This window comes from Variovorax sp. 01N425 (genome assembly GCF_056399465.1).
In genome coordinates this window covers 1-55,218 of the sequence record NZ_JBFTRJ010000001.1, presented here as the reverse complement: position 1 = coordinate 55,218, position 55,218 = coordinate 1, and the positions used below count along the sequence as shown (strand labels likewise).

52 protein-coding genes and 1 tRNA gene (1 of these 53 only partly in view) are annotated in these 55,218 nt (G+C 67.2%); 25 read left to right on the top strand and 28 right to left on the bottom strand.

Annotated elements, in window-relative coordinates:
- A protein-coding gene (locus AC1DSC_RS00265; RefSeq protein WP_062362946.1) for a 2OG-Fe(II) oxygenase crosses the window boundary here: on the bottom strand, nucleotides 1–367 show its beginning. It extends 473 nt beyond the left edge of the window; the window shows 367 of its 840 coding nt (coding positions 1–367); its start codon is at nucleotides 365–367; the stop codon falls past the left edge of the window.
- A gap of 1 nt (nucleotide 368) precedes the next feature.
- Complete coding sequence (yaaA, locus tag AC1DSC_RS00260) at nucleotides 369–1,151, bottom strand: peroxide stress protein YaaA (protein ID WP_062362950.1); 783 nt, start codon at nucleotides 1,149–1,151, stop codon at nucleotides 369–371.
- A 107-nt stretch (nucleotides 1,152–1,258) separates the two neighbouring features.
- Between yaaA and AC1DSC_RS00255 the strand changes: the two genes are divergently transcribed.
- Both AC1DSC_RS00255 and galU read left to right on the top strand, forming a co-directional pair.
- A complete protein-coding gene (locus AC1DSC_RS00255) occupies nucleotides 1,259–4,138 on the top strand; it encodes a valine--tRNA ligase (RefSeq protein WP_062362953.1) in 2,880 nt (959 codons plus the stop codon).
- 109 nt (nucleotides 4,139–4,247) lie between these two features.
- Nucleotides 4,248–5,138, top strand: coding sequence for a UTP--glucose-1-phosphate uridylyltransferase GalU (gene galU / locus AC1DSC_RS00250; protein WP_062362956.1), 891 nt, complete (start codon nucleotides 4,248–4,250; stop codon nucleotides 5,136–5,138).
- A gap of 40 nt (nucleotides 5,139–5,178) precedes the next feature.
- Here galU and AC1DSC_RS00245 read toward each other — a convergent pair whose 3' ends face one another.
- Genes AC1DSC_RS00245 through cysM form a run of 3 tightly spaced genes read right to left on the bottom strand, consistent with a single transcriptional unit; the run spans nucleotide 5,179 to nucleotide 6,885 of the window.
- A complete protein-coding gene (locus tag AC1DSC_RS00245) occupies nucleotides 5,179–5,406 on the bottom strand; it encodes a sulfurtransferase TusA family protein (RefSeq protein ID WP_012746445.1) in 228 nt (75 codons plus the stop codon).
- The gene (locus tag AC1DSC_RS00240) at nucleotides 5,396–5,974 is read right to left on the bottom strand and encodes an NUDIX hydrolase (protein WP_062362958.1); all 579 of its coding nucleotides are present in this window, start codon (nucleotides 5,972–5,974) and stop codon (nucleotides 5,396–5,398) included. Before AC1DSC_RS00240 ends, AC1DSC_RS00245 begins: the two co-directional genes overlap by 11 nt.
- Nucleotides 5,975–5,982: 8 nt before the next feature.
- The gene (gene cysM, locus AC1DSC_RS00235) at nucleotides 5,983–6,885 is read right to left on the bottom strand and encodes a cysteine synthase CysM (RefSeq protein WP_062362961.1); all 903 of its coding nucleotides are present in this window, start codon (nucleotides 6,883–6,885) and stop codon (nucleotides 5,983–5,985) included.
- 41 nt (nucleotides 6,886–6,926) lie between these two features.
- Between cysM and AC1DSC_RS00230 the strand changes: the two genes are divergently transcribed.
- Nucleotides 6,927–7,011: transfer RNA gene (locus AC1DSC_RS00230), tRNA-Leu, on the top strand.
- 27 nt (nucleotides 7,012–7,038) lie between these two features.
- Here AC1DSC_RS00230 and AC1DSC_RS00225 read toward each other — a convergent pair.
- Together AC1DSC_RS00225 and AC1DSC_RS00220 are read right to left on the bottom strand one after the other, a co-directional pair.
- The gene (locus AC1DSC_RS00225) at nucleotides 7,039–7,665 is read right to left on the bottom strand and encodes a DUF7002 family protein (RefSeq protein ID WP_062362964.1); all 627 of its coding nucleotides are present in this window, start codon (nucleotides 7,663–7,665) and stop codon (nucleotides 7,039–7,041) included.
- Between the two features lie 4 nt (nucleotides 7,666–7,669).
- The gene (locus AC1DSC_RS00220; RefSeq protein WP_062362967.1) at nucleotides 7,670–8,611 is read right to left on the bottom strand and encodes an SDR family oxidoreductase; all 942 of its coding nucleotides are present in this window, start codon (nucleotides 8,609–8,611) and stop codon (nucleotides 7,670–7,672) included.
- A 55-nt stretch (nucleotides 8,612–8,666) separates the two neighbouring features.
- On the opposite strand from AC1DSC_RS00220, the gene AC1DSC_RS00215 reads away from it, so the two are divergent.
- Entirely contained in the window at nucleotides 8,667–9,731 is a 1,065-nt protein-coding gene (locus tag AC1DSC_RS00215; protein ID WP_062362970.1) for a CDP-6-deoxy-delta-3,4-glucoseen reductase, read from the top strand.
- Between the two features lie 37 nt (nucleotides 9,732–9,768).
- Nucleotides 9,769–10,746, top strand: coding sequence for a Bug family tripartite tricarboxylate transporter substrate binding protein (locus AC1DSC_RS00210; protein ID WP_062362972.1), 978 nt, complete (start codon nucleotides 9,769–9,771; stop codon nucleotides 10,744–10,746).
- 10 nt (nucleotides 10,747–10,756) lie between these two features.
- On the opposite strand, the gene AC1DSC_RS00205 is transcribed toward AC1DSC_RS00210, so the two are convergent.
- The 8 genes from AC1DSC_RS00205 to AC1DSC_RS00170 form a co-directional block, all read right to left on the bottom strand.
- The gene (locus tag AC1DSC_RS00205) at nucleotides 10,757–11,545 is read right to left on the bottom strand and encodes an ABC transporter ATP-binding protein (protein ID WP_027730917.1); all 789 of its coding nucleotides are present in this window, start codon (nucleotides 11,543–11,545) and stop codon (nucleotides 10,757–10,759) included.
- 16 nt (nucleotides 11,546–11,561) lie between these two features.
- Nucleotides 11,562–12,335, bottom strand: a complete 774-nt coding sequence (locus tag AC1DSC_RS00200) for an ABC transporter ATP-binding protein (protein WP_012746437.1) — start codon at nucleotides 12,333–12,335, stop codon at nucleotides 11,562–11,564.
- A 19-nt stretch (nucleotides 12,336–12,354) separates the two neighbouring features.
- Nucleotides 12,355–13,554 carry an ABC transporter permease subunit gene (locus tag AC1DSC_RS00195; RefSeq protein ID WP_018903178.1) on the bottom strand — a complete coding sequence of 400 codons (1,200 nt, stop codon included), beginning with the start codon at nucleotides 13,552–13,554 and terminating at the stop codon, nucleotides 12,355–12,357.
- A gap of 13 nt (nucleotides 13,555–13,567) precedes the next feature.
- Nucleotides 13,568–14,497 (bottom strand): branched-chain amino acid ABC transporter permease, encoded by a 930-nt coding sequence (locus AC1DSC_RS00190; RefSeq protein ID WP_012746435.1) that lies wholly within the window; start codon nucleotides 14,495–14,497, stop codon nucleotides 13,568–13,570.
- 239 nt (nucleotides 14,498–14,736) lie between these two features.
- Nucleotides 14,737–16,029: a replication-associated recombination protein A gene (locus tag AC1DSC_RS00185; protein ID WP_062362975.1), complete on the bottom strand. Its 1,293-nt coding sequence runs from the start codon at nucleotides 16,027–16,029 to the stop codon at nucleotides 14,737–14,739.
- 20 nt (nucleotides 16,030–16,049) lie between these two features.
- On the bottom strand, nucleotides 16,050–16,682 hold the full coding sequence (lolA, locus tag AC1DSC_RS00180) for an outer membrane lipoprotein periplasmic chaperone LolA (protein ID WP_062362977.1): 633 nt from the start codon (nucleotides 16,680–16,682) through the stop codon (nucleotides 16,050–16,052).
- A 154-nt stretch (nucleotides 16,683–16,836) separates the two neighbouring features.
- Nucleotides 16,837–19,236, bottom strand: a complete 2,400-nt coding sequence (locus AC1DSC_RS00175; protein ID WP_026283832.1) for a DNA translocase FtsK — start codon at nucleotides 19,234–19,236, stop codon at nucleotides 16,837–16,839.
- Between the two features lie 94 nt (nucleotides 19,237–19,330).
- Nucleotides 19,331–20,005, bottom strand: a complete 675-nt coding sequence (locus AC1DSC_RS00170) for a Crp/Fnr family transcriptional regulator (protein ID WP_018903175.1) — start codon at nucleotides 20,003–20,005, stop codon at nucleotides 19,331–19,333.
- Nucleotides 20,006–20,186: 181 nt separating this feature from the next.
- On the opposite strand from AC1DSC_RS00170, the gene trxB reads away from it, so the two are divergent.
- The 3 genes from trxB to rpmG all read left to right on the top strand — a co-directional run bounded on the left by trxB (nucleotide 20,187) and on the right by rpmG (nucleotide 21,744).
- Nucleotides 20,187–21,146, top strand: a complete 960-nt coding sequence (gene trxB, locus AC1DSC_RS00165; protein WP_012746430.1) for a thioredoxin-disulfide reductase — start codon at nucleotides 20,187–20,189, stop codon at nucleotides 21,144–21,146.
- 179 nt (nucleotides 21,147–21,325) lie between these two features.
- Nucleotides 21,326–21,559 carry a 50S ribosomal protein L28 gene (rpmB, locus tag AC1DSC_RS00160; RefSeq protein ID WP_007830293.1) on the top strand — a complete coding sequence of 78 codons (234 nt, stop codon included), beginning with the start codon at nucleotides 21,326–21,328 and terminating at the stop codon, nucleotides 21,557–21,559.
- Nucleotides 21,560–21,570: 11 nt separating this feature from the next.
- Nucleotides 21,571–21,744, top strand: a complete 174-nt coding sequence (gene rpmG / locus AC1DSC_RS00155) for a 50S ribosomal protein L33 (RefSeq protein WP_007830291.1) — start codon at nucleotides 21,571–21,573, stop codon at nucleotides 21,742–21,744.
- 151 nt (nucleotides 21,745–21,895) lie between these two features.
- On the opposite strand, the gene AC1DSC_RS00150 is transcribed toward rpmG, so the two are convergent.
- The 3 genes from AC1DSC_RS00150 to AC1DSC_RS00140 form a co-directional block, all read right to left on the bottom strand.
- Nucleotides 21,896–23,110, bottom strand: a complete 1,215-nt coding sequence (locus AC1DSC_RS00150) for a DesA family fatty acid desaturase (protein WP_012746429.1) — start codon at nucleotides 23,108–23,110, stop codon at nucleotides 21,896–21,898.
- Nucleotides 23,111–23,243: 133 nt separating this feature from the next.
- Nucleotides 23,244–24,515 (bottom strand): RsmB/NOP family class I SAM-dependent RNA methyltransferase, encoded by a 1,272-nt coding sequence (locus AC1DSC_RS00145; RefSeq protein ID WP_012746428.1) that lies wholly within the window; start codon nucleotides 24,513–24,515, stop codon nucleotides 23,244–23,246.
- A 28-nt stretch (nucleotides 24,516–24,543) separates the two neighbouring features.
- Entirely contained in the window at nucleotides 24,544–26,397 is a 1,854-nt protein-coding gene (locus tag AC1DSC_RS00140) for a M48 family metalloprotease (protein ID WP_028256320.1), read from the bottom strand.
- Nucleotides 26,398–26,441: 44 nt separating this feature from the next.
- Between AC1DSC_RS00140 and AC1DSC_RS00135 the strand changes: the two genes are divergently transcribed.
- A complete protein-coding gene (locus AC1DSC_RS00135; RefSeq protein ID WP_012746426.1) occupies nucleotides 26,442–26,678 on the top strand; it encodes a DUF1653 domain-containing protein in 237 nt (78 codons plus the stop codon).
- A 40-nt stretch (nucleotides 26,679–26,718) separates the two neighbouring features.
- Here AC1DSC_RS00135 and AC1DSC_RS00130 read toward each other — a convergent pair whose 3' ends face one another.
- Together AC1DSC_RS00130 and purN are read right to left on the bottom strand one after the other, a co-directional pair.
- Entirely contained in the window at nucleotides 26,719–27,039 is a 321-nt protein-coding gene (locus tag AC1DSC_RS00130) for an I78 family peptidase inhibitor (protein ID WP_012746425.1), read from the bottom strand.
- Between the two features lie 34 nt (nucleotides 27,040–27,073).
- Nucleotides 27,074–27,670, bottom strand: a complete 597-nt coding sequence (gene purN, locus AC1DSC_RS00125; protein WP_028256321.1) for a phosphoribosylglycinamide formyltransferase — start codon at nucleotides 27,668–27,670, stop codon at nucleotides 27,074–27,076.
- Nucleotides 27,671–27,814: 144 nt separating this feature from the next.
- Here purN and AC1DSC_RS00120 point away from each other — a divergent pair, with 144 nt between their 5' ends.
- From AC1DSC_RS00120 to AC1DSC_RS00105, 4 genes are all read left to right on the top strand, one after another.
- Nucleotides 27,815–28,996 (top strand): acyl-CoA dehydrogenase family protein, encoded by a 1,182-nt coding sequence (locus AC1DSC_RS00120; protein ID WP_028256322.1) that lies wholly within the window; start codon nucleotides 27,815–27,817, stop codon nucleotides 28,994–28,996.
- 12 nt (nucleotides 28,997–29,008) lie between these two features.
- Complete coding sequence (locus AC1DSC_RS00115; RefSeq protein WP_028256323.1) at nucleotides 29,009–30,124, top strand: acyl-CoA dehydrogenase family protein; 1,116 nt, start codon at nucleotides 29,009–29,011, stop codon at nucleotides 30,122–30,124.
- An 85-nt stretch (nucleotides 30,125–30,209) separates the two neighbouring features.
- Nucleotides 30,210–31,562, top strand: coding sequence for an alpha/beta fold hydrolase (locus AC1DSC_RS00110; RefSeq protein ID WP_028256324.1), 1,353 nt, complete (start codon nucleotides 30,210–30,212; stop codon nucleotides 31,560–31,562).
- Nucleotides 31,563–31,584: 22 nt separating this feature from the next.
- The gene (locus tag AC1DSC_RS00105) at nucleotides 31,585–32,373 is read left to right on the top strand and encodes an enoyl-CoA hydratase (protein WP_028256325.1); all 789 of its coding nucleotides are present in this window, start codon (nucleotides 31,585–31,587) and stop codon (nucleotides 32,371–32,373) included.
- Here AC1DSC_RS00105 and AC1DSC_RS00100 read toward each other — a convergent pair whose 3' ends face one another.
- Nucleotides 32,374–32,934: an HNH endonuclease gene (locus AC1DSC_RS00100; protein ID WP_028254280.1), complete on the bottom strand. Its 561-nt coding sequence runs from the start codon at nucleotides 32,932–32,934 to the stop codon at nucleotides 32,374–32,376.
- Nucleotides 32,935–33,100: 166 nt separating this feature from the next.
- On the opposite strand from AC1DSC_RS00100, the gene AC1DSC_RS00095 reads away from it, so the two are divergent.
- The 10 genes from AC1DSC_RS00095 to AC1DSC_RS00050 all read left to right on the top strand — a co-directional run bounded on the left by AC1DSC_RS00095 (nucleotide 33,101) and on the right by AC1DSC_RS00050 (nucleotide 45,681).
- Entirely contained in the window at nucleotides 33,101–34,138 is a 1,038-nt protein-coding gene (locus AC1DSC_RS00095; RefSeq protein ID WP_012746418.1) for a bifunctional riboflavin kinase/FAD synthetase, read from the top strand.
- A 122-nt stretch (nucleotides 34,139–34,260) separates the two neighbouring features.
- The gene (ileS, locus tag AC1DSC_RS00090; RefSeq protein WP_369664278.1) at nucleotides 34,261–37,125 is read left to right on the top strand and encodes an isoleucine--tRNA ligase; all 2,865 of its coding nucleotides are present in this window, start codon (nucleotides 34,261–34,263) and stop codon (nucleotides 37,123–37,125) included.
- The gene (gene lspA / locus AC1DSC_RS00085; protein ID WP_028254282.1) at nucleotides 37,125–37,637 is read left to right on the top strand and encodes a signal peptidase II; all 513 of its coding nucleotides are present in this window, start codon (nucleotides 37,125–37,127) and stop codon (nucleotides 37,635–37,637) included. The genes ileS and lspA overlap by 1 nt, the downstream gene beginning before the upstream one ends.
- A gap of 380 nt (nucleotides 37,638–38,017) precedes the next feature.
- Nucleotides 38,018–39,028 carry a LacI family DNA-binding transcriptional regulator gene (locus AC1DSC_RS00080; protein ID WP_369664277.1) on the top strand — a complete coding sequence of 337 codons (1,011 nt, stop codon included), beginning with the start codon at nucleotides 38,018–38,020 and terminating at the stop codon, nucleotides 39,026–39,028.
- Nucleotides 39,029–39,076: 48 nt separating this feature from the next.
- Nucleotides 39,077–40,090 (top strand): ABC transporter substrate-binding protein, encoded by a 1,014-nt coding sequence (locus AC1DSC_RS00075; RefSeq protein ID WP_369664276.1) that lies wholly within the window; start codon nucleotides 39,077–39,079, stop codon nucleotides 40,088–40,090.
- A 315-nt stretch (nucleotides 40,091–40,405) separates the two neighbouring features.
- Nucleotides 40,406–41,227, top strand: coding sequence for an ABC transporter permease (locus AC1DSC_RS00070; protein WP_369664275.1), 822 nt, complete (start codon nucleotides 40,406–40,408; stop codon nucleotides 41,225–41,227).
- Between the two features lie 19 nt (nucleotides 41,228–41,246).
- Nucleotides 41,247–42,047, top strand: a complete 801-nt coding sequence (locus tag AC1DSC_RS00065; protein WP_028254344.1) for an ABC transporter permease — start codon at nucleotides 41,247–41,249, stop codon at nucleotides 42,045–42,047.
- Nucleotides 42,037–43,098: an ABC transporter ATP-binding protein gene (locus AC1DSC_RS00060; RefSeq protein WP_012746411.1), complete on the top strand. Its 1,062-nt coding sequence runs from the start codon at nucleotides 42,037–42,039 to the stop codon at nucleotides 43,096–43,098. The genes AC1DSC_RS00065 and AC1DSC_RS00060 overlap by 11 nt, the downstream gene beginning before the upstream one ends.
- Nucleotides 43,095–43,955 carry a phosphodiesterase gene (locus AC1DSC_RS00055; RefSeq protein ID WP_278880950.1) on the top strand — a complete coding sequence of 287 codons (861 nt, stop codon included), beginning with the start codon at nucleotides 43,095–43,097 and terminating at the stop codon, nucleotides 43,953–43,955. The genes AC1DSC_RS00060 and AC1DSC_RS00055 overlap by 4 nt, the downstream gene beginning before the upstream one ends.
- A gap of 64 nt (nucleotides 43,956–44,019) precedes the next feature.
- Complete coding sequence (locus AC1DSC_RS00050; protein ID WP_012746409.1) at nucleotides 44,020–45,681, top strand: Na/Pi cotransporter family protein; 1,662 nt, start codon at nucleotides 44,020–44,022, stop codon at nucleotides 45,679–45,681.
- A gap of 16 nt (nucleotides 45,682–45,697) precedes the next feature.
- Here AC1DSC_RS00050 and AC1DSC_RS00045 read toward each other — a convergent pair whose 3' ends face one another.
- Both AC1DSC_RS00045 and AC1DSC_RS00040 read right to left on the bottom strand, forming a co-directional pair.
- A complete protein-coding gene (locus AC1DSC_RS00045) occupies nucleotides 45,698–46,108 on the bottom strand; it encodes a response regulator (protein WP_012746408.1) in 411 nt (136 codons plus the stop codon).
- A 101-nt stretch (nucleotides 46,109–46,209) separates the two neighbouring features.
- Nucleotides 46,210–47,193 carry a quinone oxidoreductase family protein gene (locus AC1DSC_RS00040; protein ID WP_028254274.1) on the bottom strand — a complete coding sequence of 328 codons (984 nt, stop codon included), beginning with the start codon at nucleotides 47,191–47,193 and terminating at the stop codon, nucleotides 46,210–46,212.
- A 101-nt stretch (nucleotides 47,194–47,294) separates the two neighbouring features.
- Here AC1DSC_RS00040 and AC1DSC_RS00035 point away from each other — a divergent pair, with 101 nt between their 5' ends.
- Nucleotides 47,295–48,203 carry a DMT family transporter gene (locus AC1DSC_RS00035; RefSeq protein WP_018906465.1) on the top strand — a complete coding sequence of 303 codons (909 nt, stop codon included), beginning with the start codon at nucleotides 47,295–47,297 and terminating at the stop codon, nucleotides 48,201–48,203.
- A 39-nt stretch (nucleotides 48,204–48,242) separates the two neighbouring features.
- Here the strand turns inward: AC1DSC_RS00035 and AC1DSC_RS00030 are convergent, their stop codons facing one another.
- From AC1DSC_RS00030 to AC1DSC_RS00015, 4 genes are read right to left on the bottom strand one after another with little or no spacing between them, the layout of a single operon-like run.
- Complete coding sequence (locus AC1DSC_RS00030) at nucleotides 48,243–49,037, bottom strand: SDR family oxidoreductase (protein WP_028254273.1); 795 nt, start codon at nucleotides 49,035–49,037, stop codon at nucleotides 48,243–48,245.
- 26 nt (nucleotides 49,038–49,063) lie between these two features.
- Nucleotides 49,064–50,014: a DMT family transporter gene (locus tag AC1DSC_RS00025; protein WP_369664274.1), complete on the bottom strand. Its 951-nt coding sequence runs from the start codon at nucleotides 50,012–50,014 to the stop codon at nucleotides 49,064–49,066.
- 21 nt (nucleotides 50,015–50,035) lie between these two features.
- Nucleotides 50,036–51,649: a gamma-glutamyltransferase family protein gene (locus AC1DSC_RS00020; RefSeq protein WP_028254271.1), complete on the bottom strand. Its 1,614-nt coding sequence runs from the start codon at nucleotides 51,647–51,649 to the stop codon at nucleotides 50,036–50,038.
- A 14-nt stretch (nucleotides 51,650–51,663) separates the two neighbouring features.
- Nucleotides 51,664–52,638 carry a Bug family tripartite tricarboxylate transporter substrate binding protein gene (locus AC1DSC_RS00015; protein WP_028254270.1) on the bottom strand — a complete coding sequence of 325 codons (975 nt, stop codon included), beginning with the start codon at nucleotides 52,636–52,638 and terminating at the stop codon, nucleotides 51,664–51,666.
- Nucleotides 52,639–52,735: 97 nt separating this feature from the next.
- Here AC1DSC_RS00015 and AC1DSC_RS00010 point away from each other — a divergent pair, with 97 nt between their 5' ends.
- On the top strand, nucleotides 52,736–53,662 hold the full coding sequence (locus AC1DSC_RS00010) for a LysR family transcriptional regulator (protein WP_028254269.1): 927 nt from the start codon (nucleotides 52,736–52,738) through the stop codon (nucleotides 53,660–53,662).
- A gap of 137 nt (nucleotides 53,663–53,799) precedes the next feature.
- On the opposite strand, the gene AC1DSC_RS00005 is transcribed toward AC1DSC_RS00010, so the two are convergent.
- Nucleotides 53,800–55,218, bottom strand: a 1,419-nt coding sequence (locus tag AC1DSC_RS00005; protein WP_478081401.1) for a tripartite tricarboxylate transporter permease, incomplete at its 5' end; no start/stop codon positions are given.

Sequence of the window (55,218 nt, the reverse complement as noted above, 5' to 3'; positions counted from 1 at the left end):
CCGTGAGCGAGCGCGCCAGCCGCACCCGCGCGGCGGCAATCAGCCCTTCGCACTCCTCGGGCGACAACAGGTTGCCGAACACGACGACGCGCGGATGCCGCATGGTCTGCAGCACCTGCACGCGGCGGTCGCCCGCGTCGATGTACAGCGGCGCGCCTTCGAGGTCGGGACCGGGCATCTCGGTGCGCCGCGGCCTGGCCACCTCCACGTGGGGAAAGCCGGCCTCGAGCTGCGCCAGCGCCAGGTCGGTGGCCGCGTCCTGCCAGCCGGCCGCGCGCATCGAGGCCCGCAGCGCAGGCACCGAATGCCCCGCCGCGAGCTGCGACACCAGCCATTCCCGGAGCTCCGGACTGATCGGTTGCGACATATCAAGTCTTCCTTCTGAACACCAGCCTTTCGGCCGTCGACGCCGTGGCATCGAAACCATAACCCTCGAGATCGAATTTTTCCAGCGCCTTGGGCGTGGCGGCCTTGTGCAGCACCGCCCAGCGCGCGAGCAGGCCGCGGGCGCGCTTGGCGTAGAAGCTCACGATCTTGTAGCGGTCGCCCTTCCACTCCTCGAACACGCATTCGACCACGCGCGCCTTGAGCGCCTTCCGGTCCACCGACCTGAAGTACTCCTGCGAGGCCACATTGACCACCACGGGCGTGCGGTCCGCCGCCAGGCGCTGGTTCAGGTGCTCCGCAATGCGCGCGCCCCAGAAGGCATACAGGTCCTTGCCGTGCCGATTGGCAAGCGGCGTGCCCATCTCCAGCCGGTAGGGCTGCAGCAGGTCGAGCGGACGCAGCAGGCCGTAGAGGCCGCTCAGGATGCAAACGTGCTCCTGCGCCCAGGCCAGCTGCGCGGGCGTGAGCGAGCGCGCATCGAGCCCGCCGTAGACGTCGCCATCGAACGCGAAGGCGGCCTGGCGCGCATTCTTCGGCGTGCTCTTGCCGGACCAGGCCTGGTAGCGCGCCACGTTCAGCGCGGAGAGCTTGTCCGACAGGTGCATGAGTTCGGAGATCTGCTGCGGCGACTTCTCGCGCAGCAGCTTGATCAGTTCGGCCGAGGGGCCGCGGGGGGCTTCGAAATGGGGTTGGGTGGCGGGGACTTCGGTGGGAACGGGGGTGTCGTAGTCAAGCGATTTCGCAGGGGAGAGCAGGAAGAGCATCCCGGAATTATGTGGGGTGGGCCTGCCCCGGGGCGGCCCCGGTAAAATCGCCGGCTATCCCATCTTGTCCCCACGGCACCCCCGAAGGCGCCGCTTCTGCATTTCCCATGAGCGAACCCACCACCCCTTCCGCCCAGCCTGGACTGGAGAGCCTCTCCAAGTCGTTCGAACCCGCCGCCATCGAGGCGCACTGGGCCCCCGAGTGGGAGAAGCGCGGCTACGCCAAGGCGGGCTTTCGCGGCACGCAGGCGCCCAAGAAGGGCGCCGATTCCTTCGCCATCCAGCTGCCGCCGCCCAACGTGACAGGCACGCTGCACATGGGCCATGCGTTCAACCAGACCATCATGGACAGCCTGGCGCGCTACCACCGCATGAAGGGCGACAACACGCTGTGGGTGCCGGGCACCGACCATGCGGGCATCGCGACGCAGATCGTGGTGGAGCGCCAGCTGCAGGAACAGAAGATCAGCCGCCACGACCTCGGCCGCAAGAACTTCGTGGCACGCGTGTGGGAATGGAAGGAAAAGTCGGGCAACACCATCACCGAGCAGATGCGCCGCATGGGCGACACGGTCGACTGGAGCCGCGAATACTTCACGATGGATGACGACCTGTCCAAGGTGGTCACGCAGACCTTCGTCTCGCTCTATGAAGAAGGCCTGATCTACCGCGGCAAGCGGCTGGGCAACTGGGACCCGGTGCTCAAGACCTCGGTGAGCGACCTCGAAGTGGAGAGCGAAGAGGAAGACGGCTCGCTCTGGCACATCGCCTATCCGCTGGCAGACGGCAGCGGCACGCTCACGGTGGCCACCACGCGGCCCGAGACCATGCTCGGCGACACGGCCGTGATGGTCCACCCCGAGGACGAGCGCTACCGGCCGCTGATCGGCAAGCAGGTGCGGCTGCCGCTGGTGGACCGGCTGATTCCGATCATTGCCGACGACTACGTCGACAAGGAATTCGGCACCGGCGTGGTCAAGGTCACGCCCGCGCACGACTACAACGACTACGCGGTCGGCCAGCGCCACAAGCTCGAGCTGATCGGCATCCTCGCGCTGGACGCCACCATCAACGACAACGCGCCCGAGAAGTACCGCGGCATGGACCGCTTCGTGGCGCGCAAGGCCATCGTGGCCGACCTCGATGCGCTCGGCCTCCTGGTCGAGGTGAAGAAGCACAAGCTCATGGTGCCGCGCTGCGCGCGCTCCGGCGCCATCGTCGAGCCGATGCTCACCGACCAGTGGTACGTGGCCATGACGCGTCCGGGCGCCGACGGCACCTCGATCGCGCAGAAGGCCATCGACGTGGTGAAGACCGGCGAGGTGCGCTTCGTGCCCGAGAACTGGGTCAACACCTACAACCACTGGATGGAGAACATCCAGGACTGGACCATCTCGCGCCAGCTCTGGTGGGGCCACCAGATCCCGGCCTGGTACGACGAGGACGGCAAGGTGTACGTGGCGCATGACGAGGCCGAGGCGCAGGCCAAGGCCCCGGGCAAGACGCTTCGCCGCGACGAGGACGTGCTCGACACCTGGTATTCGTCCGCGCTGGTGCCCTTCTCCTCGCTCGGCTGGCCCGAGAAGACCGAGGACCTCGCGCTGTACCTGCCCTCCACGGTGCTCGTGACGGGCTACGACATCATCTTCTTCTGGGTCGCCCGGATGATCATGATGACCAAGCACTTCACCGGCAAGGTGCCGTTCAAGGACGTCTACATCCACGGCCTGGTGCGCGACGCACAGGGCAAGAAGATGAGCAAGTCCGAAGGCAACGTGCTCGACCCGGTCGACCTGATCGACGGCATCGCGCTGCCCGAACTGCTCGACAAGCGCACGCAGGGCCTGCGCAAGCCCGAGACCGCGCCTGCCGTGCGCAAGAACACGCAGAAGGAATTTCCCGATGGCATTCCGGCCTTCGGCGCCGATGCGCTGCGCTTCACCTTCGCGTCGCTGGCCTCGCTCGGCCGCAGCATCAACTTCGACAGCAAGCGCTGCGAGGGCTACCGCAACTTCTGCAACAAGCTCTGGAACGCCACGCGCTTCGTGCTGATGAACTGCGAGGGGCAGGACTGCGGCCTGCGCGAGCACACGAAGGAAGAATGCGCGGTCGGCGGCCCGGCGCACGGCTACCTGAAGTTCAGCCGCGCCGATTTCTGGATCGCATCGCAGCTGCAGCGCGTCGAGGCCGAAGTGGCCAAGGGCTTCGAGGAATACCGGCTCGACAACGTGGCCAACGCCATCTACCAGTTCGCCTGGGACGAGTTCTGCGACTGGTACCTGGAGATCGCCAAGGTGCAGATCCAGACCGGCGACGATGCGCAAAAGCGCGCCACGCGCCGCACGCTGATCCGCACGCTCGAGGCCTTGCTGCGCCTCGCGCACCCGGTGATTCCGTTCATCACCGAGGAGCTCTGGCAGAAGGTGGCGCCCGTCGCCGGACGCGAGGGCGAATCGATCATGGTCGCGGCCTACCCCCAAAGCCAGCCCGGGAAGATCGACGAAGCAGCCGAAGCGCATGTGGCGCGCCTGAAGGCGCTGGTCGATGCCTGCCGCACGCTGCGCGGCGAAATGAACGTGTCGCCCGCGGTGCGCCTGCCGCTCTATGCGGTGGCCGACGATGCCGAGGGCGCGGCCTTCCTGCGCGACGCGGCGCCGGTGCTGCAGGCACTGGCCAAGCTCAAGGAAGTGAAGGTCTTCGACGACGAGGCTTCCTGGTCGGCGGCGGCCGAAGCGGCGCCCGTGGCCGTGGTCGGCACGGCGCGCCTGTGCCTGCACATGGAGATCGACAAGGCCGCCGAGCGCGCGCGCATCGGCAAGGAAATTGCCCGCATCGAGGGCGAGATCCTCAAGGTGAACGGCAAGCTCGGCAATGAAGCCTTCGTGGCCAAGGCACCGCCGGCCGTGATCGAGCAGGAGCGCAAGCGCCTGGCCGATTTCAGCACCATGTTGGAGCGTCTTCGCGACCAGCTTGTGCGTCTCGGCTGACACACGCGGGCCTGGGCAAGGTTTAGCATGGCAACGACGGCCTTTCCGTGCCGCCGTTGATCCATCGAACCTTCTTCTTCAACTGAACGAACAGACGCCCAAATTGTCCATGCCCACTCCCTCGACACGCATCCGCAAGGCCGTATTTCCTGTTGCAGGTTTCGGCACCCGCTTTCTGCCCGCCACCAAGGCGCAGCCCAAGGAAATGCTGCCGGTTGTCGACAAGCCACTCATCCAGTACGCGGTTGAGGAAGCCTACGCGGCGGGCATTCGCGACATGATTTTCGTAACTGGCCGAAACAAACGTGCCATCGAAGACCACTACGACACCGCCTACGAACTCGAGAGCCAGCTCGAGGCCAGCGGCAAGCTCGAACTGCTCAACATCGCGCGCTCGGTCATGCCCGACGACATGACCTGCTCCTACGTGCGCCAGCCGCGCATGCTGGGGCTCGGCCATGCAGTGCTGTGCGCCGAACACCTGGTGGGCAACGAGCCCTTCGCCGTGCTGCTGGCCGACGACCTGATGGTCGGCCCTGTGGGCGGCGCACCGGTGCTCGCGCAGATGACGGCCGCCTTCGGCAAGCTCGGTGCTTCGGTGCTCGCGGTGCAGGAAGTGCCGCTCGAACACGTCAAGCGCTACGGCATCGTGGCGGGCGAATCGATCGGCGACGACCTCGTGAAGGTCGATCGCATGATCGAGAAGCCCTCGCCGGACAAGGCACCTTCGCGCCTTGGCGTGGCGGGCCGCTACATCCTCACGCCCGCCGTGTTCGACGAGATCCGCAACCAGCCCAAGGGCGCGGGCGGCGAGATCCAGCTCACCGACGGCATCGCGGCGCTGATGAAGAAGGAAGCGGTCTACGCCTATGCCTACAAGGGCATCCGCTACGACTGCGGCAGCAAGGAAGGCTTCCTGCAAGCCTCGGTGGAGCTTGCGCTCGCGCACCCCGAAGTCGGCGGGCAGTTCCGCGAATACCTCAAGAGCCTGGAGCTCTGAAGAAAAAGGGCCCCGGCGGGGCCCTTTTCTTTTCTGGCGCTCAGCGCCTCTTCAGCACGTGGATGAAGTCGCTGCCGATCGTCTGCTGCTCGACCAGCTCGTTGCCGGTCTGCCGCGCAAAGGCCTGGAAGTCGCGCAGCGATCCCGGGTCGGTCGACACCACCTTCAGCAGCTGGCCGCTCGCCATGTCGTTGAGCGACTTCTTTGCCTTGAGAATGGGCAGCGGGCAGTTCAGGCCCCGCGTGTCGAGTTCGCGGTCAACCTGCATGCTTCGGCTCCTCGGGCGGCAGGTTCAGGCCGCGCCGCCGTTCCTCGTTTTCCGCCGCGGTAAAGAACACCGGCTCGTGCCCCCGCGTGCGCAGCCAGTCGGCCAGTGCATAGCCGGTGCCCGCGGGCCAGCACTTGAGGTCGGGCAGGTCGTAGAGGCGGTAGTCCAGCAGCTCGGGCGAAAGCTTGACCTCGCCATCGGCCACCACGTGGTAGGCGATGATGATCTGGTTCATGCGCTGGAAGTCGTACGCGCCGACGAGCTTGGCCGCGCTCACGTCGAGGTTGGTTTCTTCCTTGACCTCGCGCGCAATGCCTTCCTCGGGCGTTTCGCCGGCTTCCATGAAGCCGGTGATCAGCGCATACATCTTCACGGGCCAGGCGGCGTTTCGCGCCAGCAGCACCTGGCCGCGATACTCGACGATGGCCGCGAGCACGGGCGTGGGGTTGTTCCAGTGCGTGTGGCCGCAGGAGGGGCAGCGCAGGCGTTCCTTGGGACCGCCGTCTTCCATCAACGCGATCCATTCGAGCGGCGTGGCGCAGGCCTGGCAGAACTTGGGATGGGCCATGGCTTCGGTCAGGCGGGAAAGACGCCGGTCGACAGGTACCGGTCGCCGCGGTCGCACACCACGAACACGATGGTCGCGTTCTCGACCGTCTTGGCAACCTCGAGCGCCACCCAGAGCGCGCCGGCCGCGGAGATGCCGCCGAAGATGCCTTCTTCGCGCGCAAGGCGCCGGCACATCTCCTCGGCGTTGTCCTGGCTCACGCTGATTTCATCGTCGACCCGGCTCGGGTCGTAGATCTTGGGCAGGTATTCGGCCGGCCACTTGCGGATGCCCGGGATGCGCGAGCCTTCGGCCGGCTGCGCGCCGATGATGCGCACCGCGGGGTTCTTTTCCTTCAGGAAGCGAGAGACGCCGGTGATGGTGCCGGTGGTGCCCATGGCGCTCACGAAATGCGTGATCTTGCCCTTGGTGTCGGTCCAGATCTCGGGGCCGGTGGTCTCGTAGTGGATGCGCGGGTTGTCGGCATTGGCGAACTGGTCGAGCACCCGGCCCTTGCCCTGCGCCACCATCTGCTCGGCCAAGTCGCGCGCGTATTCCATGCCGCCGCTCTTGGGCGTGAGCACCAGCTCGGCGCCGAAGGCCTTCATGGTCTGGGCGCGCTCGACGGACAGGTCCTCCGGCATGATCAGCACCATGCGGTAGCCCTTGATGGCCGCGGCCATGGCCAGCGCGATGCCGGTATTGCCCGAGGTGGCTTCGATCAGCGTGTCGCCGGGCTTGATCTCGCCGCGCTCCTCGGCGCGCTTGATCATCGAAAGCGCAGGACGATCCTTCACCGAGCCCGCGGGATTGTTGCCTTCCAGCTTGCCAAGGATGACATTGCCGCGCCTGGCGTTTTCGGCCGCATCGATGCGTTGCAGTGCCACCAGGGGGGTCTTGCCGATGGCGTCTTCGATCGTCGGATAATTCATGGCAGCCACTGTGCCATAATTTTGGGCTTCCTTCCGGATGTGCCCGGGTGGTGAAATTGGTAGACGCAGGGGACTCAAAATCCCCCACCGAAAGGTGTGCCGGTTCGATTCCGGCCCCGGGCACCACCCCCTCCCCCTCTTTCCTGCCTGCCCTCACGCAGCCCCGATCATTTCGGTCGCCGTGACATGGCGCATCGCGTCCGGCACGGCCGCCGCGCGCAGCACCAGCTCGGCCGGCCGATGGCTCGCAGCCCGCACCGCCTGCCCCGGCAGTGCCTCCGATGCCCATCCCTTCGGCTGCCATTGCTTGAGCGGCACCAGCGTTCGCAGCCCCCGCGGCGCGGCCTTGCGCAGGGCGCTTCCGATGTTGAATGGCGTAACGTGCGCGACAGCCTCGTGGGCGGCGGCCAGCGCATGCGCGTCGAAAGTCAGCAGCACCTGCGGCCGGCCGCGCAGGGCGGCGCGATGGCGCTGCACCCTTTCGGGGTCCAGCCAGAAGAACACGCAGCCGTTGAGCAGCGCATACCAGTCGGCCGGCGCCAGGCCGGGATCGAGGCAGCGTGCCAGTGCTCCGGGCGGCATGGGACGCTGGTCGCGGATGTAGCGGCCGTCGGGCAGCGTGACGCCCTCGGGGCGGTGCGCGCGCACCGAGGCTTCGACTTCAGTGCCGAAGGCACCGCGCCGCAGCAGCTCGTCGGTGCTGCACAGCCCCTGCTGCCGCACCGCCGGCCAGTTGGCGGCATCGACGAAATGAAAGGCCTTCGCGGGCAGGTCCGGCACGGCTTCAGGCTGCTGCTGCTTCTTCGCGCAGGCCGGTGTGCACCGTCGGGTGCGCGAGCCGCACGCGCAGTTCGCGCTTGAGCCGCGTGTTGTCGAGCCGGCGCGATTCGCCCATGAAGCTCAGCAGCTGCAAGGGCAGCTGGCGCTGGGCTTCCTCGCGGGCCACGCGCGGCGGGCGCGGCATGCCGTACAGGTCGGCCGCCAGGTCGATGTAGTCGCCCATGCGCAGCTCGGTGTCGTCCGAGGCGTGCACGATGCGCTGCGGCCGGCCCCGGAACAGCGCCGCCACGCAGGCCCGCGCAAGATCGTCGGCATGGATGTGGCTGGTGAACACGTCGTCCTCGCGCCGCAGCACCGGCGTGCCGCGCGCGAGCCGCTGGCGCGGCGTGCCGCCCTCGCGGTCGGGCGCATAGATGCCCGGGATGCGCAGGATGCTGGCGCGCACACCCGCGCTGCGGCCGAGCCAGCGCACTGCGCGCTCGGCGTCCACGCGGCGGTGGGCGCGGGGCGTGTCGGGCCGCACGGGGCGCGTTTCGCTCACGCGGGCGCCGCCGCAGTCGCCATAGACGCCGCTGGTGGAGCCGTAGACGAACGCCAGCGGCACGGAACGCAGCCGCAGCGCGCGCGCCAGCGCGGTGGTGCGCTGGTCGCGCCACCAGGCGGCGCCGCCGTCGCGCGCCGGTGGCGCCAGGTGCAGCACGCGGGTGGCCACGCCGGCCAGGCGGCGCAGCGTGGCCGGATCGTCCAGGTTGCCCTGGAGCGGACGGATGCCCGCCGCCCGCAGGGCCGGCACCCGTTCGCCCGATGAAGTGAGCGCCACCAGCTGCATGCGGCCGCGCAGGCTGCGCGCCACGCGCTGGCCGACGTCCCCGCAGCCCACGATCAGCAGGCGTTCGCGGCGAAAGCGCGCCGGCAGCGCGCCGGAAGGGCTATTGATTGAAGGCAAAATCCGAGTTCCTTTCCCTTTTCAGACCCAGGCTGAAACAAGCCGAAGAATACCGATGACTGTTGCAGCGCCGCATGAAGCGGGCTTTTCCATCACCGTCGAGCCCAGCGGGCGTCATTTCGTGGTGCATGGCGACGAAACCATTCTCGCGGCCGGCATCCGCCAGGGCATCGGCCTTCCCTATGGCTGCAAGGATGGCGCCTGCGGCTCGTGCAAGTGCCGGAAGCTCTCGGGCGAGGTCGAGCTCGGGCCGCACCAGAGCAAGGCGCTGAGCGCCGAAGAGCAGCTGGCCGGCTTCGTGCTGACCTGCTGCGCCCATGCCAAGAGCGACGTGGTGCTCGAGTCGCGCCAGGTCACCGAGGCCGGCGCCCTGCCGATCCGCAAGATGCCGGTGCGGGTGCTGGCGCTCACGCGGCTCTCCCACGACGTGATGAAGCTGCGCCTGCAGCTGCCGGCCGGCGAGCCGCTGCAGTTCCATGCGGGCCAGTATGTGGAATTCATCCTGCGCGACGGCGCGCGCCGCAGCTACTCGATGGCCAATGCGCCGCACACGCTGGCCGAGCCGGGCACGGGCATCGAGCTGCACCTGCGGCATCTGCCGGGCGGCAAGTTCACCGACCATGTGTTCGGCGCCATGAAGGAAAAGGAAATCCTTCGCATCGAAGGCCCCTACGGCAGCTTCTTCCTGCGCGAGGATTCGGCCAAGCCGATGATCCTGCTGGCTTCGGGCACCGGCTTTGCGCCCATCAAGGCGCTGCTCGAGCACATGAAGTTCAAGCGCATCGACCGGCCCGCCTCGCTCTACTGGGGCGGCCGCCGGCCCGAAGACCTCTACATGGACGCCTGGGTGCGCGAGCAGCAGAAGGAGATGCCGAACCTGCGCTACGTGCCGGTCATCTCCAACGCCACGCCGGAAGACAACTGGAACGGCCGCACGGGCTTCGTGCATCGCGCGGTGCTGGAAGACTTTGCCGACCTTTCAGGCCACCAGGTGTATGCCTGCGGCGCGCCGATCGTGGTCGACTCGGCCAGGCACGACTACGTGGCGCTGGCCGGCCTGCCCGAAGAAGAATTCTTTGCCGACGCGTTCACCACCGAGGCCGACAAGGCGCTTCCCTGATCCCCGCTTTCCCTTTTCTCCGAGACGACATCAAAGAATGAAGACGAGACACTTCCTCCTCGCGCTGCTCGCCGGCGCCACGCTGCTGGCCACCGCCGGCCAGGCCGCGGCCCAGCAGCAGCGCCCGATCCGCCTCGTGGTGCCCTACGCCGCTGGCGGCCCCATCGACGTCACGGCCCGCATGCTGGCCGAACGCGTGAAGGACTCCCTGGGCACGGTCATCATCGACAACAAGCCCGGTGCGGGCGGCAACATCGGCGCCGACATCGTGGCCAAGGCGGCGCCCGACGGCCTCACCATCGGCATTGCGGCCACCGCCACCCACGCGGTGAATCCGTGGCTCTACAGCAAGATCCCGTTCAACGCGGCGACCGACTTCGCGCCCATCACGCAGATGGTGCGCGTGCCGAACGTGCTGGTGATGAATGCGGAAACGGCGCAGCGCCTGAAGATCAACACCGTGGCCGACCTGATCCGCTACGCCAAGGCCAACCCCGCCAAGCTCAACTACGGCAGCGGCGGCAACGGCAGCGCCGGCCATCTGGCAGGCGAGCTGTTCAAGAAGCAGGCCGGCATCTTCGCGCTGCACATTCCGTACAACGGCGGCAATCCGGCGCAGCTGGCGCTGCTCTCGGGCCAGGTCGACTTCAACTTCGACAACCTGGCCACGGCGGCGCCGAACATCCGCTCGGGCAAGCTCAAGGCCATTGCCGTGACGACCTTGCAGCGCAGCAGCGCCATGCCCGAGCTGCCGCCGGTGGCCGACACGCTCAAGGGCTTCTCGATCGACACCTGGTGGGGCCTGGTGGCACCGGCCGGCACGCCGCACGACGTGGTTGTGAAGCTCAACCAGGCCTTCGTGGCGGCGCTGAACGCACCGGAAACGAAGACCCGTTTTGCCACGCTGCTGGCCGAGCCGGTCGCCAATTCGCCCGAGCAGTTCGGCGCGTTCATGAAGAGCGAACTCTCCAAGTACGAAGCCGTCGTGAAGGCGACCGGCGCCAGGGTCGACTGACCCTTGGAGATTATTCGCCGAGGTAGGCGGCCCGCACGCGCGGGTCGCTCAGCAGATCCTTGGCGTCGCCCGTCATCGTGATGAGGCCCGACTCCATCACGTAGCCGCGGTCGGCCAGCTGCAGCGCACGGTTGGCGTTCTGCTCCACCAGCAGGATGGTCACGCCTTGCGCGGCCACGGTCTGCACCACCTCGAAGATCTTGTCGCACATGATCGGCGACAGGCCCATGGTGGGCTCGTCGAGCAGCAGCACCTTGGGGCGCGCCATGAGTGCGCGGCCCATGGCCAGCATCTGCTGTTCGCCGCCCGACATGGTGCCCGCGAGCTGGTCCTTGCGCTCGCGCAGCCGCGGGAAGGTCACGAACACGCGCTCCATGTCGCTCGCGATCTCGGCCTTGTCCTTGCGGATGTAGGCACCGATCTGCAGGTTCTCGGTGATCGTCATGCGCGTGAACACGCCGCGGCCTTCGGGCACCATCACGAGGCCCTCGCCCACCAGGTCCCAGGCGCCGCGCCCCTTGATGTTGCGGCCCAGGAATTCGATGGTGCCGGCACCCGCCGGCAATGTGCCGGTGATCGCCTTCATGGTGGTGGTCTTGCCGGCGCCGTTGGAGCCGATCAGCGACACCAGTTCGCCTTCGTGGACCTCGAAGTCCACGCCCTTCACCGCCTGGATGCCGCCGTAGCCGACCTTGAGGCCGCTGACCTTGAGCAGCGTCTTGCCAGGGGCGTTGGCCGCGGTCTTGCGCGGGGTTGCAGTTGCCGTTGCCGTCGTTGTTGTTTCTTCTGCGCTCGTCATCGTCGTCGTCGCCATTTCAGTGTCCTCCGGTGCCGAGGTAGGCCTCGATCACCTTTTCGTTCTTCTGCACGTCGTAGGGCGTGCCTTCGGCGATCTGCTTGCCGTAGTCGAGCACGGTGACGCGGTCGCACAGGCCCATGATGAGCTTGACGTCGTGTTCGATGATGAGAATGGTGCGGTCGTCCTTGCGGATGCGGTCGATCAGTTCGCGCAGCAGCACCTTCTCGGTCGAGTTCATGCCGGCGGCGGGCTCGTCGAGTGCGATGAGCTGCGGGTCGGTGGCCAGTGCGCGCGCAATCTCGAGCCGGCGCTGGTCGCCGTACGACAGCGTGCGCGCCTTGTAGTCGGCGAACTTGCCGATGCCCACGTACTCGAGCAGCTCGTGCGCGCGGTCGGCGATGGCTTTTTCCTCGGCCTTGAAGCTGCCGGTGCGCAGCATCGCGCCGAACACGCCCGAATGCGTGCGGATGTGCCGCCCCACCATGACGTTCTCGAGGGCCGTCATTTCGGAGAACAGGCGGATGTTCTGGAAGGTGCGCGCAATGCCGGCCTTGGCCACTTCGTGCACGGCCGTGGGCTGGTAGGGCTTGCCGGCCAGCTCGAAACTGCCGCTGTCGGGCGTGTAGAGCCCGGTGATCACGTTGAAGAAGGTGGTCTTGCCGGCGCCGTTGGGGCCGATGAGGCCATAGACCTGGCCGCGCTTGATGGTGATGCCGACGTCGGAAAGCGCCTGCAGGCCGCCGAAGCGCTTGGAGATGCCGCGAACGTCGAGGATGGTGTCTGTCGTCATGTTGATTTTCTCCTTCGGCTCACGGATTGATCGACATGGGGCGCGAGGCCGCACCCGGCAGTTCGTCGGCCGGCGTCTCGATGCCCGGCGCATGGGTCTGCAGCGACCCCGGCGCCACCGGTGCGCCGGGGGCAGCGGCCCCCTTGCGCTGCAATGTCTTGCCGTGCTCGGGCGAAGGCCAGAGGCCGCGCGGGCGCACCAGCATGATGATGATCATGGCCAGCGCAATGAAGAGCTGGCGCAGGATGGACGCGTCGAGGCGGCCGTCGGTCATGGCCTGCAGCGGGCCGGCCACGTAGCGCAGCACCTCGGGCAGCGCAGCCAGCAGCACGGCGCCGAGGATCACGCCCGGCAGGTGGCCGATGCCGCCCAGCACCACCATGGCAACGATCATCACCGACTCCATGAGGCTGAACGACTCCGGCGAGACAAAACCCTGGAAGGCCGCGAACATGGCGCCCGACACGCCGCCGAAGCTCGCGCCCATGCCGAAGGCCAGCAGCTTCATGTTGCGGGTGTTGATGCCCATGGCCTTGGCGGCGATCTCGTCTTCGCGGATCGCCATCCAGGCGCGCCCGATGCGCGACATCTGCAGGCGGTGCGAGATGATGATCGTGGCCACCACCAGCGCAAGGAACAGGTAGTAGTAGAGCGTGACCGAGGAGATCGAGAAGCCGTCGAACTTCCATGCCTTGCCGAGGTCGAGCCCCCAGAACTTGACGGAGTCGATGGCGGTGATGCCCTTCGGGCCGTTGGTGATGTTGATCGGCTGGTCGAGGTTGTTCAGGAACACCCGGATGATCTCGCCGAAGCCGAGCGTCACGATGGCCAGGTAGTCGCCGCGCAGCTTGAGCGTGGGCGCACCGAGCAGCACGCCCAGCATGCCGGCCACCACGAGCGCCAGCGGTATCACGATGAGCAGCGAGGTGTGCAGCCCGTTCGGGAACATGGCCTTGAACCACGGAAAGGTGTCGGACAGGTGCGACGAGCCCATCAGCGCGAACAGGTAGGCCCCGATCGCAAAGAAGGCCACATAGCCCAGGTCGAGCAGGCCGGCGTAGCCGACGACGATGTTCAGGCCGAGCGAGAGCATCACGTAGAGCAATGCGATGTCGGCAATGCGCACCCAGGCGTTGCCCTGGCTCTGCAGGAAGATCGGCAGTGCGAGCACCGCGACGACGCCCAGGATGTAGAGCGCGAGGTTCTTGCTGTTCTTCATGGTGTGCTGCTCCTCAGGCCCGATCCGCCACGCGCTCGCCGAGCAGGCCCGAGGGCCGCAGCGTGAGCATGACGATCAACACGATGAAAGCGAAGATGTCGCTGTAGTTGCTGCCCAGCACGCCACCCGTGAGGGTGCCGATGTAGCCGGAGCCGATGGCTTCGATCAACCCGAGCAGGATGCCGCCGACCACCGCGCCGGCCAGGTTGCCGATGCCGCCGAACACCGCCGCGGTGAAGGCCTTGAGGCCGGGCAGGAAGCCCATCGCATGCTGCGCGATGCCGTAGTTGGAGGCGTACATGACGCCCGCGATGGCCGCGAGCACGGCACCGATGATGAACGTGGCCGAAATGACCATGTCGGGCCGGATGCCCATCAGCGCCGCGACGCGCGGGTTCTCGGCGGTGGCGCGCATCGCGCGGCCGAGCTTGGTGTAGTTGACCAGCCACATCAGCACCACGAGCGAGAACGCCGTGACGCTCAGGATCATGACCTGCGTGGGCGAGATCACCGCGCCGCCCACCTCGATGGGCGTGGTCGACAGCAGGTTGGGATAGGCCTTGTTGGTGGGCTTCCAGATGATCATGGCCAGCGTCTGCAGCAGGATCGACATGCCGATGGCCGTGATGAGCGGTGCGAGCTTGGGACTGTTGCGAAGCGGCCGGTAGGCGACCTTCTCGATCACGAAGTTGAGCGTGGCTGCAACGATGCAGGCGATGATCAGCGCGATGATGAGGATCAGCCAGCCGGGCGTGCCGGGCATGGATTCCTTCATGAGCCCGATGATGGTCCAGCTCGTGAGCGCCCCCACCATCAGCACTTCGCCGTGCGCAAAATTGATCAGGTTGATGATGCCGTACACCATGGTGTAGCCCAAGGCTATCAAGGCATACATGCTGCCCAGGACCAGACCGTTGATGATCTGCTGCAGCAATATTTCCATAACGCGTTCCCTATTTGTTGCACCGTTGCGGGGTGCTGTTCACCCACCTTGGCACCGGTTTGGCACCTTGGCTTGATAAGCAAAAAACCAGCCAACATGTGCCGCTGGCTGATTTGTGGGCGGGATTGTAAGCACCCACCAGCGCCGATTTGGTGCGCCTTGCCCGGGGTTTACCCGCTCATGCCATGCTGTATGCGAGTGAAGTCATGCATGGCGTACGCGCATGGTGAAAAGGCGTATCACTCCTCGCGCTGGCCGTTCAGGCGGCGCAGTTCACGCAGCTTCTCCGCGATGCGGATTTCAAGCCCGCGCTCGACGGGCTGGTAGAAAACCTGGCCCTCGAGGCCATCGGGCAGGTAGCGCTCGCCCGCGGCAAAGCCGCCCTCCTCGTCGTGCGCGTAGCGGTACCCCTTGCCGTAGTCGAGGTCCTTCATGAGCTTGGTGGGCGCGTTGCGCAGGTGCATCGGCACCGGGCGGGTGCTGTCCTTCTTGATGAGCGCGCGCACGGCGTTGTAGGCGGTGTAGACCGCATTCGACTTGGGCGCCATCGCCAGGTAGACCACGCACTCGGCCAGCGCGAGTTCGCCTTCGGGCGTGCCCAGGCGCTCATACACCTCGGCGGCGTCGAGCGCGAGCCGCAGCGCGCGCGGGTCGGCCAGGCCGATGTCCTCGCTGGCCATGCGCACCAGCCGGCGCGCCATGTAGCGCGGATCGGCGCCGCCGTCGAGCATGCGCACGAACCAGTAGAGCGCGGCGTCGGGGTCGCTGCCGCGCACCGACTTGTGCAGCGCGCTGATGGTGTCGTAGAACTGCTCGCCGCCCTTGTCGTAGCGCCGCATGCGTTCGCCGAGCACGCGCAGCAGCCATTCGTCGGTGATGTGGCCGAGCTTCTCGGCGCGGGCCGCGACGGCCAGCGTCTCGAGCGTGTTGAGCAGGCGCCGCGCATCGCCGTCGGCATAGGCGACGAGCCGGTCGATGGCCGTGTCCTCGATGCCCGGCACTGCCTGGATGGCCTGCGCCTTGGCCACGATCTGCTTGAGGTCGGCCTCGGTGAGCGGTTGCAGCACGTACACGGCCGCACGCGAAAGCAAGGCCGAGTTGACCTCGAACGAGGGGTTCTCGGTGGTGGCGCCAATGAAGGTGAAGAGTCCCGATTCCACATGCGGCAGGAACGCGTCCTGCTGGCTCTTGTTGAAGCGGTGCACCTCGTCGACGAAGACGATCGTGCGCCGCTGCTCCAGGCCGTCGCGCGCCGCCGTGGCGCGTTCGACCGCATCGCGGATGTCCTTCACGCCGCCGAGCACCGCGCTGATGCTGAGGAACTGCGCATCGAAGGCATCGGCCATCAGCCGCGCGATGGTCGTCTTGCCGGTGCCGGGCGGCCCCCAGAGGATGCACGAATGCGGCTGGCCCGATTCGAAGGCAATGCGCAGCGGCATGCCCGGCCCCAGCAGGTGCTGCTGGCCGATGACCTCGCCCAGCGTCTTCGGACGCAGGCGCTCGGCAAGGGGTTGATGCGAACTGGTGGCCAAACCTGCGGTGCGTCCGGTGGCTATTGCTTGATGACGTCCGCGCCGGCGGGCGCCTTGAACTCGAACACGCTGGCAGGCAGTGCCGGATTCACCTCCACCTTGCTGAACTTGAGCACCGAGCGCTGCCCGAAGCTGTCAAGGATTTCGAGCGCCGCCAGCGCGTCGCCCTGGAAGCCGACCTGCACATTCTGCAGCTGGCCGTCCTTGTTCTTGGGCGTGGCCTTGACCCACTGCAGGCCGTCGCGCTCGGGCGCGGCCTCGAGCGTGAAGTCGGCCTGCAGCGCGCGCAGGTCGGGTGCCGCGGCAATCAGCGCGGCGGGCGTCGAGCCCAGCGCCTGCGACTGGGCGCGCTGCGTGACCTGGTTCAGGTCGGCGTCGTAGAGCCACAGCGTCTTGCCGTCGGCCACGATGCTCTGGGCGAAGGGCTTCTGGTAGTCGAACTTGAACTTGCCGGGCCGCTGGAATTCGAAGGTGCCGGTGGAGGTCTTGGTGCGGCCAGGCTGGCCTTCGCGCGGCGGCGCCGTCACGGTCTGGGTGAACTCGGCGCGGCCCGACTTGACCGTCTTCACGAAGGCCTCGAGGCTTTCAAGGCCGCCGGCCCAGGCGTTGGCGGAACACAGGAGGCCGATCAACAGCCAATGGCGAATTTTCAATTGGGGTTCCTCGGAAAAAGCGATGGCGTTGACAGGACCATACCCCGCTGCGCGTTGCGCCATGTGCGGGGCTTCATGAAGTTTTGCAACGTTATTGCAGCTTTTGCAACGTGGCTGTCAGTGGGTAACGCCCAGGTGCGCAGGCATGGGCCGGCTATTCGGCGCGCGCCGGCACCAGGATCTCGCGCTGGCCGCTGCCGCTCATGGCGCTGACCAGGCCCGCCTTCTCCATGTCTTCCACCAGCCGCGCCGCGCGGTTGTAGCCGATCTTCAGGTGGCGCTGCACCAGCGAGATGCTGGCCTTGCGGTTCTTCAGCACCACTTCGACCGCCTGGTCGTACATCGGGTCCTTCTCGGCGTCGCCGCCCTCGCCCAGCATGTCGCCGTCACCGTCGACCGTGCCGCCTTCGAGCACGCCTTCGATGTAGTCGGGCTCGCCCTGGCTCTTGAGGTAGGCCACCACGCGGTGCACTTCCTCGTCGCTCACGAACGCGCCGTGCACGCGGATCGGAAGGCCCGTGCCGCTCGGCATGTAGAGCATGTCGCCCATGCCCAGCAGCGCCTCGGCGCCCATCTGGTCGAGGATGGTGCGGCTGTCGATCTTGCTCGACACCTGGAACGCGATGCGCGTGGGAATGTTGGCCTTGATGAGGCCGGTGATCACGTCGACGCTGGGCCGCTGCGTGGCCAGGATCAGGTGGATGCCGGCGGCGCGCGCCTTCTGCGCAAGGCGGGCGATGAGCTCTTCGATCTTCTTGCCCACCACCATCATCAGGTCGGCGAGTTCGTCGATCACCACCACGATGTGCGGCTCGCGCTTGAGCGGCTCGGGATCGTCGGGCGTGAGGCTGAAGGGGTTGTAGATGAACTCCTCGCGCGCCTTGGCTTCGTCGATCTTGGTGTTGTAGCCGGCCAGGTTGCGCACGCCGAGCTTGCTCATGAGCTTGTAGCGGCGCTCCATCTCGGCCACGCACCAGTTCAGGCCGTGCGCGGCCTGCCGCATGTCGGTGACCACGGGCGCCAGCAGGTGCGGAATGCCTTCGTAGACCGACATTTCGAGCATCTTCGGGTCGATCATGAGCAGGCGGACGTCGCGTGCCTCGGCCTTGTAGAGCAGCGAGAGGATCATCGCGTTGATGCCCACCGACTTGCCCGAACCGGTGGTACCGGCCACCAGCACGTGCGGCATCTTTGCCAGGTCGGCCACCACGGGGTTGCCGATGATGTCCTTGCCCAGGCCCATCGTCAGGAAGGACTTGCCTTCGTTGTAGACCTGCGAGCCGAGGATCTCGCTGAGCTTGATCGACTGGCGCTTGGCGTTCGGCAGCTCGAGCGCCATGTAGTTCTTGCCCGGGATGGTTTCGACCACGCGGATCGACACCAGCGAGAGCGAACGCGCCAGGTCCTTGGCCAGGCCGACGATCTGCGAGCCCTTGACGCCGGTGGCCGGCTCGATCTCGTAGCGCGTGATCACCGGGCCCGGCGAAGCCAGCACCACATGCACTTCGACGCCGAAGTCCTTGAGCTTCTTCTCGATCATGCGCGAGGTCATCTCGAGCGTGTCGGCCGAGACCGTTTCCTGGCGCGCCTGCGCCGCGTCGAGCAGGTCGACCTGCGGCAGCTTGCTGTCGGGCAGTTCCTTGAAGAGCGGCTTCTGGCGCTCCTTGACGACGCGGTCGCTCCTGGGCACCTCGGTCATCGCGGGCTCGATCTGCACCGGCGGCGACGCCGCGCGGCGCTTCGGGCGCGGCTCGATGCGCAGTTCTTCGTCGCCGTCGAAATCCGCCGGCTCGCCACCGTCCGCTGCACGCGAGAACGGCAGGTCTTCGGCCTCGGCACGCTCGCGGGCGGCCTGCTTGCCCATGGCGATGTCGGCCGCCATCTCGCGCTTTTCGCGGCGCGACTCGAACAGCGAATAGGCCCGCGCGCCGATGCGCTCGGCGATCTGGCTCCATGAGAAACGAAACACCAGCGCCGAGCCGATCACGCCGGCAGCGATGGCCACCAGCGCCGATCCGGTAAAGCCCATCCAGCGCACGCTTGCGGGCCCCACCAGGTAGCCCAGCACACCGCCGCCCGAACCCGGCAGGTGGGACTCGAGCCGGTACAGGCGCGACCATTCGAGCACCACGCTCGCGCACAGCAGCAGCACCAGGCCGAACCAGAACGCCAGGCGGCTGCGGTTGAAGCGCCCGCGCACCGGCTGCTCGGCCGGCGCGGCCTCGCCGCCGCGCAGCCAGTTGGCCAGCGACGAAAGCCATGCCCGCAGGCCCGCCGCGAGGCACCACCAGACCGAATAGCCGGCCAGGAAATAGCTGCCGTCGGCCAGCCAGGCGCCGATGCGGCCGCCCCAGTTCTTGATCTCGCCGCCGGTGCCGGAGGTCGACCAGGCCGCATCGGAGGGCGTGAAGCTCAGCATGGCCAGCAGCCAGAACAAGAGCCCCGCAAAGCCCGCCACCAGCGTGATCTCGTGGGCGAAGCGCATGGCGCGCAGGCGCACCGGCTGCCCCTCGGCGGCAGAAGAAGATTGAAGTGTATTGAGCGAATAGGTCATGAAAAACGCGGCACCCAATCCTTCGAAACGGCGGCTGGATGCCTGAACACTACAACAAAAGGGTGCGGCCGCCTGAAGCGCCGGACCCGGCGGCTCAAGCCAGGGACAAGAGCCGGTCCTTGACGATCATGGAGCCGTCGTCCTGGGTCTGGACAAATCCGCGCTCCTCGAGATCCTTCATCACGCGGCTCACCATTTCGCGCGAGGCGCCCACCATTTTCGCGAGATCCTGGCGCGAGATCTTGTCGCGCACCTTCAGGTTGCCTGCCCCATCGTCGATCGCGAACTCGAGCAGCGAGCGCGCCACGCGCCCATAGACGTCCATCAGCGCAAGCGACTCGATCTTGCGGTCGGCATGGCGCAGGCGCTGCACCAGGCCGCGCATGATGTTGTAGGCCATCGAGGAGTTCTCGGGCAGGCAGCGTGCGAAGGCGTCCCGGTCCAGCATGAGTACGTCGCACTGGATCTCGGTGCGCACCGTGGCCGAATGGGGCTCGTCGTCGATCAGGCTCATCTCGCCGATGTAGTCGCCGGGATGCAAGGTGGCAAGGATCACCTCGCGCCCGCGGTTGTCGGCGCTCGTCACGCGCGCGCGTCCGGTCAGGATGATGTAGAGCGCGTCCGATTTCTTGCCCTGCTCGACAACGACTTCGGCCCGCTTGAAGCGCTTCTTGATGATCGCATCCGCAATGCTTGCAGACTGCGAGGACGTGAGCGAGGCAAACAGCGGAACGCGCCGCAGCAACTCAAGATTGGACAGCATCGACATTTATCAATCCCTGATACGGCGTGCGCAAGCTCGTCCATCGTGGGCCCGATGGATTACTACAATCGCGCGCATTGAAAACACCGTGCACCCGGTGTTGAACCGAGCGGTGATACTCCACATATATCGCTACCACCCTGAAAATGTACACGCTGAAGCAGCGCAAATCCTAGGTTTTCCACTCATGTCCGCTCCCCAACACGCCAAGGTCTTGATTCTGGGCTCCGGCCCGGCCGGCTACACCGCCGCCGTCTACGCAGCCCGCGCAAACCTCCAGCCGCTGCTCATCACGGGCATTGCCCAGGGCGGCCAATTGATGACGACCACCGAGGTCGACAACTGGCCCGCGGACGTGCATGGCGTGCAGGGCCCCGAGCTCATGCAGCGTTTTCTCGAGCACGCAGAGCGCTTCAAGACGCAGATCGTCTTCGACCACATCAACAAGGTCGACCTCGGCAAGCGCCCGTTCACGCTGACCGGCGACAGTGGCACCTACACCTGCGATTCGCTGATCATTGCCACGGGTGCTTCCGCCAAGTACCTGGGGATCGACTCGGAACAGAAATTCATGGGCCGCGGCGTCTCGGCCTGCGCCACCTGTGACGGCTTCTTCTACCGCGAGCAGGAAGTGTGCGTGATCGGCGGCGGCAACACCGCCGTCGAGGAAGCCCTGTACCTGGCCAACATCGCGAACAAGGTCACGCTGGTGCACCGCCGCGACAAGTTCCGCGCCGAGCCCATCCTGATCGACAAGCTCATGGAGAAGGTCGCCGAAGGCAAGATCGTCCTGAAGCTGCACAACGAACTCGACCAGGTGCTGGGCGACGACACGGGCGTGACGGGCATCCGCATCAAGAACACGCAAAGCGGCGCCACCGAGCAGATCGACCTCAAGGGCTGCTTCATCGCGATCGGCCACCACCCCAACACCGACATCTTCCAGGGCCAGCTGGAAATGAAGGACAACTACATCCTGACCCGCTCGGGCCTGCAGGGCTTTGCCACGATGACCAGCATTCCGGGCGTCTTTGCCGCCGGCGACGTGCAGGACAACGTGTACCGCCAAGCCATCACGAGCGCCGGCACCGGCTGCATGGCCGCGCTGGACGCCCAGCGCTTCCTCGAGCAGGACGGCACGCTTTAAGCGGGCAGCCCCAAAAGGGCTATAATCCAAGGCTTTGCCGAAATAGCCCCTTTCAACCGGGGCCGAGAATCCAGGCAAAGCCGGGGTACCGCCACCCGTTTTCTGGCGAGGTCAAGCTGCAAAACACCTGCAATCGCCACGATTGCGCCGGTGCCAGCTGTTCAAGAAAGAGTGTCCTCATGGCACGCGTATGCGACGTAACGGGCAAAGGCCCGATGGTCGGAAACAACGTTTCCCACGCCAACAACAAAACCAAGCGCCGGTTCCTGCCGAACCTGCAATACCGCCGTTTCTGGGTCGAGACTGAAAACCGCTGGGTTCGCCTGCGTGTTTCGAGCGCCGCACTGCGCCTGATCGACAAGAACGGCATCGACGCCGTGCTCGCAGACCTGCGTGCACGCGGCCAAGCTTAAGGAGCTGAATCATGGCAACGAGCAAAGGCGGACGCGAAAAGATCAAGCTGGAATCCACCGCGGGTACCGGCCACTTCTACACGACCAGCAAGAACAAGAAGACGATGCCTGAAAAGATGTCGATCATGAAGTTCGACCCCAAGGCACGCAAGCACGTCGAATACAAGGAAATCAAGCTGAAGTAATTCGGCCCCGGTTTCCCCCACGAAAAACCCGCTGCTCACCCAGCGGGTTTTTTGTTGCCTGTCGAATCACGCGCAGCGCGGGGTGCGGCAGGCACAAACAAAAAAGCCGGCCCATGGGCCGGCTTCTTGATGGGCGCGAACGCCCGCCTGATCAGGCGCGTGCAGCGCGCAAGCGGGTCGAGAACTCGCGCAGGCCGGCGATGCCGCTGGCCTCCGCGCGGTGGCACCAGGCCGCCAGGTCGGCCGCCAGCTGCTCGCGCGACTGCGAGGTGTTGAGCCAGAGCTGGCGCAGCTCTTCGCGCATGGTGACCATCTTGTCGATCACCGGGTGGGCAGCGCGCGCCTGCACGAGGTGCGAGCGGGCCGATGCGGGCACCTTGTCGTCGTCGCGATGCAGCCAGTTCTTGGCCGCCTTGAGCACCGAAATGTCGCCGCCCTTGGTCTTGAGCGCAGCCAGTTCGGCCTTGGTGACGCGGCGCATCTCGCGGGCATAGCCGGCCATGACTTCATAGCGGTTGGCAATGACGGCCTCGAGCGTCTTCTCGTTGGCCACGGGCTGGATGTCGCCCATCAGCATCTTCGGCGGCACCTTCTTGACCTTGGCCCAGCCGATCTTCTGCATCATCTGGATGTAGACCCAGCCGATGTCGAATTCGTACTTCTTGACCGAGAACTTGGCCGAGGTGGGATACGTGTGGTGGTTGTTGTGCAGCTCTTCGCCACCGATGATCAGGCCCCAGGGCGAGACATTGCGGCTGGCGTCCGGCGCCTCGAAGTTGCGGTAGCCCCAGTAGTGGCCGATGCCGTTGATGATGCCGGCCGCGGTGATCGGGATCCACAGCATCTGCACGGCCCAGACCGTGAGGCCGAGCGCGCCGAACAGCGCCAGGTTGATGACCAGCATGAGGCCCACGCCCTGCCAGCTGTAGCGGGTGTACAGGTTGCGCTCGAGCCAGTCGTCGGGCGTGCCGTGGCCGTAGCGCTCCATCGTTTCCTTGTTCTTCGACTCGGCGCGATACAGCTCGGCGCCGCGCCACAGGACTTCGTCGATGCCCTTGACCTGCGGGCTGTGCGGGTCTTCTTCGGTTTCGCACTTGGCGTGGTGCTTGCGGTGGATGGCCACCCATTCCTTGGTCACCATGCCGGTGCCGAGCCACAGCCAGAAGCGGAAGAAATGCGAGGGGATCGGGCCCAGATCCATGGCCCGGTGCGTCTGCGTGCGGTGCAGGAAGATCGTGACCGCAGCGATCGTGATGTGCGTGGTGACGAGCGTGTACAGCACGACTTGCCACCATGTGAGGTCCCACAAGCCGTGTCCGAGCCAGTCGATGGCCGCGCTCAAAACGGCAGAGTCAGGAATCAACATTGAATTAAGTGCTCCATGGCCACACGAAGGTGCAGCCTTTCAGTTAACCCGCGATTTTAAGGCGGCAGGGCCAAAATGAGGCCCTTTGCCCTTCCTTGAAGGCGCAGATTTACCCTAATTTGGAGTGCCGTGCCTATTTGCGGTTCCACACCGCGGCAAAGAAACCGTCCGTGGCGTGGCGGTGCGGCCACAGCCGCAGATAGCGCCGCCCGTCCGCTCCGCCTGCGCAGAGCGCCTCGAAACCCTCCACCTTGAGCCCCTGCAGCAGTTCCGCGGCGTCCTGGGGCACGAAATCGGGGTTGGCGGCGCTGAAAGCCTCGGCAATGGCCTCGTTTTCCTCGGGCAGCACGCTGCAGGTGGCATAGACCAGCCGTCCGCCCGATTTCAGCAGGCGCGCCGCGCTTTGCAGGATGGCGGCCTGCTTGACCGTCAGTTCCTCGACCGATTGGGGCGACTGGCGCCATTTCAGGTCCGGATTGCGGCGCAGCGTGCCCAGGCCCGAGCAGGGTGCGTCCACCAGCACGCGGTCGATCTTGCCGGCCAAGCGCTTGATGCGGTCGTCCCGCTCGTGCGCGATGGCGGCCGGATGCACGTTCGACAGCTTGCTGCGCGCGAGCCGCGGCTTGAGCGCGTCGAGCCGGTGGGCCGAGGTGTCGAAGGCGTAGAGCCGGCCGGTGTTGCGCATGGTCGCGCCGATGGCCAGCGTCTTGCCGCCGGCACCGGCGCAAAAATCGACCACCATCTCGCCCCGCTTGGCATCCAGCAGCAGCGCGAGCAGTTGGGAACCCTCGTCCTGCACCTCGACGGCGCCGCGGGCGAAGGCGTCCAGTTTGGTCAGCGCGGGCTTGCCGTCGATCCGCAGGCCCCAGGGCGAGAACGGCGTTGCTTCCGATTTGATAGCAGCTTTCGCAAGCTCCGCCTTGACTTCGGCGCGCTTGTCGGTCAGCGCATTGACGCGGAGATCGAGCGGCGCGGGCTGCTGCAGGCTTTCGACCAGCGCCCAGAAACCGTCGCCCAGCTGGGCCTTGAGCGGCCCCACCAGCCATTCGGGCAGGTTGTGGCGATGGCGTTCGAGCAGATCGTCCGGCTTGACGGCGTCGCAGTTGTCGAGCCAGCGCTTTTCGGTGTCGTTGAGGGCGCTCTTGAGGAAGTCGCGCGGGCCGTGAAAGCCCAGGATCGCCATGCGGCGCTCCTTCGAGCCGCTGCCCGAGGGCGAGAGGTGGTCGAACAGCAGCTTCTTGCGCAGCACGGTGTAGACGGTTTCGGCAAGCGTGGCGCGCTCGCGCGGGCCGAACTCGCGGTGGTCGCGGAAAAAGCGCGAAACGACCTGGTCGGCCGGGTGATCGAATTTCAGGACAAGGCCGACCAGATCGGCGGTGGCCTCCAACAGGGCTTTGGGGTGCATGCCCCGATTGTCTCAGCCGGGCGGCCCGCTACGCGGTGCGCGTCCAGATCGCCCCGAAAGCCTGCCGCTCGATCTCCTCCAGCGTCGGCGAATGGCCGGCCCAGAGCACCAGCGCCGCGCCCGGCAGGCTCAGCGTGTGTTCGAGCTGGCGGCAGAGCTGCCAGCGGTCGTCGTCGTCCAGCCCCGGCAACTCGACGAACACGACGTAGGCCCGGCGCCACGGGAATTCGCGCAGGATCTTGCGCACCAGCCAGGCCCGCGAAACGGGCAGGCAGCGCGCGAGGTCGGCCCGCAGCTCGCCCAGTTCGTGGTCGCCCAGGTCGTGCCGGGCGATCTGGCTGAAGAAAGGCGTCTCGGTGATCTCTTCCCAGGCGCGGGCTTCGGCTTCCTCGGCCTCCTTGAGGCGGCCGCGCCACAGCTTGAGCGCGTCCTCGTCGTGCGCGCCCGCATCGGGGTCCTCGAGCGCGGCCACGGCACTTTTCGCGGCCCACCAGCGGCTCGCCGCGCTGGAGCCGTACAGGCGCTCGAGCACCGCCAGGCGCGCCGCGCGGTCGCGCAGGGGCAGCATCTGGGCCAGTCCGCGCAGCGCGCCGGCGTGCTCGGGCGCGATCTGGAGTGCGCGCTCATAGCGGACACGCACCGGGGCGGCCGGATCGAGCCGGCGTTCGGCATCCGCCCACTCCACCAGCTCGTCGGGCGTGTTGCGCTCGCCCCGCGCCGCGAGCAGCTCGACGCGCTCGCGGATGCGCGAGCGATGCGCGTGGTGCTGCTTCCAGTCGCCGGCATGGGCGCGGCGCCACTGGTTGTCGAAATGCGCGATCCACTTGGCGCTGTCGGCCAGCATGCCCAGCGCGGGTTCGACCGACCAGGGCGGCACCACGGCCTTCTGGCCGAGCGCCTCGAGCCGGTCGCGCAGCACGGGATGGGTGTCTTCCAGGTCGCTCACGCGTCGCATGGCTTCGCGCAGGGCCTGGCGCGCGAATTCGGCGTCCGGCGGCGTGGCGGCGCGCTGGCTCAGGGCCTCGAAGGGACCGGGCGGCTGCGGCTCGCGTTCGGCGCGCGCCCAGTGCGAGGCCCAGAACTCGTCGGCATACCAGCGGGCCTTGATGGCGATCTCGGTCAAGGCGGCCGCGGCCACGGGCGTGCCCAGCAGCCGGCCGGAGATGCGGTCGGCTTCGTATTCGTCCTGCCGCGCAAGCGCGAAGGTGCGGGCCGCGAAACGCGGAAAGTACCAGCGGAAGAAGGCTTGCGACACCAGCGCCATCACGCCTTCGTCGCGCTGCAGGCTGGCGTCCAGCTTCAGCCATGAAAGCCGCGTGCGGTAGATCCAGGCACTGAGCTTGCCGTGGTTGCCGCGCAGGTGCCCGTATTCATGGGCGAGCACCGACAGCAGCCGCCGCCGGTCCAGCATCATGAGCAGCGGCAGCCCGATGCTCAGGGAGTTGACCGCCCCGCCGAACAGCCCGAAGCGCGGTACCTGCCGGATGCTGGCATTGAACTCGTCGTCGAGATAGACGCGGTGGACCGGCGGCCCCTTGATCTTCTTGCGGATGCGCTCGAGCGCCTCGAACAGCGCGGGCGCATCGGCGCGCGAAAGCTCGCGCCCTTCAGGCTCGTCGAACCGGACCCAGAGCGCGCGCAGCGTGGCCCAGAGCAGGCCCAGGGCGAACAGCAGCAGCCAGCCGCGCGTGAAGCTGAAACGCCCGCGTCCGGCCGCCAGCGCGACCCAGGCGATGATGCCGACCGAAAGCGCAAGGCAAGCCAGCACCCAGAGATAGCCGAGCGCCGCAAAAGCCGCGACGCCGCGCCGGTAGCGCGCGCTGTCGTCCGCGCTGGCATGCTCGCTCAGCCTGACGAGGTGAACAAAATCAGCGCGATCCATCCGACTTTCCTCCACCAGCCTCCCATTGAAAGGCCAGCAAGAACATGAACGACGACAACGACCTGCCACCCCTGATCGAGACGCCCCCCGGCCGCTATCGGCACTACAAGGGCGGCGAATACGAGGTGCTGGGCACCGTGCGCCACAGCGAAACGCTGGAGCCGATGACGCTGTACCGCGCGCTCTATGGTGCGAAAGGGCTGTGGGTCCGCCCGGCTGCGATGTTCGAGGGCACGGTGGAGATCGACGGCGTCATCCAACCGCGCTTCGCGCCGATCTAGAACACCAGGTATTCGACGACAGCGCCGGCCCCAGTGCGCCTCAGCCGCAGCGGACGTCCGTCACGCGGCCGCGTGCATCCACGTCGAGGTTCAGGCGCCCGCCGTTGAGTTCCATCGTCACTGCCTCGCCGGGCTTCAGCGCACGCACCGTGCCCGCACCGGCGCGTACGCGGGCGGCGGCCTCGAGCTGGGGCGACAGCGGCTGGCCGACGGCGAAGCGCGCGCCGTCCGCATTGCACTGGAACACCGGCTCGGGCGGTGCAGCGGATGCGGATGCAGGGGTTGGTGCGGGGGCTGGCGCGGCGCAGGCCGACAACAGGACAGCGCCGGCGACCGCGGACAGTAGCGATTGGGTTTTCATTCGTGCTCCCGAAAACCCGCGAATATAAACAAATTTAAGACGTGTGACTTGATGTATCTGCAAGCCACGCGGCAATGGCGCGTGGATACAACTGATGCTCCTGCGCGAGCACCCGGCCGGCCAGCGTGGCGGCCGTGTCGTCCGGCAGCACCGGCACCACCGCCTGATCCAGGATCGGACCGTGGTCGAGTTCGGTCGTGACCTGGTGCACCGTGACGCCCGCCACCTTGCAGCCGGCATCGATGGCCCGCTGGTGCGTGTTCAGCCCCGCAAAGGCCGGCAGCAAGGAGGGATGGATGTTGATCAGGCGGCCGGCGTAGCGCCCGACGAAGCCCGGCGTCAGGATGCGCATGAAGCCCGCCAGCACCACCAGCGCCGGCGAATGCGCGTCGACCGCCTTCGCCAGCGCCTCGTCGAAGGCCTCGCGCGTCGCGAAGTCCTTGTGCGGGACCACGGCGGTTGCGATGCCGTGGGCCCTGGCGACGGCAAGCCCCCCTGCGTCGGCCTTGTTGCTGACGACCGCGGCAATGCGCGCGCCGAAGCGCTCGGGCCAGCGGTCGCGCTCGGCGGCGCGCACGATGGCCGCCATGTTGGAGCCGCCGCCGGAAATCAGGATCACGATGTTCTTCATGGGAGGCCGGGATTATCTGTGCTCCGCCCGCGTTGTCGCCGCGCGGACACCGATTCACAGCACGACCGTGCTAAAACTCGAAGCTCCGGAGACATGCCGCCGCAGCCGCGACGGCGGCGGACCGATCAACACAGCGAGGCACGCATGGATTTGAGCTTCACGCCCGAAGAACAGCAGTTCCGCGAAGAAATTCGCGCCTGGGTCAGAGAAAACCTTCCCCAAGAAATTTCGCACAAGGTGCACAACGCGCTCGAGCTGACGCGCGACGATTTGCAGGGCTGGGCCAAGATTCTTGGCAAGAAGGGCTGGCTCGGCTACGGCTGGCCGAAGGAATTCGGCGGCCCGGGCTGGACCGCCATCCAGCGCCACCTGTTCGAGGAAGAAACCGCGCTGGCCGGCGCGCCGCGCATCATCCCGTTCGGCCCCGTGATGGTCGCCCCGGTGATCATGGCCTTCGGCAATGCCGAGCAGCAGAAGCGCTTTCTTCCCGGCATCGCGAGCGGCGAGGTCTGGTGGAGCCAGGGCTACAGCGAGCCCGGCTCGGGCTCCGACCTGGCCTCGGTCAAGACCAAGGCAGAGCGCCACGGCGACAAGTACATCGTCAACGGCCAGAAGACCTGGACCACCCTCGGCCAGCATGGCGACTGGATGTTCAACCTCGTGCGCACCAGCAACGAGGGCAAGCCCCAGACCGGCATCAGCTTTCTGCTGCTCGACATGAAGTCGCCCGGCGTCACGGTGCGGCCGATCAAGCTGCTGGACGGCAGCCATGAAGTGAACGAGGTGTTCTTCGACAACGTCGAGGTGCCGGCCGAGAACCTGATCGGCGAGGAGAACAAGGGCTGGACCTACGCCAAGCACCTGCTCTCGCATGAGCGCACCAACATCGCCGACGTGAACCGCGCCAAGCGCGAGCTCGAGCGCCTGAAGCGCATCGCCAAGAGCGAAGGCGTCTACGACGACCAGCGCTTCCGCGACGAGATCGCCAAGCTGGAGGTCGACATCGTCGCGCTCGAGATGATGGTGCTGCGCGTGCTTTCGGCCGCCACCTCGGGCAAGAATTCGCTCGATGTCGCGGGCCTGCTCAAGATCCGCGGCAGCGAGATCCAGCAGCGCTACAGCGAACTGATGATGCTGGCCGGCGGCGCCTATTCGCTGCCGCTCATCCGCGAAGCGATGGAAGCCGGCTGGCAGGGCAACTTCCCGGGCGGCAACCCGGCGCTCGCGCCGCTTGCATCGACCTTCTTCAACATGCGCAAGACCACCATCTACGGCGGCTCGAACGAAGTGCAACGCAACATCGTCGCCCAGACGGTGCTGGGCTGAGGAGACAAGAACATGGATTTCAATTTCACCGACGACCAGGAACAACTGCGCGACGCCGTTCGCAAGTGGGTCGACAAGGGCTATGACTTCGAACGCCGCCGCAGCATCGAGGCCCACGGCGGCTTCTCGCGCGAGGCCTGGGACGAACTGGCCGAGCTCGGCCTGGGCGGCCTCTACATCGCCGAGGACGACGGCGGCCTGGGCATGGGTCCGGTGGCCGGCATGGTGGTGATGGAAGAGCTGGGCCGCGGCATCGTGCTGGAGCCCTTTGCGCAGACGCTGATCGCCGGCGCCGTGCTGGGCGGCTACGCCGGTGCCGACACCAAGGACAACTGGCTGCCGCGCATCGCCGGCGGCCAGGCCATCGTGGTGCTGGCTCATCAGGAACGCAAGTCGCGCTATCGCCTCGACGTGTGCGAGGCCCATGCGGCCAAGGCCGGCGACGGCTGGTCGCTGACCGGTGCCAAGAGCGTGGTGCCCGTGGGCGACGAGGCCGACGCCTACCTGGTGCCGGCCAAGGCCGACGGCAGGATCGCCCTCTTCCTGGTCGAACGCAGCGCGAGCGGCGTCGAGGCCCGCGGCTACGGAACGCAGGACGGCGGCCGCGCGGCCGAGGTGGTGTTCGACAAGGCAGACGCCACGCTGGTCACGGCCGACGGCCTGGCCGCGCTCGAATATGCGGTGGACGTCGGCATTGCCGCCACCTGCGCCGAAGCGGTCGGCGTGATGGACAAGACCCTGGCCCTCACCGTCGACTACATGAACCAGCGCAAGCAGTTCGGCGTGACCATCTCCACCTTCCAGGCGCTGCGCCACCGCGTGGCCGACATGAAGATGCAGCTCGAGCTCGCGCGCTCGATGAGCTACTACGCCACGCTCAAGCTCAATGCGCCCGCCGAGGAGCGGCGCCAGGCGCTGGCACGCGCCAAGTACCAGCTGGGCGTGTCGATGCGTTTTGTCGCCGCGAATTCGGTGCAGCTGCATGGCGGCATCGGCGTGACCGACGAATACATCGGCAGCCACTATTTCCGCAAGCTCACGCAGCTCGAAATGACCTTCGGCGACACACTGCACCACCTGGGCGAAGTGTCGGCGCGCATGCAGGACACGGCCGGCGTCTTCGCCTGACGGAGTTTTTCCCATAGCATCCAACGCCCGCCCGCCTTGCGCCGGCGGGCGTTCTTACTGGAACCTCGCCAGGAACACACATCACATGCCATCACGCCGCACCCTGCTGGCCCTCGGACTCGCATCGACCGCCATGCTGACCGCCTGCGCCACCGCCCCCTCGCCTTCGTACACCGAACGCCCGCCGATCGTCTTCATGCACGGCAATGGCGATTCGGCTGCGCTCTGGCAGACCACGATCTGGCGCTTCGAGTCGAACGGCTGGCCGCGCGACCGGCTCTTTGCGCTCGACCAGCCCTACCCGCTGGCACGCGACGACGATGCCGTGGCCCAGCCGGGCCGCAGCTCGACCGCCGATTCGGCCCTCTTCCTGAAGGCCGAGGTCGACAAGGTGCTGAAGGCCACGGGCGCCGGCAAGGTGGTGCTGATCGGCAATTCGCGCGGCGGCAACACGATCCGCAACTACGTGCAGAACGGCGGCGGCGCGGCCGTCGTGAGCCACGTGGTGCTGGGCGGCAATCCGGCGCACGGCATCTGGGCCGTGAAGGGCTTCCGCGAGAACAACGAGTTCTCGGGGCTCTCGGGCTTCATGCAGCAGCTCAACGCGCCGAAAGGGCCGAACGGCGAGGAGGTCACGCCGGGCGTGAAGTGGCTCACCTTGCGCTCGGACAACAACGACAAGTACGCCCAGCCCGATGGCGTGTGGATCGGGGTGCCGGGCCAGCCGACGAACATCGGCTTCGACGGACCGGCGCTCAAGGGCGCAACCAACGTGGTGCTGCCGCGCGTGGACCACCGGGAAACCTCGTTCTCGCCCGCGGCATTCGCGGCGACCTGGCAGTTCCTGACCGGCGAAGCGCCGCGCAGCACGGCGGTGGCGCCCGAGGCGAGCGTCGTGCTCGACGGCCGGGCGGTGGGCGCGGAGAACCTTTCGCTCAATGGCGGGCAGGTCACCGTCTACGCGGTGGATCCGGCCACGGGCGCACGGCGCGGCGATGCGGTGCACAGCAAGAGCATCGGCGCCGATGGCCGCTGGGGTCCGTTCAATGCGCGCGGCGACACGGCCTACGAGTTCGTGCTCAGCGCACCCGGCTACGGCATCACGCACATCTACCGCAGTCCGTTTCCGCGCAGCAGCCGCGTCGTGAACCTGCGGCCCGAACGCCTCACGCCGGCCGATGGCAGCGCCCAGGCGGTGGTCGTCTTCACGCGGCCGCGCGGCTACTTCGATGCAGAGCGCGACACCATGCGCTTCGACGGCCAGAGCCCGCCGCCCGGCGTGCCGCCCAAGGGCTCCGGCGTGTCGAGTTCGCGCTTGCGGGTGGCCGCCGCACAACCGCAGCGCGCGGTGACCGGCGAATTCAACGCGGAGCGCATCACCGGCCTGACCTGGCCGGCGGCGCAGCAGCACGTGACGGTGCTCGAATTGACCTACTGACTGATTGACGAGGGCCCAGGACATGAATGACGCGACTTCTCCCTTCGTGCTGGCGACACGCGATGCGCGCGGCGTGGCCACGCTGACGCTGAACCGCCCGGCCTCGTTCAACGCCCTCTCCGAAGGCATGCTGGGCGCGCTCGAACAGGCGCTCGCTGACATTGCGGCCGACGACACGGTGCGCGCCGTCGTCATCGCGGCAGCGGGCAAGGCCTTCTGCGCGGGCCACGACCTGAAGGAAATGCGCGCCGAACCCTCGCTCGGCTACTACCAGCGGCTGTTCGAGCGCTGCGGCGCGATGATGCTGTCGATCCAGCGCCTGTCCGTGCCGGTGATCGCGCGCGTGCACGGCATCGCGACGGCCGCGGGCTGCCAGCTGGTCGCGGTGTGCGACCTGGCGGTGGCCTCGAGCGAGGCGCGCTTCGCGGTCAGCGGCGTGAACGTGGGCCTGTTCTGCGCCACGCCGAGCGTCACGCTGTCGCGCAATCTCGGCCGCAAGCAGGCCTTCGAGATGCTGGTGACCGGCGAATTCATCGGCGCGGAGGAAGCCCGCGAGAAAGGCCTGGTCAACCGGGTGGCGCCGCCCGGCGAGCTCGACGCCGCAGTGGAGGCGCTGGTGGCCAGCATCGTCGCCAAGCCGCGCCAGGCGCTCGCGCTCGGCAAGGCGCTGTTCTATCGGCAGCTCGAAACCGGCATAGAGGCCGCGCTGGCCGACGCCAGCCAGACCATGGCCTGCAACATGATGGACGAGAGCGCGCTGGAAGGCGTGCAGGCCTTCATCGAGAAGCGCCCGCCCGGCTGGAAGCGCTAGCTAGGTGTCGTGCAGCCGCGAGCTCTGCGGCAGGTGCGCCATCAGGAATTCCATCTGGTCCGCCAGGATGCGGCGGTTTCGCAAAATGAAATCTTCCCAGAGGCTGGGCACGTAGGGCGCGTACAGCAGCGGCATGTTGGCCTGCTCGGGCGTGCGGCTGCTCTTGCGGTGGTTGCAGGGCCGGCAGGCCGTGACCACGTTCATCCAGGTGTCGATGCCGTTCTGCGCGAACGGAATGATGTGCTCGCGCGTGAGCTCGTCTTCGTGGAAATGCCCGCCGCAGTAAGCACAGACGTTGCGGTCGCGCGAGAACAGCTTGCTGTTGGTGAGCCCCGGGCGCTGGGTGAAGGGATTGATGCGCGGCACGCCCTTGGTGCCGATGATGCTGTTGATCGCGATCTGCGACTGCTGGCCGGTGATGGCATTGTGGCCGCCACGGAACACGGCCACCTGCGCGCCCACCTCCCAGCGGACTTCGTCCGCTGCATAGTGGATGACCGCCTGTTCGAGCGATATCCATGACTGGGGCAGCCCTTGGGCCGACAGCTTCAAGACCTTCACCACACGCCTCCTCAAAAAGGGAAGAATCACGGAAAGACCAGGGACACGGAGCACGCCGGAGACCACTTCAGGCGACGCACTGAGTCACAATATACCGGCTTTGTGACAAAACGGCCTGATATGCCCATTCGACGGGCAAAAGGCGCTATCAAAAAGATACCCATCCATGCAGGTTTTCCGCGGCTTCCGGCACCCGGGCGTGGCTCCGGCCTGCGCCCTCACCATCGGCAATTTCGACGGCGTGCACCGTGGCCACCAGGCCATGCTGGCGCTCTTGCAGACCGAGGCGCGCCATCGCGGGCTGCCCAGCTGCGTGCTCACCTTCGAGCCGCATCCGCGCGACTATTTCGCCGCCGTCACCAAGAAACCCGACCTGGCGCCCGCGCGCATCGGCACGCTGCGCGACAAGCTCACCGAGCTCGCGGCCTGCGGCGTGGCGCAGACGGTGGTGCTGCCCTTCGACGGCCGGCTGGCCTCCCAGTCGCCCGAAGCCTTCATCCAGAACGTGCTGATCGACGGCCTGGGCGCGCGCTACGTGCTGGTGGGCGACGACTTCCGCTTTGGCGCCAGGCGGGCCGGCGACTACGCCATGCTCGACGCCGCCGGCGATGCGCACGGCTTCGACGTGGCGCGCATGAACAGCTACGAGGTCCACGGCCTGCGCGTTTCCAGCTCGGCCGTGCGCGAGGCGCTGGCCGAGGGCCGCATGGCCGATGCCCAGCACCTGCTCGGGCGGCCCTACACGATCTCGGGCCACGTGGTCCATGGCCGCAAGCTCGGCCGCGCGCTGGGCGCCTCGGCGCCCGGCAAGGACGACGGGTTCCGCACCCTCAACCTGCGCTTCAAGCACTGGAAACCGGCGGCCAGCGGCATCTTCGCGGTACTGGTGCACGGGCTGGCCGACCAGCCGCTGCCGGGTGTGGCCAACCTCGGCGTGCGGCCCTCGCTCGATGCCAACGACGTCAACGCGGGCCGCGTGCTGCTGGAGACGCATTGCCTCGAGTGGCCCTCGCATCTGGGAGCCGAAGGGGCCTACGGTAAAATCGTCCGCGTGGAACTCCTGCACAAACTGCACGACGAATTGCGCTACACCAGCCTCGAGGCCCTGACTGCGGGCATCGCGAAGGATGGGCGCGACGCGCGCGCGTTCTTTGCGTCGACCCACGCCGAAACCCACCGCCAGACCACGCGCGACCGAATTTAGCCCTGCACGCACCGTGCTGCCGCCCTTCGACAAGCTCAGGGCGAACGGCTTTTCTTCCGCACCGACCGCTCAAATGCAGTTCGGGCTGAGCCTGTCGAAGCCCCTCTGTTTCGCACCCCAACATGTCTGACGCCGCTTCCCCTACCGACTACCGTTCCACGCTGAACCTGCCCGACACCCCCTTCCCGATGCGCGGCGACCTGCCCAAGCGCGAACCGGGCTGGGTCAAGGAATGGAACGACGAAGGCCGCTACCAGCGCCTGCGCGACGCCCGCCACGGCGCGCCCAAGTTCATCCTGCACGACGGCCCGCCCTACGCCAACGGCCAGATCCACATGGGCCACGCGGTGAACAAGATCCTGAAGGACATGATCACCAAGGCGCGCCAGCTCGAAGGCTACGACGCGCTCTACGTGCCCGGCTGGGACTGCCATGGCCTGCCGATCGAGAACGCCATCGAAAAGCAGTACGGCCGCAACCTGAGCCGCGACGAGATGCAGGCCAAGAGCCGCGCCTACGCCACGGAACAGATCGCGCAGCAGATGGCCGACTTCCAGCGCCTGGGCGTGCTGGGCGAATGGGACCATCCCTACAAGACGATGGACTTCGCGAACGAAGCCGGCGAGCTGCGCGCGTTCAAGCGCGTGATCGAGCGCGGCTTCGTCTACCGCGGCCTCAAGCCCGTGTACTGGTGCTTCGACTGCGGCTCGTCGCTGGCCGAGTTCGAGATCGAATACGCCGACAAGAAGAGCCAGACCCTCGACGTGGCCTTCAAGGCGCACGAGCGCGAGAAGGTGCTCAAGGCCTTCGGGACCGACCACACGATCCTCGGCGACATCTTTGCCGTGATCTGGACCACCACCGCGTGGACCATCCCGGCCAATCAGGCGATCAACCTGAACCCGGAGATCGAATACTCGCTGGTCGACACCGAGCGCGGCCTCCTGATCCTCGCCAACTCGCTGGTCGAGATGTGCATGACGCGCTATGCGCTCGACGGCAAGGTGCTGGCCACGGTCAAGGGCGAAGCACTTGGCGGGCTCGAATTCGAGCATCCGCTGTACGACGTGAAGGACGAGAACGGAAACCACGGCTACCAGCGCCTGTCGCCCGTGTACCTGGCCGACTACGCCACCGCCACCGACGGCACCGGCCTGGTCCACTCCTCGCCCGCCTACGGCGTGGACGACTTCAACTCCTGCATCGCGCATGGCGTGGCGTATGACGATATCCTGAACCCGGTGCAGGGCAACGGCAGCTACGCGCCCGACTTCCCGCTGTTCGGCGGGCAGAACATCTGGAAGGCCGTGCCGGTGATCATCGCGGCGCTGCGCGATGCCAACCGCCTGCTCACCACCGAGACCATCACGCACAGCTATCCGCACTGCTGGCGCCACAAGACGCCGGTGATCTACCGCGCCGCGGCGCAGTGGTTCATCCGCATGGACCAGGGCGAAGGCGTGTTCACCAAGGACAAGGCGCCCAAGACGCTGCGCCAGACCGCGCTCGACGCCATCGAACAGACCAGCTTCTACCCGGAGAACGGCAAGGCGCGCCTGCACGACATGATCGCCGGGCGGCCCGACTGGTGCATCAGCCGCCAGCGCAGCTGGGGCGTGCCGATCCCGTTCTTCCTGCACAAGGATTCGGGCGAGCTGCATCCGCGCACGATGGAAATCCTCGACCAGGCCGCCGACATCGTCGAGAAGGGCGGCATCGAGGCCTGGAGCCGCGTCACGGCCGAAGAAATCCTGGGCGCCGAAGATGCGCCGCACTACACCAAGAGCACCGACATCCTCGAGGTGTGGTTCGACTCGGGCTCGACCTTCTATCACGTGCTGCGCGGCACGCACCCCAACGTGCACCACGAGAGCGGCCCCGAAGCCGACCTGTACCTCGAAGGCCATGACCAGCACCGCGGCTGGTTCCATTCGTCGCTGTTGATCGCCTGCGCGCTGGAAGGCCGCGCGCCCTACCGCGGCCTGCTCACGCACGGCTTCACGGTGGATGCCAAGGGCATCAAGATGAGCAAGTCGCTCAAGAACGGCATCGACCCGCAGGAAATCAGCAACAAGCTGGGCTCGGAAATCATCCGCCTGTGGGTGGCCGCGAGCGACTACTCGGGCGACATCGCGGGCGACGACAAGATCCTCGCGCGCGTGGTCGATGCCTACCGCCGCATCCGCAACACGCTGCGCTTCCTGCTGGCGAACACGAGCGACTTCGACATCGCCAAGGATGCGGTGCCGCTCGAGGAACTGTTCGAGATCGACCGCTATGCGCTCTCGCGCGCGGCGCAGTTCCAGGCCGAGATCCTTGCGCACTACAAGGTGTACGAGTTCCATCCGGTGGTGGCCAAGCTGCAGATCTACTGCTCGGAAGACCTGGGCGGCTTCTACCTCGACATCCTGAAGGACCGGCTCTACACGACCGCGCCGGGCTCGCTGGCGCGCCGCAGTGCGCAGACGGCGCTCTGGCACATCTCGCAGGCAATGCTGCGCTGGATGGCGCCGTTCCTGAGCTTCACGGCCGAAGAGGCATGGAAGTTCGTGAGCACGGGCAAGCCGGGCGAGTCGATCTTTGCGCAGACCTACAGCCAGTTCGCCGCGCCCGACGAAGCACTGCTTGCGAAGTGGGGCCGCATCCGCGAGATCCGCGACGTGGTCAACAAGGACATCGAAGCCGTGCGCGCCGAAGGCAAGGTCGGCTCGTCGCTGCAGGCCAAGCTGCAGCTCAGCGCACCGGCCGACGACTTCGCGCTGCTGGAGTCGCTGGGCAACGACCTGAAGTTCGTCTTCATCACTTCGGCGATCGAACTGGCGGCGGGCGAAGCGCTGTCTTCGGTGGTGACGCCGAGCACGGCGCAGAAGTGCGATCGCTGCTGGCACTACCGCGACGACGTGGGCCACGACCCGGCGCATCCGACGATCTGCGGCCGTTGCACGAGCAACCTGTTCGGTGCCGGCGAGCCGCGGAGCTTTGCCTGATGGCGGCGGCACGCACCATGTCGGCATCGCGCTCGCGCAGCGGCAGCATCTGGCCATGGCTCGGGCTGGCGGCGATCATCCTGATCATCGACCAGTTCACCAAGACGCTGATCCTGGGCTACTACAAGCTGGGCGACGCAACCTACGTGACGAGCTTCTTCAACGTGGTTCGCGCGCACAACACGGGCGCCGCGTTCTCGTTCCTGGCCGACCACTCAGGCTGGCAGCGCTGGTTCTTCACGGCCATTGGCGTGGCGGCCGCGGTGTTCATCGTCTGGATGCTGAAGTCGCACGCGGGGCAGAAGCTGTTTTCGTTCTCGATGGCCTGCATCCTGGGCGGGGCGATCGGCAATGTGATCGACCGGATGATGCACGGCTACGTGGTGGACTTCCTGAGCTTCCACGTGGGCAACTGGTACTTCCCGGCGTTCAATGCGGCGGACAGCGCGATCACGCTGGGGGCGATCTGCCTGGTGCTGGATGAGATACGGCGGGTTCGGCGGGGGAAGTAGGGCTTCTTAGCGGCTTTGGGGAGACGCGCCCGGCATGCGGCGCGGCGCGGTCGGCCCCACTATGCCGGCCCTTCGGGCTGCCCTGCGGTGCTCGCGTTTCGCGGGGTCTCGCAGAACTCGCCTTCGGCTCAGACAGCTGCGAGCCCTGATCCGCGAAACGCTGCGCTCCTCGGCGGCACAGAGGGGCCGACCGCACCGCACCGCCTGCCGGGCGCTTGCCGTCGCTTGGATGCCGCTGCCCTCACCCCGGCCCTCTCCCGGAGGGAGAGGGAGCAAGACCGGGCTCGCACGCGCGCGAGGGTTTTTCCCCACTTCATCGGCTGTCACGGCGGGGTCATACTGCCGCGGTGAAATGTAATCGATTACATGACACCGCACGAATGAGCATCCAAGCCGTTGCAGCCAAAGCCGGGGTTTCCGTGGCCACCGTGTCGCGAGCCTTCAATTTCCCCGACAAGGTGACCCGATCCACGCGGGAGCTGGTGGAGCGCGTCGCGCGTGAACTCGACTATGTGCCGAACGCCAGCGCGCGCACCTTGCGCACCCAGCGCAGCCGTGCGCTGGGCGTGGTGCTGCCGACGCTCTTGAATCCGACCTTTGCCGAATGCCTGCAGGGCATCGCACGCGCGGCCATCGCCGGCGGCTACGCGATCATTCCCATCACCACCGGCTACCAGCTCGACGAGGAAGAGCGCGCGGTCCACCTGCTTCTGGCCGGCAATGTCGACGGGCTGATCCTCGTGGTCTCCAATCCTTCCACGTCGGCCGCGCTGGCCCGGCTGCGCAGCACCGGCACGCCCTACGTGCTGGCCTACAACAGGCACCCCGAGCATCCCTGCGTGACCGTCGATGGCGAAGCGGCCGTGGCCGATGCGGTGGCGCGGCTGGTGCTGCATGGGCATCGCCGCATCGCGATGGTCAGCGGCACGCTCGCCGCGTCCGACCGCGCGCAGCAGCGCTACCGCGGCTACCGCAAGGGCATGAGCGATGCCGGGCTCAAGGCACCGCCGCTGATCGAGGTGCCGTTTGTCGAAAGCGCGGTCGATGCGCTCGCCGGCGTGCTGCAGGCGCCCGGCCGGCCCACTGCGCTGGTCTGCTCGAACGACCTGCTCGCCATCCGCAGCATCCGCGCCGCGCACCTGGGCGGCCTTGCCGTGCCGGACGACCTCAGCGTCATCGGCTTCGATGGCATCGCGCTCGGCGAAGACCTGACGCCGGCGCTCACCACCATCGCGCAGCCCAACGACGACATCGGCCGCCGCAGCGTCGAGCTGCTGATCCAGGCGATGGCCGGCGGCACCGCGCTGCAGGCCGATGCGAGCCTGCTGCTGCCGTACTTCTTCCGCGACGGCGAATCGTGCGCGGCCGCGCGCGACAACGCCAACGACTGATCGATCACCTCACCTCCGTCTCCACATATCCATCCAAGGAGTTCTTTCATGTCCCTCCGTATTTCCCGCATGGCTCGCCTCGGCCTGATCGCCGCCGCGCTCGTTGCCGCTGGCAGCACCATGGCCCAGACTGCCATTTGCTACAACTGCCCCACCGAGTGGGCCGACTGGGGCACGCAGCTCAAGGCCATCAAGGCCAAGACCGGCATCACCGTGCCGGCCGACAACAAGAACTCGGGCCAGTCGCTCGCGCAGCTGGTGGCCGAGAAAGCGAGCCCCGTGGCCGACGTCACCTACCTGGGCGTGACCTTCGCGGTGCAGGCGCAGAAGGAAGGCGTGGTCGAACCCTACAAGCCGGCCGCGTGGAAAGACATTCCCGACGGCCTGAAGGACCCGGCGGGCAACTGGTTCACCATCCACTCGGGCACGCTCGGCTTCATGGTCAACGTCGATGCGCTCAAGGGCAAGCCGATTCCGAAGTCGTGGGCCGACCTGCTCAAGCCCGAATACAAGGGCCTGATCGGTTACCTCGATCCGGCCTCGGCCTTCGTGGGCTATGTCGGCGCGGTGGCGGTGAACGAGGCGCGCGGCGGCACGCTCGACAACTTCGCGCCGGCCATCGACTATTTCAAGGCGCTGCAGAAGAACGAGCCCATCGTGCCCAAGCAGACTTCCTACGCGCGCGTGCTGTCGGGCGAGATCGCGATCCTGCTGGACTACGACTTCAATGCCTACCGCGCCAAGTACAAGGACAAGGCCAACGTCGCCTTCGTCATCCCGAGCGAAGGCACGCTGGCCGTGCCCTACGTGATGAGCCTGGTCGCCAGGGCGCCGCATGCGGCCGAGGGCAAGAAGGTGCTCGACTTCGTGCTGTCCGACGAGGGCCAGGCGATCTGGGCCAAGGCCTACCTGCGGCCGGTGCGCGCGAGCGCAATGCCCAAGGACATCGAGGCGCAGTTCCTGCCTGCTACCGAATACGCCCGCGCGAAGAGCGTCGACTACGCCCGCATGGCCGAGGCGCAGCGTGCGTTCTCCGATCGGTATCTCAAGGAAGTGCGCTGAGTTTTGTCCCGGATGCGTTCAGGGCGCGCTCCCGCCGACGGGGTACCTTGCTCCGCGAATGTCCTCCGGCCTGCGGCCTCCCCCTTGATTTCGCTGCGCAAGGCACCCCATCAGCGGGTGCGTTGGACAGAGCAGTCGTTGATCAGCGGTACACCCAGAGCGTGCCCTGGTGCACAGGCCATCGGGTGCTCCCCGCAGCGAAATAAAGGAGGAGCCGAAGGCGGGGGACATTCGCGGAGGGGAGTACCCGGTGGCCTGTGCACACGCCCCGAACAAAACAGCGACAAGAACACAAGCGCGTAATGAAAAACTGAGATGAAGCAACCCAACGCCTGGAACCCCCGCTGGCGCCTGCTGGCCTGCGCAGCCCCCGCCGCCGTTTTCTTCGCGGCCTTCTGGCTGCTGCCGGTGGTGCGCCTGCTCACGCTGCCGGCGAGCAAAGGCTGGTCCACCTACTTCGCAGTGCTCACCGACTCGCGCTACCTGCAGAGCATGGCCAACACCGTCGCACTGTCGGTGGCCGTGACACTGGCAACCCTGGTGCTCGGCGCCGCCGTCGGCATCTACCTTGCGCGCCATGCCTTCGCGGGCAAGCGCATGCTGCTGTCGCTGCTCACGCTGCCGCTGTCCTTTCCGGGCGTGATCATTGGTTTCTTCGTGATCCTGCTCGGCGGGCGCCAAGGGCTGGTGGCCGACATCGGCGACAGCCTGTTCGGCCAGCGCATCACCTTCGCCTACGGCCTGCTCGGGCTGTTTCTCGCGTACCTCTACTTCTCGCTGCCGCGCGCCATTGCCACCTATGCCGCCGCGGCCGAGGCCATGAACATGCAGCTCGAAGAAGCCGCGCGCTCGCTCGGCGCCTCGCGGCTGCGCGTGGCGCGCGACGTGTGGCTGCCCGAACTCGCGCCCACCACGCTCGCATGCGGCGCGATCCTGTTCGCCACCTCGATGGGCGCCTTCGGCACCGCGTTCACGCTGGCCAGCAAGTTCGAGGTGATCCCCATCACCATCTACAACGAGTTCACCAACTACGCCAACTTCGCGCTCGCCGCATCGCTGTCGATCGCGCTGGGCCTCGTGACCTGGCTGGTGCTGTTCGCCGCGCGGCGCTTCGGGGCCAACCCGGTCGCGCGCTGAATCATCAAGGAACTCCCTCATGCGAAAGAACACGCAACCCCGGGCGCCCTTCCTGCTGGCCATCACCGTGCTCGTGAGCCTCTTCATGATCGCGCCGATGCTGCTGTCGGTGATGGCGGGCCTGGTCAACAACTACAGCGCGGGCCTGAAGAGCGGCCTCACGCTGCGCTGGCTCGGCGAGGTATGGGACAACTACGGCGGCACCGTCGGCTGGTCGCTCGCGCTGGCGCTGGCCTGCGTGGTGGGCACCGTGCTGCTGGGCGTGCCCTGCGCCTATGCGCTGGCGCGCAGCCGCTCGCGCGCGGCGCACATCTTCGAGGAGCTGCTCACGCTGCCGGTGGCGGTGCCGGGGCTGGCCACGGCGCTGGCGCTGATCCTTGCCTACGGGCAGCTCACGGCCTTCCGCCAGAGCTTCGCCTTCATCCTGGTGGGCCACATGGTGTTCACGCTGCCGTTCATGGTGCGCACCGTGAGCTCGGCCTTCCAGCGCGACGACCTGCTCGCGCTCGAAGAGGCGGCCCGCTCGCTGGGCGCGAACTTCCGCCAGCGCTTCATGGGCATCCTCGTGCCCGCGGTGTTCCCCGCCATCGTGGCCGGCAGCCTGATGGTGTTCACGCTCTCGGTGGGCGAGTTCAACCTCACGTGGATGCTGCACACGCCGCTCACGCGCACCCTGCCCGTGGGCCTGGCCGACAGCTATGCCTCGATGCGCATCGAGATCGGATCGGCCTACACGCTGGTCTTCTTCGCCGTGATCCTTCCGGTGCTGTGGGGCCTTCAATATCTTGCCAACCTGATGCAGAAACGCCATGGAACTTGAACGCATTCCCATCGACATCGCGAACTGCGCGAAAACCTACGCCGACGGCACGCGCGGCCTGCTGCCCACCCACCTGCACGTGGAGGCCGGCGAGGTGCTGGCGCTGCTCGGGCCCTCGGGCTGCGGCAAGACCACGCTGCTGCGGTTGATCGCGGGGCTCGAAGCGCCCGACGCAGGCAGCCGCATCGTGTTCGGCGGGCAGGACGTCACCGAGCGGCCGGTGGAGCATCGCGGCGTGGGCATGGTGTTCCAGAGCTATGCGCTGTTTCCGCAGATGACGGTGGCGGCCAACATCGGCTATGGGCTGCGCATCCGCGGCGTGGCGCCGGAAGAGGAAAGGCGCGCGGTGGGCGAGCTGGTCGACCTGACGCGCCTGGGCGGCCTGGAGAACAAGCGCCCCGCCGAGCTCTCGGGCGGCCAGCGGCAGCGCGTGGCGCTGGCGCGTGCCGTGGCCGTGCGCCCGCGCGTGCTGCTGCTCGACGAGCCGCTGGCCGCGCTCGATGCCAAGCTCAAGGAGTCGCTGCGCGACGAGCTTGCCGAACTGCTGCGCCGGCTGCACATCACGGCCATCCACGTGACGCACGACCAGCAGGAGGCGCTGGCCATTGCCGACCGCCTGGCGGTGATGAGCGCCGGGCGCATCGTGCAGATCGGCCGCGGCGAGGAGCTGTACCGCGCGCCGGCACATCCCTTCGTTGCCGAATTCCTGGGCCGCGTCAACCGCCTCGCGCGCGAAGCCGACGCCATTGCGCAAGGCGTTGTCCGACTCGGCGGAAGCACCCTGCCTTGCCCACCCGCCTGGCGCAGCCATGCGATGCTGCTGGTGCGGCCCGAAGACGTCGAAGTGAGCGCGCCCCGGCCCGACTGGGGCACCGCCACGGTCGAGCGCCGCACCTTTCTCGGCGACCGCGTGCAGCTGCAGTTGCGCGTGCAGGACCAGCCCCTGCTCGTGGCCGACGTGGGCCGCGACACACCCTTCGGTCCCGGCGATCCGGTGGGCCTGCGCATCCAGCCCGACCGCCTGATGACCTCGCAGGAGACCATCGCATGACGACGACAACGACACAAGACACCACCTTCCTGGTCCAGCTGACCGACCTGCACATCCGCGAGCCGGGACGCCTGGCCTATGGCCGCATCGACACCGCGCCCTACCTGGAGCGCGCGGTGCAATCGGTGCTTCGGCTGCCGCAGCAGCCCGACGCCGTCGTGATCACGGGCGACCTCAGCGACTTCGGCCGCGCGGCCGAATACGAGCACCTGGCGCGCCTGCTGGCGCCGCTCGCGATGCCGGTCTACCTGATGCCCGGCAACCATGACGAGCGCGGCCAGCTGCGCCGCAGCTTTCCCGGCCATGCCTACCTGGCGGCGGGCGTCGGCTCGGCCGGCTTCGTGCAGTATTCGGTGCGCGTCGGCGCGCTGCGCCTGCTCACGCTGGACACCTGCGTGCCGGGCGCGAGCCACGGCGAACTCTGCAGCGAGCGCCTGGCCTGGCTCGAGGAACAGCTCGATGCCTGCCGCGGCGAGCCAGTGGTGATCGCCATGCACCACCCGCCTTTCCGCACGCTGATCGGCCACATGGACGAGATCGGCCTGCTGCAGGGCGCCGAGGCGCTCGAGGCGCTGGTCGCGCGGCACCGCAACGTGGAGCGCGTGATCTGCGGCCACCTGCACCGCGCGATCGACGTGCGCTTTGGCGGCAGCATTGCATCGACTTCGCCGGCGCCGGCGCACCAGGTCTGCCTGGACCTGTCGCCCGATGCGGCCTCGGCCTGGACGCTGGAGCCCCCGGGCTTCAAGATTCACGCCTGGTCGGCCCGGGACGGCCGGCTCGTGACCCATCTGGCAGCTTCGGGCACTTTCGAAGGCCCTTTTCCCTTCCATGACAACGGAGCGTTGATCGACTGAGGCCATTCATGTGGAAAATGGGGCCGCAAACGAACAAAAACGAAAAGGATAGAAACCGGCATCCATGAAGCACCTCCTGAACCTGCTCGCCGCCGTTGCCCTGCTGGTGTGGGGCACGCACCTCGTGCGCACGGGCGTGCTGCGCGTGTTCGGCGCCAACCTGCGCAAGATCCTGGTGCAGAGCATGCGCAACCGCTTCACGGCCGCGCTGTCGGGCATCGGCGTCACGGCCCTGGTGCAGTCGAGCACCGCCACCTCGCTGATGACCTCCTCCTTCGTGGGGCAGGGCCTGGTCACGCTGCCGGCGGCGCTGGCGGTGATGCGCGGGGCCGACGTGGGCACGGCGCTCATCTCGGTGCTGTTCTCGGCCGATCTCTCGTGGCTGTCGCCGATGTTCATCTTCGTGGGGGTGGTGTTGTTCATCACCCGCTCGGCCAGCGTGGCGGGCCGCGTGGGGCGGGTGCTGATCGGCCTGGGGCTGATGCTGCTGGCGCTGCAGCTGGTGGTGGAAGCGACCGAGCCCCTCTTTTCGGCGCCGGCCGTGCGCGTGCTGCTGGCCTCGCTCAACAGCGATGTGCTGCTCGAGATCACCATCGGCGCGGCGCTGGCGATCGTGGCCTATTCGAGCCTGGCGGTGGTGCTGCTGGTGGCGGCCATGGCCAGTTCCAACGTGGTGCCGCTGGACGTCGCGCTCGGGCTGGTGCTGGGCGCCAACCTCGGCAGCGGCCTGCTGGCGGTGCTGACCACGGCCAAGTCCGCGGTGCCGGTGCGGCAGGTCACGGTGGGCAACCTGCTGTTCAAGGGGCTGGGCGTGGCCATCGTCGCGCCTTTCGTCGGGCTCTGGCTGCGCTACGTGCAGCCGCACGTGCCGAACGCGACGCACGGCGTGGTGCTGTTCCACCTGGCGTTCAACGTGCTCATCAGCCTGGGCTTCATCGGGCTCACGCAGTGGGTTGCCGCGCTGGTCACGAAGATGCTGCCGGTGCCTCCGCTGCCGGCCACCTCCACGCGGCCGCATCACCTCGACCCGTCGGCGCTGTCGACGCCCTCGCTCGCCATTTCCAACGCGGCGCGCGAGGCGCTGCACCAGGCCGACGTGGTGGAGACCATGCTCATCGGCACGCTCGACGTGATCCGCCACAACGACCTGCGCCTGGCGCAGGAGCTGCGGCAGCTCGACGACACGGTGGACGAGCTCTACTCGGCCATCAAGTACTACATGACGCGCATCTCGCGCGAGGCGCTGGGCGAGGAAGAAAGCCGGCGCTGGACCGACATCATCAGCTTCACCATCAACATGGAGCAGATCGGCGACATCATCGAGCGCGTGATCATCGACATCGAGGACAAGAAGATCAAGCCGCAGCGCAATTTCTCCGAAGCGGGCATGGCGGAAATCGTCGAGCTGCACGGACGGCTGGTCGCCAACCTGCGGCTGAGCATGAGCGTCTTCCTGAACGGCAACGTGCGCGACGCGCAGCGGCTGCTCGAGGAGAAGGCGCGCTTCCGCGACCTCGAGCGGGCCTATGCCACCACGCACCTCGACCGGCTCTCCGACCGCACCACGCTGAGCATGGAGACCAGCTCGCTGCACATCGACCTGATCAGCGACCTGAAGCGGATCAACTCGCACATCTGCTCCATTGCCTATCCGATCCTCGAATCGGCGGGCGCGCTGGCGCCGAGCCGGCTGCGCGAATCGCGGCTCGGCAAGATCGAGGGCTGATCTCGCGCTGGCGCGGTCAGTGCGCCGCAGGGAATGGCGGGGCCGCGAACTGCTCCATGCGCCGGCGCAGGCAAAAGTCGACCAGGTCGTCGAGCTCGGTGGCCTTGTCGAACACCGCGTCGGCGCCCAGCTGCGCGCACTTGCGCCGCATCTGCGGCGTCAGGTGGTTGCTGAGCACCACCATCTTCTGGTTCGGATCGCGGTTGCGGCAGGCCTCGAGCACGCCGAAGCCGGTGCCGTCCTTGAGGAACAGGTCGACGATGGCCAGGTCCCATTGCGACAGGTTGCCCGCGAGCCAGCGCGCGCCCTCGTTCTCGGTTTCGGCCTGGCCCACCGGATCGACCCGCGCCACCTCGCGCAGCGTGCCGGCCAGGTTCTCGCGGATGGCGGGGTTGTCCTCGACGATGAAGGTTCTGACGGTGTCCATGGCGCGGGCCTTCGCTGGCTTTGCTGAAGGCTACAAAGTGCGCCTTGCACAAGACGCAGGCATGACACCCCACCGCGGGTAGGACGGCGGCTGGCCCGGCCTCAGAGCGTGAGGATGGTGCAGCCGGTGGTCTTGCGCGCTTCCAGGTCGCGATGCGCCTGCTGCACGTCGACCAGTGCATAGCGCTGGTCGATCGGGATCTTCACCGCGCCGCTCTGCACCACGGCGAACAGGTCGTCGGCCATGGCCTGCGTGCTCTCGCGCGTGGCGATGTGCGTGAACAGCGTCGGTCGCGTCACGTAGAGCGAGCCCTTGGACGCCAGCGTGCCCAGGCTGATCGGCGGTACCGGGCCCGAGCCGTTGCCGAACACAGCCAGCAGGCCGAACGGGCGCAGGCAGTCGATGGAGCCTTCCCAGGTGTCCTTGCCGACCGAGTCGTACACCACCTTCACGCCCTTACCGCCGGTGATCTCCTTCACGCGGGCCGCGAAGTTCTCGGTGCTGTAGTTGATGGCATGCGCCGCGCCGTGTTCGAGCGCGAGCTTGCACTTGGCGTCGCTGCCGGCCGTGCCAATCAGCTGCAGGCCGAGCGCCTTGGCCCACTGGCAGGCGATCAGGCCGACGCCGCCGGCCGCCGCATGGAACAGGATGAAGTCGCCGGGCTGCAGGCCTTCGGCCGGCAGCGTCTTCTTCAGCAGGTATTGCGTCGTGAGGCCCTTGAGCATCATGGCCGCGCCGGTCTCGAAGGAGATCGCATCGGGCAGCTTGCAGACATTCTTGGCCGGCATCACGCGCAGCTCGCTGTAGGCACCGGGCGGCTGGCTCGCATAGGCGGCGCGATCGCCGGCCTTCAGGTGCGCCACGCCTTCGCCCACGGCCTCGACCACACCCGAGGCTTCCATGCCCAGCTGCAGCGGCATCTGGAACGGATAGAGCCCGCTGCGCTGGTAGGTGTCGATGAAGTTCAGGCCCACGGCCTTGTGGCGGATGCGGATCTCGCCGGGGCCGGGCTCGCCCACCTCGACGTCGACGATCTTCAGTTCCTCGGGGCCGCCATGGCGGTCGATACGGACGGCTTTGCTCATCATCTTTGCAGTCTCCAGTCGCACAGAAAAGAAGAGGCGCATGGTGCCACGTTTGGCCTTCGCGCGACGGGGGCGGGGAATGCCCGGTAGAGTCGGCGGCCATGCAGATCCAGCAGCGCCTCACGCCTTCCACCGTCTTCCTGCTCACCGTGCCGCCGCTGCTGTGGGCGAGCAATGCGGTGGTCGGCCGCCTGGTGCGCGACCTGGTGTCGCCGCTCACGCTGAACTTCGTGCGCTGGGTCATCGCGTTCGTGCTGCTGCTGCCGCTCGCATGGCCGGTGCTGCGCCGCGGCAGCCCGATGTGGGCGCACTGGAAGCGCTATTCGGTGCTGGGGCTGCTGGGCATCGGCAGCTACAACGCATTCCAGTACCTGGCGCTGCAGACCTCCGCGCCGATCAACGTCACGCTGGTGGGCTCCAGCCTGCCGCTGTGGATGCTGGCGGTGGGCGGCATTTTCTTCGGCGCGCGTGTCGGCGGGCGCGAGATCGGCGGCTCGCTGCTCTCGATGCTGGGCGTGCTGCTGGTGCTGAGCCGGGGCGAATGGCGGCAGCTGCTCGCGCTGCGGCTGGTGCCGGGCGATCTCTACATGATCCTGGGCACCATCGCCTGGGCGTTCTACAGCTGGTTCCTGGTGCGCACGCGGGAGCCGCAGGACGTGCGGCAGGACTGGGCCGCGTTCCTGATGGCACAGCTGGTGTTCGGCCTCGCATGGTCGGGCCTGTTCGCGGCCGGGGAATGGACGCTGGCCGATGCGCGCATGGAGCTCGGATGGCCGCTGCTGGCGGCGCTGGCCTTCATCGGCATCGGCCCGGCCGTGGTGGCCTACCGCTGCTGGGGCAGCGGCGTGCAGCATGCGGGGCCGCAGGCCGCGAGCTTCTTCATGAACCTCACGCCGCTGTTCGCCGCGCTGCTGTCCGCGGCCTTCCTGCGCGAGCCGCCGCACTGGTACCACGGCGCGGCCTTTGCGCTGATCGTGGGCGGCATCGTGATCTCGTCACGGCGCCCATAGCCGCGCGCGGCACGAAGCGCGCGCAGCCTGGGGGCGAGCTCAGTACGTGCCGGGGTAGGCGCCGCCGTCGGCCAACACGTTCTGTCCCGTCATGTAGCCGGCCTGCATGCTGCAGAGGAAGGCGCAGATCGCGCCGAACTCGGCGGGCGTGCCGAAGCGCCTGGCCGGAATGTTCTTCTTGCGGGCTTCCCACACGGTGTCGAAGTCTTGTCCCGACTTCTGCGCTGCGCCGGCCATCGTGCCCTTCAGGCGGTCGGTGTCGAAGGAACCGGGCAGCAGGTTGTTGATGGTCACGCCCTGCGCGGCGATGGGCGTGCGCGCCACGCCGGCCACGAAGCCCGTGAGGCCGCTGCGCGCACCGTTGGAGAGGCCGAGGATGTCGATGGGCGACTTCACCGAGCTCGAGGTGATGTTGACGATGCGCCCGAAGCCGCGCTTGGCCATGCCGTCGACCGTGGCCTTGATGAGCTCGATCGGCGTCAGCATGTTGGCGTCGACGGCCTTGATCCATGCCTCGCGGTCCCAGTTGCGGAAATCGCCCGGAGGCGGGCCGCCGGCGTTGGTGACGACGATGTCGAAGTCGTGGCCGAGCGCGAACACCGCCGCGCGGCCGGCCTCGGTCGTGATGTCGGCGGCCACGTGCTTGACGAAAGGCGCCGGCGAGCCGGCTGCCGCTGCGGCCAGCTTCGCAGCCGCCGCTTCGAGCACCTCGGCGCCGCGCGCCACGATCACCACGTTCACGCCCTCGCGCACCAGCGCCTCGGCGCAGCCGTAGCCCAGTCCCTTGCTCGCGCCGCACACCAGCGCGGTCTTGCCTGCAATGCCCAAATCCATGTTGTTGCTCCTTGACTGCAGGAGCGCTAGCGCCCCGTGCGTGTGAAAACGAAGATGCCCGCAATCACGAGCACCGTGCCGGCCGCGATCCACGCGGTGAACGGCTCGCCGAGTATGACCACGCCCATGAGGATGGTCGACAGCGGCCCGATCATGCCGGTTTGCGCGGCCATGGCCGGGCCGATGCGCTCGATGGCCATCATGACCATGAGGACAGGCACCGCCGTGCACAGCGTGGCGTTGAGCACCGACAGCCAGATGACCTCGGGCGCCACCTGCATTGCGGCGCTCATCGGCCGCGTCAGCACGAACTGCAGGATGCACAGCAGGCAGGCCACGGTGGTGGCCAGCCCCACGAGCCGCAGCGAGCCCAGGCGCTTGACGAATTCGCCGCTGTAGACAAGGTAGGCCGCATAGCTCACGGCGCTCAGGAACACGAGGAAGGTGCCCCAGGCCGCCGCGCCGCCGCCCTTGCCGCCGCCGCCGATCCAGAGCTCGTGCCCGAACACGAGCAGCACGCCGGCATAGCTCACGATCATGCCGAGCACCTGCGGCCGCGTGGCGCGCCGCCGGTACAGGAGCCAGCCGAACAGCAGCACCAGCGTGGGGTTGAGATAGAGAATGAGCCGCTCGAAGCTGGCCGAGATGTAGGCGAGCCCGGCAAAGTCGAGAAAGCTCGCCAGGTAGTAGCCCGAGAAGCCGAGCCCGGCCACGCCGAACCAGTCGCGCAAGGTGAGCGCGGGCTTGCCGCGGCCGGCCCACCACGCCATCAGTGCGAACAGCGGCAGCGCGAACAGCATGCGCAGCATGATCAGCGTGATCGCATCCACGCCGTAGCGGTAGGCCAGCTTGACGATGATGGCCTTGCCGCTGAACGCGACCGCGCCGAGCGAGGCGAGGATGAGGCCGGGCGCAAGGCTCCTTGCGCCGCTGGCTGAAGAAGAGGGAATGCCGGTCTGTACGGCGGACTTGGTCATTCCCCGATCATCGCGTAGCCGTCAAAAGCCCGCCGCCAGGCCATCGCGGCGCGGATCGCTGGCGGCCACGTAGCCTTCGACCGACGGATCGCCCGCGCGCCAGATGAACTGGCCGGCGCCGAAGTCCTGGTAGGAGTCGTCGATCACGTCCAGGTGGTGGCCAAGCTCGCGCAGGCCCTGCACCGTGGCCGGGTTCATTGCGGCCTCGACGTTGATCTCGAGCCCCGCGTTGAAGCGCCAGCGCGGCGCATCGCAGGCGGCCTGCGGGTTCTGCTTGTAGTCGAGCATGCGCACCAGCGTCTGCATGTGGCCTTGCGGCTGCATGTTGCCGCCCATCACGCCGAAGCTCATCACCGGCTGGCCGTCCTTGGTGAGGAAGGCCGGGATGATGGTGTGGAACGGCCGCTTGCCCGGCGCCACGACGTTCGGGCTCTCGGCCTTGAGGCTGAAGCCGTGGCCGCGGTTCTGCAGGCTGATGCCGAACTCGGGCTCCACGCAGCCCGAGCCGAAGCCCATGTAGTTGCTCTGGATGAAGCTCACCATCATGCCGCTCTCGTCGGCCGCCGTGAGGTAGATGGTGCCGCCCTTGACGGGGTTGCCGGCCTTGAAGTCCTGTGCCTTTTTCACGTCGATGAGTCTCGCACGCGATGCGAGGTAGGAGTCATCGAGCATTTGCGCGGGTGTCACCGTCATCGACGATGGCTCCGACACATAGCGGTAGACGTCGGCGAAGGCGAGCTTCATCGCCTCGATCTGCAGGTGCTGCGAAGCGACCGAGTCGACCGGCAGCGAGGCGATGTCGAACTTTTCCAAGATGCCGAGCGCGATCAGCGCCGCAATGCCCTGCCCGTTGGGCGGAATCTCGTGCAGCGTGTGGCCGCGGTAGTCGCGCGAGATCGGCTTGACCCATTCGGGCTGGTAGGCCGAGAGGTCGGCCACCGTGAGCGAGCCGCCCTGCTCCTTCGAGAACCTGGCAAGCGCCTCGGCAATCTCGCCGCTGTAGTAGGCCTCGCCCTTGGTGCGGGCAATGGCCTTGAGCGCGCGCGCGGCGGCCGTGAAGCGGAACAGCTCGCCCACTTCGGGTGCGCGGCCCCAGGGCATGAAGGTCTGCGCGAAGCCCGCCACCGATGCCAGCACCGGCGTGGCCGCGGCCCACTTCTGCTGCACCACCGGCGGCACCAGGTAGCCGCGCTCGGCGATGTCGATGGCCGGTGCCAGCAGGTCGGCGAAAGGCAGCTTGCCGAAGCGGTCGGAGAGCGCCACCCAGCCGCGCACCGCGCCCGGCACGGTGACCGAATCGATGCCGCGCATCGGCGGCGTGGCGGCGTCGGCGCCGTACTTGGCCTTGAAGTAGTCGGGCGTCCAGGCCTTGGGCGCGGGGCCCGAGGCGTTGAGGCCGTGCAGTTCCTTGCCGTCCCACAGGATGCAGAAGGCGTCGCTGCCCAGGCCGTTGCTCACGGGCTCGACCAGCGTCATCACGGCCGCGGTGGCAATGGCCGCATCGACGGCATTGCCGCCCTGCTGCAGCATGCGCAGCCCCGCCTGCGAGGCGAGCGGGTGCGAGGTCGACACCACGTTGCGCGCGAAGATCGGAATGCGGGTGGAGAGATAGGGGTTGCCGAAGTCGAAATTCATGGGAATGTGCTCGCTTATTCGTTGGTGATCTTGCGCTCGACCACGATCTTTTTCCACTTGGCGGCATCGGCCGCCACCATTTTGGCGAACTGCTCGGGCGTTCCGGCGGCGGCAGGCTCGATGCCCAGGCGCGACAGTTTTTCCTTCACCTCGGGATCGGCCAGCGCCTCGTTCGCGGCCTTGTTGACGCGCGCCACGATGTCCGCCGGCAGGCCCTTGGGACCGTAGAAGCCGAACCAGGTGTTCGACTCGAAGCCCGGCAGCGTGTCGGCGATCGGCGGCAGTTCAGGCGCGAGCGGGCTGCGCTTGAGCGTGGTGACGCCCAGCGCGCGCAGCCGGCCGTCGCGCACGTGCGGCATGCCGGTGGGAAGCGAATCGAACAGCACGTCGACCTTGCCGCTGATCAGGTCGGGAATGGCCAGCGCCGTGCCCTTGTAGGGAATGTGGGTCACGAACACGCCGGCCTGCGCCTTGAAGAGCTCCGCAGTGAGCTGCACGATGGTGCCGTTGCCGCTGGACGCGTAGTTGAGCTTGCCGGGGTTCTTCTTTGCGTGGTCGATCCATTCGCGCACGGTCTTTGCGGGCGAGTTGACCGGCACCAGCATGATGCTCGGCGCATCGCCCACGTGCGCGATGGGCGTGAAGTCGCGCACCGTGTCATAGGGCAGCTTGCTGGTGATGGCCGGCCCGATGGAGTGGGTGCTGGTGGTGGCCAGCAGCAGCGTGTAGCCGTCGGCCGGCGCCTTCGCGGCCATGTCGGAGCCGATGGCGCCGCCCGCGCCCGGCTTGTTGTCGATGATCAGCGAGGTGCCGAGCTTTTCGCTCATCTTCTGCCCGAGCGTGCGGGCGAAGAGGTCGGTTGCGCCGGCCGCCGGGAACGGCACGATCAGCCGCACCGGCTTGTTCGGATAGCCCTGGGCCACGCTGGCCGTCGATGCAGCCACGCAAAGCGCCGCCGCGGCCGCTTGGAGGAACTGGATTCTTTTCATGGTGCTGATTCTGGCCCGGTGGAGAAAAGCTCGCATGCTATGCAGCCGCCGCACATCAAGCCAGATAATCGAGCTTATTCAACTATGAGCGCTGCTTATGACGAAGAACGCCACGGAGGAAGTCTCGCTGCAGCAGCTGCGGGCGCTGGCGGCGGTCGCCGAATCGGGCAGCTTCACATTGGCAGCGGAAAGCCTGCAGCTGACGCAGCCGGCCATCAGCCACCTGGTCAAGCGCATGGAAGAGCAGCTCGGACAGCCGCTCATCGTGCGCGGCCGCCGTATCCAGTTCACGAGCGCGGGCCAAGTGATGGTCGAGACCGCCGTGCGGGCGCTGCGGATGATCGATGAATCGGTGGGCGCCTGCCGCTCGCAGTCGCAGCTGCGCGAAGGACGCGTGGTGCTGGCCGTGGGCCACCTCACGGCGGGCGCCCTGCTGCCGCCGATGCTCGGCCGCTTCTCGCAGAAGCACCCCACGCTGGCCACCACGCTGCTGGACAGCACCGCGGAGCAGATGATCTCGCGCATCCTCTCGCAGGAGGCCGACCTGGGCTTTGGCTCGGACATCGGCCAGAAGCACTCGGAGCTGGCGACCGAGCCGCTGTTCACCGAGCGCATGGCCCTCTTCGTACGCGACGACCATCCGCTGGCCCAGCGCGTGGTGGTCGATGCCCGGCAGCTCGAGGCGCTGCCCTTCATCCACGTGAACCCCGACGCCAACGTGTGGCGCGCCGTGAGCCGCCAGCTGTCGAGCATGGCGAATGTGTATCCGCGCGTGGTCCACCATGTGTCGATGCTGTCGACAGCCTTCGGCCTGATCCAGGCGGGCGCGGGTGTGGCGCTCCTGCCGCGCTATGTGGAGGTGCTGATGCCCGGCAACCTGCGCGCCGTGGCGGTGACACGCCCGGCGCTCGAATACCCGGTCGTCGCCATCCGCCTGGCCAAGCATCCGCTCAATCCCGCGGCCATGGCTTTTCTCACCATGGCACGACAGCACATGAAACCACCAAGGGCTGCCAGGCCCTGAAAAAGAAAACGGCGCCCGAAGGCGCCGCCGTATTTTTCGTGGAACACCGCGGAACCGGCTATGCCGGGCCGCTGGTGTTGCCCCCTTGAGGGGGGAGTCGAGCTACACGAAGTGAGCGAGGGACGGGGGTGGGCCGTTCAGTCCTCGACGAAGGCTTCTTCGCGCTTCGCCTTGACCGCCGGCAGCAGCACGATCACGAGCAGCAGCAAAGCGGCAAGCAGCAGGCCGAGCGAGATCGGACGCGTGACGAACACGCTCCAGTCGCCGCGCGACAGCAGCAGCGAGCGGCGCAGGTTTTCTTCCATCATCGGTCCGAGGATGAAGCCCAGCAGCAGCGGCGCAGGCTCGCAACCCAGCTTGAAGAAGGTGTAGCCCACGAAGCCGAAGATGCCGACCATCCAGATGTCCCAGGTGTTGTTGTTCGTGGAGTACACGCCGATGGCGCAGAACAGCACGATCGCCGGGAACAGGAACTTGTAGGGCACCGACAGCAGCTTGATCCACATGCCGATCAGCGGCAGGTTCAGGATGATCAGCATCGCGTTGCCCAGCCACATCGAGGCGATCAGGCCCCAGAACAGCTCGGGGTTGCTGGTCATCACCTGCGGGCCGGGCTGGATGTTGTGGATCGTCATTGCGCCCACCATCAGCGCCATCACCGCGTTGGGCGGAATGCCCAGCGTGAGCAGCGGGATGAAGGAGGTCTGCGCACCGGCGTTGTTGGCCGCCTCGGGAGCTGCCACGCCGCGGATGTTGCCCTTGCCGAACGGCACTTCGCCGGGATGCAGCTTGGTCTTCTTCTCGATGGTGTAGGCCGCGAAAGCCGACAGCAGCGCACCGCCGCCGGGCAGGATGCCGAGCGAAGAGCCCAGCGCCGTGCCGCGCAGCACCGCGGGAATCATCCGCTTGAAGTCTTCCTTGGTCGGGAACAGGCCCGAGACCTTGGCGGTGAACACTTCGCGCTCGTCGTCGGGGCGCGAAAGGTTGGCAATGATTTCGCCGTAGCCGAACACACCCATGGCAATGGCCACGAAGCCGATGCCGTCGGTCAGTTCCGGAACGTCGAAGCTGTAGCGCGCCACGCCCGAATTCACGTCGGTGCCGACCAGGCCCAGCAAGAGGCCCAGAACGATCATCGCGATGGCCTTGAGCAGCGAGCCCGAAGCCAGCACCACGGCGCCGATCAGGCCCAGGATCATCAGCGAGAAGTACTCGGCCGGGCCGAACTTGAAGGCCAGCTCGGTCAGCGGCGGCGCAAAGGCCGCCAGGATCAGCGTGCCGACGCAGCCCGCGAAGAACGAGCCCAGGCCCGCCGCGGCCAGCGCCGGACCCGCACGGCCCTTGCGCGCCATCTGGTAGCCGTCGATCACGGTCACCACCGACGAAGATTCGCCCGGCAGGTTCACGAGGATGGCGGTGGTCGAGCCGCCGTACTGCGCGCCGTAGTAGATGCCGGCCAGCATGATCAGCGCCGACACGGGCGGCAGCGCGTAGGTGGCGGGCAGCAGCATCGCGATGGTCGCGACCGGGCCGATGCCCGGCAGCACGCCGATCAG

Excerpts from the sequence above, each read along its gene's own strand:
- AC1DSC_RS00245 (WP_012746445.1), bottom strand. The coding sequence starts at position 5,406 with ATGCAGGTTGACCGCGAACTCGACACGCGGGGCCTGAACTGCCCGCTG.
- AC1DSC_RS00170 (WP_018903175.1), bottom strand. The coding sequence starts at position 20,005 with ATGTCGATGCTGTCCAATCTTGAGTTGCTGCGGCGCGTTCCGCTGTTT.
- AC1DSC_RS00210 (WP_062362972.1), top strand. The coding sequence starts at position 9,769 with ATGAAGACGAGACACTTCCTCCTCGCGCTGCTCGCCGGCGCCACGCTG.
- yaaA (WP_062362950.1), bottom strand. The coding sequence starts at position 1,151 with ATGCTCTTCCTGCTCTCCCCTGCGAAATCGCTTGACTACGACACCCCC.
- AC1DSC_RS00175 (WP_026283832.1), bottom strand. The coding sequence starts at position 19,236 with ATGACCTATTCGCTCAATACACTTCAATCTTCTTCTGCCGCCGAGGGG.
- AC1DSC_RS00110 (WP_028256324.1), top strand. The coding sequence starts at position 30,210 with ATGCCATCACGCCGCACCCTGCTGGCCCTCGGACTCGCATCGACCGCC.
- AC1DSC_RS00200 (WP_012746437.1), bottom strand. The coding sequence starts at position 12,335 with ATGACGACAGACACCATCCTCGACGTTCGCGGCATCTCCAAGCGCTTC.
- AC1DSC_RS00030 (WP_028254273.1), bottom strand. The coding sequence starts at position 49,037 with ATGGATTTGGGCATTGCAGGCAAGACCGCGCTGGTGTGCGGCGCGAGC.
- AC1DSC_RS00015 (WP_028254270.1), bottom strand. The coding sequence starts at position 52,638 with ATGAAAAGAATCCAGTTCCTCCAAGCGGCCGCGGCGGCGCTTTGCGTG.
- AC1DSC_RS00140 (WP_028256320.1), bottom strand. The coding sequence starts at position 26,397 with ATGGATCGCGCTGATTTTGTTCACCTCGTCAGGCTGAGCGAGCATGCC.
- AC1DSC_RS00065 (WP_028254344.1), top strand. The coding sequence starts at position 41,247 with ATGCGAAAGAACACGCAACCCCGGGCGCCCTTCCTGCTGGCCATCACC.
- rpmB (WP_007830293.1), top strand. The coding sequence starts at position 21,326 with ATGGCACGCGTATGCGACGTAACGGGCAAAGGCCCGATGGTCGGAAAC.
- AC1DSC_RS00020 (WP_028254271.1), bottom strand. The coding sequence starts at position 51,649 with ATGAATTTCGACTTCGGCAACCCCTATCTCTCCACCCGCATTCCGATC.
- galU (WP_062362956.1), top strand. The coding sequence starts at position 4,248 with ATGCCCACTCCCTCGACACGCATCCGCAAGGCCGTATTTCCTGTTGCA.
- AC1DSC_RS00010 (WP_028254269.1), top strand. The coding sequence starts at position 52,736 with ATGACGAAGAACGCCACGGAGGAAGTCTCGCTGCAGCAGCTGCGGGCG.
- rpmG (WP_007830291.1), top strand. The coding sequence starts at position 21,571 with ATGGCAACGAGCAAAGGCGGACGCGAAAAGATCAAGCTGGAATCCACC.
- AC1DSC_RS00240 (WP_062362958.1), bottom strand. The coding sequence starts at position 5,974 with ATGGCCCATCCCAAGTTCTGCCAGGCCTGCGCCACGCCGCTCGAATGG.
- AC1DSC_RS00070 (WP_369664275.1), top strand. The coding sequence starts at position 40,406 with ATGAAGCAACCCAACGCCTGGAACCCCCGCTGGCGCCTGCTGGCCTGC.
- AC1DSC_RS00025 (WP_369664274.1), bottom strand. The coding sequence starts at position 50,014 with ATGACCAAGTCCGCCGTACAGACCGGCATTCCCTCTTCTTCAGCCAGC.
- AC1DSC_RS00255 (WP_062362953.1), top strand. The coding sequence starts at position 1,259 with ATGAGCGAACCCACCACCCCTTCCGCCCAGCCTGGACTGGAGAGCCTC.
- lspA (WP_028254282.1), top strand. The coding sequence starts at position 37,125 with ATGGCGGCGGCACGCACCATGTCGGCATCGCGCTCGCGCAGCGGCAGC.
- AC1DSC_RS00035 (WP_018906465.1), top strand. The coding sequence starts at position 47,295 with ATGCAGATCCAGCAGCGCCTCACGCCTTCCACCGTCTTCCTGCTCACC.
- AC1DSC_RS00145 (WP_012746428.1), bottom strand. The coding sequence starts at position 24,515 with ATGCACCCCAAAGCCCTGTTGGAGGCCACCGCCGATCTGGTCGGCCTT.
- AC1DSC_RS00115 (WP_028256323.1), top strand. The coding sequence starts at position 29,009 with ATGGATTTCAATTTCACCGACGACCAGGAACAACTGCGCGACGCCGTT.
- AC1DSC_RS00120 (WP_028256322.1), top strand. The coding sequence starts at position 27,815 with ATGGATTTGAGCTTCACGCCCGAAGAACAGCAGTTCCGCGAAGAAATT.
- AC1DSC_RS00205 (WP_027730917.1), bottom strand. The coding sequence starts at position 11,545 with ATGACGAGCGCAGAAGAAACAACAACGACGGCAACGGCAACTGCAACC.
- AC1DSC_RS00080 (WP_369664277.1), top strand. The coding sequence starts at position 38,018 with ATGAGCATCCAAGCCGTTGCAGCCAAAGCCGGGGTTTCCGTGGCCACC.
- AC1DSC_RS00190 (WP_012746435.1), bottom strand. The coding sequence starts at position 14,497 with ATGGAAATATTGCTGCAGCAGATCATCAACGGTCTGGTCCTGGGCAGC.
- AC1DSC_RS00135 (WP_012746426.1), top strand. The coding sequence starts at position 26,442 with ATGAACGACGACAACGACCTGCCACCCCTGATCGAGACGCCCCCCGGC.
- AC1DSC_RS00040 (WP_028254274.1), bottom strand. The coding sequence starts at position 47,193 with ATGAGCAAAGCCGTCCGTATCGACCGCCATGGCGGCCCCGAGGAACTG.
- AC1DSC_RS00060 (WP_012746411.1), top strand. The coding sequence starts at position 42,037 with ATGGAACTTGAACGCATTCCCATCGACATCGCGAACTGCGCGAAAACC.
- purN (WP_028256321.1), bottom strand. The coding sequence starts at position 27,670 with ATGAAGAACATCGTGATCCTGATTTCCGGCGGCGGCTCCAACATGGCG.
- AC1DSC_RS00050 (WP_012746409.1), top strand. The coding sequence starts at position 44,020 with ATGAAGCACCTCCTGAACCTGCTCGCCGCCGTTGCCCTGCTGGTGTGG.
- AC1DSC_RS00105 (WP_028256325.1), top strand. The coding sequence starts at position 31,585 with ATGAATGACGCGACTTCTCCCTTCGTGCTGGCGACACGCGATGCGCGC.
- cysM (WP_062362961.1), bottom strand. The coding sequence starts at position 6,885 with ATGAATTATCCGACGATCGAAGACGCCATCGGCAAGACCCCCCTGGTG.
- AC1DSC_RS00055 (WP_278880950.1), top strand. The coding sequence starts at position 43,095 with ATGACGACGACAACGACACAAGACACCACCTTCCTGGTCCAGCTGACC.
- trxB (WP_012746430.1), top strand. The coding sequence starts at position 20,187 with ATGTCCGCTCCCCAACACGCCAAGGTCTTGATTCTGGGCTCCGGCCCG.
- AC1DSC_RS00215 (WP_062362970.1), top strand. The coding sequence starts at position 8,667 with ATGACTGTTGCAGCGCCGCATGAAGCGGGCTTTTCCATCACCGTCGAG.
- AC1DSC_RS00130 (WP_012746425.1), bottom strand. The coding sequence starts at position 27,039 with ATGAAAACCCAATCGCTACTGTCCGCGGTCGCCGGCGCTGTCCTGTTG.
- AC1DSC_RS00045 (WP_012746408.1), bottom strand. The coding sequence starts at position 46,108 with ATGGACACCGTCAGAACCTTCATCGTCGAGGACAACCCCGCCATCCGC.
- AC1DSC_RS00195 (WP_018903178.1), bottom strand. The coding sequence starts at position 13,554 with ATGAAGAACAGCAAGAACCTCGCGCTCTACATCCTGGGCGTCGTCGCG.
- AC1DSC_RS00150 (WP_012746429.1), bottom strand. The coding sequence starts at position 23,110 with ATGTTGATTCCTGACTCTGCCGTTTTGAGCGCGGCCATCGACTGGCTC.
- ileS (WP_369664278.1), top strand. The coding sequence starts at position 34,261 with ATGTCTGACGCCGCTTCCCCTACCGACTACCGTTCCACGCTGAACCTG.
- AC1DSC_RS00075 (WP_369664276.1), top strand. The coding sequence starts at position 39,077 with ATGTCCCTCCGTATTTCCCGCATGGCTCGCCTCGGCCTGATCGCCGCC.
- AC1DSC_RS00095 (WP_012746418.1), top strand. The coding sequence starts at position 33,101 with ATGCAGGTTTTCCGCGGCTTCCGGCACCCGGGCGTGGCTCCGGCCTGC.